At 66.8% G+C, this 55,975-nt stretch carries 50 protein-coding genes, 2 tRNA genes and 1 riboswitch (2 of these 53 only partly in view); of the genes, 19 read left to right on the forward strand and 33 right to left on the reverse strand.

Features of this window, described 5'->3' with window-relative positions:
* A protein-coding gene (locus tag AC3IT0_RS03570) for an RluA family pseudouridine synthase (RefSeq protein WP_489323710.1) crosses the window boundary here: on the reverse strand, nucleotides 1-585 show its 5' portion. The gene continues 399 nt to the left of window position 1, outside the view; 585 of the gene's 984 nt are visible here — the first part of the coding sequence; it begins with the start codon at nucleotides 583-585; the stop codon falls past the left edge of the window.
* 170 nt (nucleotides 586-755) lie between these two features.
* Here AC3IT0_RS03570 and AC3IT0_RS03575 point away from each other — a divergent pair, with 170 nt between their 5' ends.
* Together AC3IT0_RS03575 and AC3IT0_RS03580 are read left to right on the forward strand one after the other, a co-directional pair.
* A complete protein-coding gene (locus tag AC3IT0_RS03575; RefSeq protein ID WP_489322426.1) occupies nucleotides 756-1,382 on the forward strand; it encodes a helix-turn-helix domain-containing protein in 627 nt (208 codons plus the stop codon).
* Nucleotides 1,375-2,067 (forward strand): SRPBCC family protein, encoded by a 693-nt coding sequence (locus AC3IT0_RS03580; protein ID WP_489322427.1) that lies wholly within the window; start codon nucleotides 1,375-1,377, stop codon nucleotides 2,065-2,067. Before AC3IT0_RS03575 ends, AC3IT0_RS03580 begins: the two co-directional genes overlap by 8 nt.
* Nucleotides 2,068-2,164: 97 nt before the next feature.
* Here AC3IT0_RS03580 and AC3IT0_RS03585 read toward each other — a convergent pair whose 3' ends face one another.
* Nucleotides 2,165-2,740 (reverse strand): TetR-like C-terminal domain-containing protein, encoded by a 576-nt coding sequence (locus AC3IT0_RS03585; RefSeq protein WP_489322428.1) that lies wholly within the window; start codon nucleotides 2,738-2,740, stop codon nucleotides 2,165-2,167.
* Nucleotides 2,741-2,819: 79 nt separating this feature from the next.
* Here AC3IT0_RS03585 and AC3IT0_RS03590 point away from each other — a divergent pair, with 79 nt between their 5' ends.
* Complete coding sequence (locus tag AC3IT0_RS03590; RefSeq protein ID WP_489322429.1) at nucleotides 2,820-3,326, forward strand: DUF4188 domain-containing protein; 507 nt, start codon at nucleotides 2,820-2,822, stop codon at nucleotides 3,324-3,326.
* Nucleotides 3,327-3,482: 156 nt separating this feature from the next.
* On the opposite strand, the gene yczR is transcribed toward AC3IT0_RS03590, so the two are convergent.
* Nucleotides 3,483-5,015 carry a MocR-like transcription factor YczR gene (gene yczR / locus AC3IT0_RS03595; protein ID WP_489322430.1) on the reverse strand — a complete coding sequence of 511 codons (1,533 nt, stop codon included), beginning with the start codon at nucleotides 5,013-5,015 and terminating at the stop codon, nucleotides 3,483-3,485.
* A 61-nt stretch (nucleotides 5,016-5,076) separates the two neighbouring features.
* On the opposite strand from yczR, the gene yczE reads away from it, so the two are divergent.
* Complete coding sequence (gene yczE / locus AC3IT0_RS03600; protein ID WP_489322431.1) at nucleotides 5,077-5,778, forward strand: membrane protein YczE; 702 nt, start codon at nucleotides 5,077-5,079, stop codon at nucleotides 5,776-5,778.
* A 34-nt stretch (nucleotides 5,779-5,812) separates the two neighbouring features.
* Here yczE and AC3IT0_RS03605 read toward each other — a convergent pair whose 3' ends face one another.
* From AC3IT0_RS03605 to AC3IT0_RS03640, 8 genes are all read right to left on the reverse strand, one after another.
* A complete protein-coding gene (locus AC3IT0_RS03605) occupies nucleotides 5,813-6,643 on the reverse strand; it encodes an Fpg/Nei family DNA glycosylase (RefSeq protein WP_489322432.1) in 831 nt (276 codons plus the stop codon).
* Nucleotides 6,636-11,792 (reverse strand): DNA glycosylase AlkZ-like family protein, encoded by a 5,157-nt coding sequence (locus AC3IT0_RS03610; RefSeq protein WP_489322433.1) that lies wholly within the window; start codon nucleotides 11,790-11,792, stop codon nucleotides 6,636-6,638. Before AC3IT0_RS03610 ends, AC3IT0_RS03605 begins: the two co-directional genes overlap by 8 nt.
* 56 nt (nucleotides 11,793-11,848) lie before the next feature.
* Nucleotides 11,849-13,345 carry an FAD-dependent oxidoreductase gene (locus AC3IT0_RS03615; RefSeq protein WP_489322434.1) on the reverse strand — a complete coding sequence of 499 codons (1,497 nt, stop codon included), beginning with the start codon at nucleotides 13,343-13,345 and terminating at the stop codon, nucleotides 11,849-11,851.
* A 42-nt stretch (nucleotides 13,346-13,387) separates the two neighbouring features.
* Nucleotides 13,388-14,014, reverse strand: a complete 627-nt coding sequence (locus AC3IT0_RS03620) for a DUF4232 domain-containing protein (protein ID WP_489322435.1) — start codon at nucleotides 14,012-14,014, stop codon at nucleotides 13,388-13,390.
* Nucleotides 14,015-14,118: 104 nt separating this feature from the next.
* Nucleotides 14,119-14,883: a YcnI family copper-binding membrane protein gene (locus AC3IT0_RS03625; RefSeq protein WP_489322436.1), complete on the reverse strand. Its 765-nt coding sequence runs from the start codon at nucleotides 14,881-14,883 to the stop codon at nucleotides 14,119-14,121.
* Between the two features lie 89 nt (nucleotides 14,884-14,972).
* Nucleotides 14,973-15,596 carry a hypothetical protein gene (locus tag AC3IT0_RS03630; RefSeq protein WP_489322437.1) on the reverse strand — a complete coding sequence of 208 codons (624 nt, stop codon included), beginning with the start codon at nucleotides 15,594-15,596 and terminating at the stop codon, nucleotides 14,973-14,975.
* 75 nt (nucleotides 15,597-15,671) lie between these two features.
* Nucleotides 15,672-17,042 carry a hypothetical protein gene (locus AC3IT0_RS03635; RefSeq protein ID WP_489322438.1) on the reverse strand — a complete coding sequence of 457 codons (1,371 nt, stop codon included), beginning with the start codon at nucleotides 17,040-17,042 and terminating at the stop codon, nucleotides 15,672-15,674.
* 70 nt (nucleotides 17,043-17,112) lie between these two features.
* A complete protein-coding gene (locus AC3IT0_RS03640; RefSeq protein WP_489322439.1) occupies nucleotides 17,113-18,189 on the reverse strand; it encodes an NAD(P)H-dependent flavin oxidoreductase in 1,077 nt (358 codons plus the stop codon).
* 414 nt (nucleotides 18,190-18,603) lie between these two features.
* Here AC3IT0_RS03640 and AC3IT0_RS03645 point away from each other — a divergent pair, with 414 nt between their 5' ends.
* Nucleotides 18,604-18,942: a hypothetical protein gene (locus AC3IT0_RS03645; protein WP_489322440.1), complete on the forward strand. Its 339-nt coding sequence runs from the start codon at nucleotides 18,604-18,606 to the stop codon at nucleotides 18,940-18,942.
* Nucleotides 18,943-19,013: 71 nt separating this feature from the next.
* Here the strand turns inward: AC3IT0_RS03645 and AC3IT0_RS03650 are convergent, their stop codons facing one another.
* The 8 genes from AC3IT0_RS03650 to moaA form a co-directional block, all read right to left on the reverse strand.
* On the reverse strand, nucleotides 19,014-19,763 hold the full coding sequence (locus tag AC3IT0_RS03650; protein ID WP_489322441.1) for an SRPBCC family protein: 750 nt from the start codon (nucleotides 19,761-19,763) through the stop codon (nucleotides 19,014-19,016).
* A gap of 18 nt (nucleotides 19,764-19,781) precedes the next feature.
* Nucleotides 19,782-20,636, reverse strand: a complete 855-nt coding sequence (locus tag AC3IT0_RS03655; RefSeq protein WP_489322442.1) for an FAD binding domain-containing protein — start codon at nucleotides 20,634-20,636, stop codon at nucleotides 19,782-19,784.
* Nucleotides 20,633-23,002, reverse strand: coding sequence for a xanthine dehydrogenase family protein molybdopterin-binding subunit (locus AC3IT0_RS03660; RefSeq protein ID WP_489322443.1), 2,370 nt, complete (start codon nucleotides 23,000-23,002; stop codon nucleotides 20,633-20,635). The genes AC3IT0_RS03655 and AC3IT0_RS03660 overlap by 4 nt, the downstream gene beginning before the upstream one ends.
* Nucleotides 22,999-23,526: a (2Fe-2S)-binding protein gene (locus AC3IT0_RS03665; protein ID WP_489322444.1), complete on the reverse strand. Its 528-nt coding sequence runs from the start codon at nucleotides 23,524-23,526 to the stop codon at nucleotides 22,999-23,001. The genes AC3IT0_RS03660 and AC3IT0_RS03665 overlap by 4 nt, the downstream gene beginning before the upstream one ends.
* Nucleotides 23,527-23,617: 91 nt before the next feature.
* On the reverse strand, nucleotides 23,618-24,784 hold the full coding sequence (locus AC3IT0_RS03670; protein ID WP_489322445.1) for an XdhC family protein: 1,167 nt from the start codon (nucleotides 24,782-24,784) through the stop codon (nucleotides 23,618-23,620).
* Entirely contained in the window at nucleotides 24,777-25,892 is a 1,116-nt protein-coding gene (locus tag AC3IT0_RS03675; RefSeq protein ID WP_489322446.1) for a vWA domain-containing protein, read from the reverse strand. Before AC3IT0_RS03675 ends, AC3IT0_RS03670 begins: the two co-directional genes overlap by 8 nt.
* Nucleotides 25,893-25,896: 4 nt before the next feature.
* A complete protein-coding gene (locus tag AC3IT0_RS03680) occupies nucleotides 25,897-26,781 on the reverse strand; it encodes an AAA family ATPase (protein WP_489322447.1) in 885 nt (294 codons plus the stop codon).
* Between the two features lie 89 nt (nucleotides 26,782-26,870).
* Entirely contained in the window at nucleotides 26,871-27,926 is a 1,056-nt protein-coding gene (moaA, locus tag AC3IT0_RS03685) for a GTP 3',8-cyclase MoaA (RefSeq protein WP_489322448.1), read from the reverse strand.
* A gap of 322 nt (nucleotides 27,927-28,248) precedes the next feature.
* Here moaA and AC3IT0_RS03690 point away from each other — a divergent pair, with 322 nt between their 5' ends.
* On the forward strand, nucleotides 28,249-28,377 hold the full coding sequence (locus AC3IT0_RS03690) for a zinc finger domain-containing protein (RefSeq protein ID WP_489323711.1): 129 nt from the start codon (nucleotides 28,249-28,251) through the stop codon (nucleotides 28,375-28,377).
* Nucleotides 28,378-28,559: 182 nt separating this feature from the next.
* Here the strand turns inward: AC3IT0_RS03690 and AC3IT0_RS03695 are convergent.
* Nucleotides 28,560-28,646 (reverse strand) — tRNA-Ser (locus tag AC3IT0_RS03695).
* A gap of 296 nt (nucleotides 28,647-28,942) precedes the next feature.
* On the opposite strand from AC3IT0_RS03695, the gene AC3IT0_RS03700 reads away from it, so the two are divergent.
* The 5 genes from AC3IT0_RS03700 to AC3IT0_RS03720 all read left to right on the forward strand — a co-directional run bounded on the left by AC3IT0_RS03700 (nucleotide 28,943) and on the right by AC3IT0_RS03720 (nucleotide 34,854).
* Entirely contained in the window at nucleotides 28,943-30,544 is a 1,602-nt protein-coding gene (locus AC3IT0_RS03700) for an HNH endonuclease signature motif containing protein (RefSeq protein ID WP_489322449.1), read from the forward strand.
* A gap of 255 nt (nucleotides 30,545-30,799) precedes the next feature.
* The gene (locus AC3IT0_RS03705) at nucleotides 30,800-31,852 is read left to right on the forward strand and encodes a zinc-dependent alcohol dehydrogenase (protein ID WP_489322450.1); all 1,053 of its coding nucleotides are present in this window, start codon (nucleotides 30,800-30,802) and stop codon (nucleotides 31,850-31,852) included.
* 13 nt (nucleotides 31,853-31,865) lie between these two features.
* Complete coding sequence (locus tag AC3IT0_RS03710) at nucleotides 31,866-32,261, forward strand: 6-pyruvoyl trahydropterin synthase family protein (protein ID WP_489322451.1); 396 nt, start codon at nucleotides 31,866-31,868, stop codon at nucleotides 32,259-32,261.
* A 4-nt stretch (nucleotides 32,262-32,265) separates the two neighbouring features.
* The gene (locus AC3IT0_RS03715; protein WP_489322452.1) at nucleotides 32,266-33,552 is read left to right on the forward strand and encodes a glycosyltransferase; all 1,287 of its coding nucleotides are present in this window, start codon (nucleotides 32,266-32,268) and stop codon (nucleotides 33,550-33,552) included.
* Between the two features lie 3 nt (nucleotides 33,553-33,555).
* Entirely contained in the window at nucleotides 33,556-34,854 is a 1,299-nt protein-coding gene (locus tag AC3IT0_RS03720) for a DNA glycosylase AlkZ-like family protein (RefSeq protein ID WP_489322453.1), read from the forward strand.
* 27 nt (nucleotides 34,855-34,881) lie between these two features.
* Here the strand turns inward: AC3IT0_RS03720 and AC3IT0_RS03725 are convergent, their stop codons facing one another.
* Nucleotides 34,882-35,388 carry a nucleoside deaminase gene (locus AC3IT0_RS03725; RefSeq protein ID WP_489322454.1) on the reverse strand — a complete coding sequence of 169 codons (507 nt, stop codon included), beginning with the start codon at nucleotides 35,386-35,388 and terminating at the stop codon, nucleotides 34,882-34,884.
* Between the two features lie 61 nt (nucleotides 35,389-35,449).
* Between AC3IT0_RS03725 and AC3IT0_RS03730 the strand changes: the two genes are divergently transcribed.
* The 4 genes from AC3IT0_RS03730 (at nucleotide 35,450) to AC3IT0_RS03745 (ending at nucleotide 38,049) form a co-directional block, all read left to right on the forward strand.
* Nucleotides 35,450-36,241 carry a phosphatase PAP2 family protein gene (locus AC3IT0_RS03730; protein ID WP_489322455.1) on the forward strand — a complete coding sequence of 264 codons (792 nt, stop codon included), beginning with the start codon at nucleotides 35,450-35,452 and terminating at the stop codon, nucleotides 36,239-36,241.
* Between the two features lie 12 nt (nucleotides 36,242-36,253).
* A complete protein-coding gene (gene upp / locus AC3IT0_RS03735) occupies nucleotides 36,254-36,889 on the forward strand; it encodes a uracil phosphoribosyltransferase (protein ID WP_489322456.1) in 636 nt (211 codons plus the stop codon).
* A 61-nt stretch (nucleotides 36,890-36,950) separates the two neighbouring features.
* Nucleotides 36,951-37,325 carry a VOC family protein gene (locus AC3IT0_RS03740; protein ID WP_489322457.1) on the forward strand — a complete coding sequence of 125 codons (375 nt, stop codon included), beginning with the start codon at nucleotides 36,951-36,953 and terminating at the stop codon, nucleotides 37,323-37,325.
* A 43-nt stretch (nucleotides 37,326-37,368) separates the two neighbouring features.
* On the forward strand, nucleotides 37,369-38,049 hold the full coding sequence (locus AC3IT0_RS03745; protein ID WP_489322458.1) for an HAD-IA family hydrolase: 681 nt from the start codon (nucleotides 37,369-37,371) through the stop codon (nucleotides 38,047-38,049).
* A gap of 49 nt (nucleotides 38,050-38,098) precedes the next feature.
* Here AC3IT0_RS03745 and AC3IT0_RS03750 read toward each other — a convergent pair whose 3' ends face one another.
* From AC3IT0_RS03750 to AC3IT0_RS03760, 3 genes are all read right to left on the reverse strand, one after another.
* The gene (locus tag AC3IT0_RS03750) at nucleotides 38,099-38,857 is read right to left on the reverse strand and encodes an aggregation-promoting factor C-terminal-like domain-containing protein (RefSeq protein WP_489322459.1); all 759 of its coding nucleotides are present in this window, start codon (nucleotides 38,855-38,857) and stop codon (nucleotides 38,099-38,101) included.
* Nucleotides 38,858-38,862: 5 nt separating this feature from the next.
* A riboswitch (cyclic di-AMP (ydaO/yuaA leader) is annotated at nucleotides 38,863-39,015 on the reverse strand.
* A gap of 80 nt (nucleotides 39,016-39,095) precedes the next feature.
* Entirely contained in the window at nucleotides 39,096-40,685 is a 1,590-nt protein-coding gene (locus AC3IT0_RS03755) for a HAMP domain-containing sensor histidine kinase (RefSeq protein WP_489322460.1), read from the reverse strand.
* Nucleotides 40,686-40,692: 7 nt separating this feature from the next.
* Complete coding sequence (locus tag AC3IT0_RS03760; protein ID WP_489322461.1) at nucleotides 40,693-41,433, reverse strand: response regulator transcription factor; 741 nt, start codon at nucleotides 41,431-41,433, stop codon at nucleotides 40,693-40,695.
* A gap of 620 nt (nucleotides 41,434-42,053) precedes the next feature.
* Between AC3IT0_RS03760 and AC3IT0_RS03765 the strand changes: the two genes are divergently transcribed.
* Entirely contained in the window at nucleotides 42,054-42,917 is an 864-nt protein-coding gene (locus AC3IT0_RS03765) for a winged helix-turn-helix domain-containing protein (RefSeq protein ID WP_489322462.1), read from the forward strand.
* Between the two features lie 306 nt (nucleotides 42,918-43,223).
* Nucleotides 43,224-43,751 carry a SixA phosphatase family protein gene (locus AC3IT0_RS03770; RefSeq protein WP_489322463.1) on the forward strand — a complete coding sequence of 176 codons (528 nt, stop codon included), beginning with the start codon at nucleotides 43,224-43,226 and terminating at the stop codon, nucleotides 43,749-43,751.
* Here AC3IT0_RS03770 and AC3IT0_RS03775 read toward each other — a convergent pair.
* Nucleotides 43,729-44,709 (reverse strand): LysR family transcriptional regulator, encoded by a 981-nt coding sequence (locus AC3IT0_RS03775; protein ID WP_489322464.1) that lies wholly within the window; start codon nucleotides 44,707-44,709, stop codon nucleotides 43,729-43,731. The genes AC3IT0_RS03770 and AC3IT0_RS03775 overlap by 23 nt on opposite strands.
* Before the next feature lie 72 nt (nucleotides 44,710-44,781).
* Here AC3IT0_RS03775 and AC3IT0_RS03780 point away from each other — a divergent pair, with 72 nt between their 5' ends.
* Nucleotides 44,782-45,810: an EamA family transporter gene (locus tag AC3IT0_RS03780; protein WP_489322465.1), complete on the forward strand. Its 1,029-nt coding sequence runs from the start codon at nucleotides 44,782-44,784 to the stop codon at nucleotides 45,808-45,810.
* A gap of 544 nt (nucleotides 45,811-46,354) precedes the next feature.
* Here AC3IT0_RS03780 and AC3IT0_RS03785 read toward each other — a convergent pair.
* From AC3IT0_RS03785 to AC3IT0_RS03805, 5 genes are all read right to left on the reverse strand, one after another.
* A complete protein-coding gene (locus tag AC3IT0_RS03785; protein WP_489322466.1) occupies nucleotides 46,355-46,969 on the reverse strand; it encodes a TetR/AcrR family transcriptional regulator in 615 nt (204 codons plus the stop codon).
* A gap of 98 nt (nucleotides 46,970-47,067) precedes the next feature.
* Nucleotides 47,068-49,104: a YhgE/Pip family protein gene (locus AC3IT0_RS03790; protein ID WP_489322467.1), complete on the reverse strand. Its 2,037-nt coding sequence runs from the start codon at nucleotides 49,102-49,104 to the stop codon at nucleotides 47,068-47,070.
* Complete coding sequence (locus AC3IT0_RS03795) at nucleotides 49,101-49,808, reverse strand: ABC transporter ATP-binding protein (protein ID WP_489322468.1); 708 nt, start codon at nucleotides 49,806-49,808, stop codon at nucleotides 49,101-49,103. Before AC3IT0_RS03795 ends, AC3IT0_RS03790 begins: the two co-directional genes overlap by 4 nt.
* 118 nt (nucleotides 49,809-49,926) lie before the next feature.
* Entirely contained in the window at nucleotides 49,927-51,420 is a 1,494-nt protein-coding gene (locus tag AC3IT0_RS03800) for a dihydrolipoyl dehydrogenase family protein (protein WP_489322469.1), read from the reverse strand.
* 273 nt (nucleotides 51,421-51,693) lie between these two features.
* Nucleotides 51,694-51,767: transfer RNA gene (locus tag AC3IT0_RS03805), tRNA-Arg, on the reverse strand.
* 275 nt (nucleotides 51,768-52,042) lie between these two features.
* On the opposite strand from AC3IT0_RS03805, the gene AC3IT0_RS03810 reads away from it, so the two are divergent.
* Nucleotides 52,043-53,869: a phosphoenolpyruvate carboxykinase (GTP) gene (locus AC3IT0_RS03810; RefSeq protein ID WP_489322470.1), complete on the forward strand. Its 1,827-nt coding sequence runs from the start codon at nucleotides 52,043-52,045 to the stop codon at nucleotides 53,867-53,869.
* A 153-nt stretch (nucleotides 53,870-54,022) separates the two neighbouring features.
* Here the strand turns inward: AC3IT0_RS03810 and AC3IT0_RS03815 are convergent, their stop codons facing one another.
* The 3 genes from AC3IT0_RS03815 to AC3IT0_RS03825 form a co-directional block, all read right to left on the reverse strand.
* Nucleotides 54,023-55,183 (reverse strand): globin domain-containing protein, encoded by a 1,161-nt coding sequence (locus AC3IT0_RS03815; RefSeq protein ID WP_489322471.1) that lies wholly within the window; start codon nucleotides 55,181-55,183, stop codon nucleotides 54,023-54,025.
* A 165-nt stretch (nucleotides 55,184-55,348) separates the two neighbouring features.
* Nucleotides 55,349-55,822: an RrF2 family transcriptional regulator gene (locus AC3IT0_RS03820; protein WP_489323712.1), complete on the reverse strand. Its 474-nt coding sequence runs from the start codon at nucleotides 55,820-55,822 to the stop codon at nucleotides 55,349-55,351.
* Between the two features lie 13 nt (nucleotides 55,823-55,835).
* Nucleotides 55,836-55,975 carry the end of a hypothetical protein gene (locus AC3IT0_RS03825; RefSeq protein WP_489322472.1) on the reverse strand. 370 nt of this gene lie beyond the right edge of the window, so the window shows 140 of its 510 coding nt (coding positions 371-510); its start codon lies off the right edge, out of view; its stop codon occupies nucleotides 55,836-55,838.

Raw genomic sequence — 55,975 nt, forward strand, 5'->3', positions numbered from 1 at the left:
CCGGTTCCGGACCACCACGGGGAAGTCGACGGCAGGGTGTCCGGCAGCGGGCTCCGCGGCGGACACACACTCGTATTCCTTCTGCACCTGTCGCTTCTCGAAGAGCACCTGGTACTTGCCGCGGGTTTCCGGGTTGGTGGACAGCAGCAGCACGCCGGCGGTCATCCGGTCCAGCCGGTGCATGGGGATCAGGTCCGGCAGGTTGAGCTGGTTCCGGAGCCGGACCAGGGCCGATTCCTGGATGTACGTACCTCCGGGGGTAGTGGGCAGGAAGTGCGGCTTGTCCACCACGAGCAGGTGGTCGTCCTGGTGGAGGATGCTGATTTCCACCGGGATGCGCGTCTCCGGCGGCAATGAGCGGTAGTACCAAATGAAGGTGTGGTCCTCGAGCCTGGTGGCCCGATCCAGGGCGACGCCGCCCTCGCCCACGATCTCGCCGGCGTCGAACCTGTCCTCGATGCCCTGCGGATCGATGTGGCCCCAGCGGTGCATCATGTAGTCCATCGCGGTGCTCCACGGCCCCTCGTCCGGGAGGCGCAGGCGGGTGGCGTTGACGCCGTCGCGCACGGGGAGGGGGGATTGCATCACCGGACCATTCTACCCGCGCCCGTTTAGACGGTTCCCTGCGCAGACGATGGTTCGAATCATCGATCGGGCAGGGAACCATCGAATCGGAGCACGGTCCCGGCGACCCCTGACCGCCGACGGGAAAAAAGTTCTTGACAATAAAAGTTGTCGGTTGGCATGATGGAAGCATGTTGGACATCGAAGTGATCGAGGACCCGGCCGCGGCGGAAGCGGCGCTGGACCCGATCCGGACGCGCATCCTGAAGGAGCTCACCGAACCAGGATCAGCCACGCAGCTTGCCGCCAAGGTGGGCCTGCCGCGGCAGAAGGTCAACTACCACCTCAAGGCCCTTGAGCGGCACGGGCTGGTGGAACTCGTGGAGGAGCGGCGCAAGGGCAACGTGACCGAGCGCGTCCTCCGGGCGACGGCGGCCTCCTACCTGATTTCCCCGGTGGCCCTCGCGTCGGTGGCCCCGGATCCGCACCGGTTTTCGGACCGTTTCTCGGCCTTCTGGCTGCTGGCGCTCGCGGGCCGGATGGTCCAGGAGGTGGGCAAGCTGATCGCCGGCGCGGCCGCGGCCAGGCAGAAGCTCGCAACGTTCGCGATCGACGGCGAGATCACCTTCCGGACGGCCGCGGACCGGGCAGCGTTTGCCGAGGAACTCGGTGTTGCCGTCACCCGCCTGGTGGACAAATATCACGACGGCGGCACTACGGCGCGCGGCGGGCGGAAGCACCGGCTCGTCGTCGTCCTTCACCCGGTACTCAAAACCCCCAATCAACCCCTTTCAGCGAAGGAGCAGGACAATGACTGACAAGCGAGAATTTGAGATCGTCTACGACACCGACCTGCCCGGCACGCCCGAGCGCGTCTGGGAAGCCGTGACCAGTGGAACGCCGGCGTGGATGTTCCCCACGGACCAGTGGCCGGACGTCAAGACCGTGCAGGAGCACCCCACGCATCTCGTCTCCAGGATGGACGGCCCGGATGGCTGGTTCAACCAGTTGGAGCATGTGCTGGAACCGCTCGACGGCGGCCGCGCCCGGTTGCACTATGTCCACAGCGGGATCTTCGCGGACAACTGGGACGAGCAGTATGACGGCGCGAGCAAGCACACGGCGTTCTACCTGCACACGCTGGGCCAGTACCTGCAGCACTTCGACGGCAAGCCGGTGGTGTTCACGGACATCCAGTCTCCCGCGGCATCGCAGACCCCGGACGGTTTTGAACGCCTGAAGAAGGCGCTGGGCGTGGACTCCGCCGCGCAGGGTTCTGTTGTTGAGCTGGAGCTCGACGGCGTGGGGCGGCTGTCCGGGGAAGTGGACTTCGCCAATGAGCACTTCCTGGGCCTGCGGACGTCGGATGCTATGTACCGGTTCTTCGGCCGCAACGCCTTTGGCGCTCCGGTGGGCATGACGGTCCACGATTTCAGCGGCAGCGGTGACTCTGCAGTGACCGCCAAGGCATGGGGCGGCTTCCTCGACAAGGTCTACGCGTAGGTTGGCCTGAGCTCGGCCGGCAACGTTTCACGCCTCGCAAAATACGGGCCGACTCGCAGGTGAATCAGCGCCTCGGGAATCCAAGCGGAGGGTGGCGTCAGGCGGCCCAGCCGCGGGCGACGGCGTCGAGGGCTGCGCTGTATGCGGCAGCCCAGTCTGCGTCCGGCGGGCCCACTTGTGCCAGTTCCAGGCTCACCAGGCCGTGGACCTGGCCCCAGATTGCGACGGCGACTATCTCCACGGGTGCCTGCAGTACGGTGCCCGCGGACTGGGCGGAAGCCACTGCTTCCATCAGCGGCTCCATCGCATCGGCGGCAGCATCGGGGCTTGGCTGGCAATCGACGTAGGCCGCCAGGGCGCCACCGAACATCAGCCGGTAAAGCGCCCGATGCTCCAGCGCCCAGGTCCGGTAGGCCACGCCGAGTCCCTGCAGGCCGCCCGGGGCCGCGGCCACCTGTGAGTCGCGGAAGGACCGGAACCCGTCGTCCACGACGGCGGTCAGGAGCTGGGATTTTCCGCCGAACAGCGAGTAGACGGCCGTGGTGGACGTTCCGGCGGCAGCCGCCACATCCCGCAGATTCACGCGTGCGGGACCGTCGCGGTCCACCAGGTCGGCCGTGACTGCCAGCAGGTCCTGCCTGAGGGAATCGTTATGCACTACGGGTCTTGCCATGGAGTCCATTGTTTCATAACCTTGTTTCGTAACAGCGTTATGAAACGCGGTTATGAAACCATTAACCCAAGGAGTTCCCATGGCGCAGAAAGTATTTCCGGGCCGGTACACCGCTGACCCGGAACGCGAATCGGTGACCGTCTTCCTGATCGGCATGCGGGCGAACCGATGGTGGAAGGTGGGGACCGTGGGCAAGGTGGCTTCCGCCATGCCGCGGATGCTCCAACACCTGGCCGCCGACCCCGCCGCAGGAATGCTCGGATATGAGCAGTGGTTCGGGCGCACAACCATCCTGCTCAGCTACTGGGAGAGCCCCGAGCACCTCCGGAAGTTCGCCGCGGACCGGGAGTCCCCGCACCTTGAGCCGTGGCGCCGATTTATGAAGGAGCTCGCTGGCACGGGCGACGTGGGCGTCTGGCATGAGACGTACCAGGTGCCGGCCGGTGGAATTGAGGTTGTCTACAACGGGATGCCGTTGTTTGGGCTGGCCAAGGCCACGGCGCATGTCCCGGTCGGGGCCGGGACCAATACCGCAAAGCAGCGGATGGGCCGGACCGCAGGGCGGGCTGCTGACGCCGCTATATGATCCCCAACAGCTCCATGCCCCACTCGACGGGTGCAGGCCGCGCAAACGGGTGAGCGCAAACTGGGACGCACTAGATGTCGTTATCGGCGCTCATCACGACATCAACTGCTACCCAGTTGGGGAGGCGCATCGACCACGCAAGCGGGTACGCGCGCGTCAGGCGATGGCCACAGCCGGTGCGTTCTTCAGGGTCCGGCGGAGCTGCGGGGCGGCGTCGAGCCGGTCCTGGGCTGAGCGCAGGGCCAGGACAGCGGTCTCCAGCTGCTCCGGCGGCAGGGTGAAAGGCACCCGGAGGTGGCGTTCGAACGCGCCGCCGATGCCGAAACGAGGCCCGGCTGCCAGCCGGATGCCAAAATCCGGAGCGATCACCGTCAGCGCCGTGCTGACCGGCGCGGGCAGCCTGCACCAGACGGACAGGCCGCCGGCCGGGCGCCCCGTTTCCCACTCCGGGAGGTGCCCTGCGAGGAGCTCCAGAAGTGCGGCGCGGTTGTCCCGCAGGGCACTGAGCCGTGCGGGAAGCGGTTCGTCCAGGGCTCGGACCAGGTGGGCCGCCGCCAGCTGCTCCATGACCGGTCCGCCCAGGTCCAGAGACGTCCGGGCCGCCGCAAACCGCTGGATCATGGCTTCGGAAGCGCGGATCCAGCCCGTCCGAAGGCCGCCCCAGTGGGATTTGCTGAGCGAGCCGATGGTGACCACCGCGGGACTGAAGGCCGCCACGGGACTGGTCTCGGCGCCGTCGAGGTTCAGCTCGCGGAGCGTTTCATCCACCACCAAAAGCGTCCCCGCCGCAGCGGCCGCCCGGACCAGTTGGCGGCGCTGGAGATCGGGCATCAGCTGCCCGGTGGGGTTGTGGAAGTCCGGCACCACGTACGCCATCCTGGGACGCTGCTGCATCATGGCGGCCTGCAGGGCGTGCATGTCCCACGCCAAGGCGGGCGGGCTGGCCGGGCCTGTTCCGGCGTCGTGCGTTGCAGTGAACGCCACCGGGATGGCCCGGCAGCCCGCCGCGCGGATGGCATCGAGGGCATTCGGGTAGCTGGGGTGTTCCACCAGCACCCTGTCCTGCCGGCCGGTCATGGCGCGGATGATGATGTTCAGGGCGTGCTGCGCGCCCGATGTCACCAGGATCTGTTCGGCGGTGGTCGGCACACCCGCCGCAGAATATCGCGCCGCCACCGCCTCGCGCAGGGGGAGCAGGCCCATGGCGTCGTAGCCGAATCCGGGCAGCAGCGCGGGAAGTTCGGTGAGGGCTGCCGCGAACGCCCGATGGACCACCTCGCCGCTGGCGGGCAGCGATGCGTAGGCGAGGTCGATCAGCCCCTCCGGTGCCGCGAGCCCGGGAGCTGTTGTTCCGGGCGTCCGCCCGGTGGCTGTAAGGCCCTGGTCCGTGAGCACCGTGGTACCCAGCGGCGTCAGGCGCGGAATGCGGGTCCGGCCCCTGCTGCCTTGCCCGCTGCTGAGGAAACCCTGCTCGCGGAGGTGCCCGTAGGCGGCTGTCACGGTGGTGCGGCTGACGCCCAGCGCCTCAGACAATGCCCGCTCGCTGGGCAGCGCCGTGTCCAGCGCCACCCGGCCGTCCAGGACCAGGAGGCGGACGACGTCGGCCAGCTCGCGGTAGGCGGGAGCGACGCCGGGGTTCCACTCGCCCAGGAGACGGGCCAGGGCGGACGGGTTCAGCGAAGGTGACATGAGGCCAGTATCTCAGACTGGCTATGTAATTCAATGCCAGTTATCTGTCAGGGTTGTCGTTATGTTGACTCGCAGACTACTCCAGCTCTTTCTCGGCCTCGCCATGTACGGCATCTCCCTGGCCATGTTCATCCGCGCCGGCCTTGGACTGGATCCGTGGGATGTGTTCCATCAGGGAGTGGCCGGCAGGACAGGGCTGAGCATCGGAGTGGTGGTCATCATTGTGAGTTTCGTGGTGCTCCTGCTCTGGATCCCACTCCGGCAGTGGCCAGGGTTCGGCACCCTCTGCAACGCTGTGCTGGTGGGCGTTTTTGCGGACATCGGCCTGGCTTTGATCCCCGCGTTCTCGCATCTGGGCGGCCAGATTGGCATGCTTGCAGGCGCCGTGCTGCTGAACGGCATCGCGTCCGCCTGCTACATCGGCGCACGGTTCGGCCCGGGCGCCAGGGATGGCCTCATGACCGGGCTGGCGCGGCGCACCGGGTGGTCCGTGCGCGTCTCGCGCACGCTGATCGAAGTGGTGGTGTTGGGTGTCGGCTGGCTGCTGGGCGGTTCCGTGGGCGTGGGCACGGTGGTCTACGCCCTCGCCATCGGGCCCTTGGTCCAGCTGCTGCTCCCGCGGTTCATGGTGCCCGCAGCTCTTCCATCCGAACCTGCCGTTGCCGAACCTGCAGTGCTCGAACCTGCAGGCCCTGGAGCGGACGGTAGCGCGTTGGACACTGCCGAGCCGGTCGCCGTCGAACCCGTGGCCAGGACTTCCTAGGAACGCCAAGGACACGACGCTCAGGGCAGACCGCCTAGGACGGCATTGGCTGGCACTGCGGGCAGAAGTAGATGTCCCGTTCTTCCTCGCCGTTGGGTTTACCCAGCACGCCGCGGCGGATGGGCGTCCGGCATTTCAGGCACGGCTGCTGCTCGCGCCGGTAAACCCAATAGCCCGGCCGGCCCGCCATCCGCCCGACGGGCACGTCGCGCGGATTGAGGACGGTCGCCCGGCGTCCCGGGCCGAGCTTGGCTTCGAGCAGCTGCTTGGCATCCGTCATCAGGGTCCGGAAGTCGTGGACAGCCGAAACCGGTGTGGCCGGGTGCACGCCGGACAGGAAGCAGGCTTCGCAGCGGTAGATGTTGCCGATGCCCGCCAGGTTGCGCTGGTCCAGCAGGGCGACGCCGATGGGCACGTCGGGTGCCGCGCGGATCCGCTGCTCTGCTTCGGCCACGTCCCAGTCCGGACCCAGCAGGTCCGGACCCAGATGGCCCACGATGGTGTCCTCGTTTGCGGTGCGGACCACTTCCACGATGCCCAGGGAAAATCCGACGGCGTCGGCCACCGCTGTGCGCAGGACGCACCGGGCGGTGAATCCCGGCTTCCGCCAGCGTCCACCCGGTGGATAGACCTGCCAGGCGCCTTCCATCTTCAGATGCGAGTGGATGGTGAGTTTCCGCTCGTCCGGTCCCACCACGCGCATGAGGAGGTGCTTGCCGCGCGGGACCACCTCAGCCACGGTCCAGCCGGCCAGGTTGAGTGTGGCGAACCTCGGCACGCGGAAGTCCGAGGCAATGAGCGTCTGTCCCGCCAAGGCCCTGTGCAGTTCGGCGGCGGCGCGCCAGACGGAATCGCCCTCAGGCACGGATTCTCAGGCCTTTGGGCGTGGAGTATGCCCCGGCGGCGGCGAGTGCGGCTGCCACCGGGGTGTCCAGGATGCCGTGGCCGTTGACTTTCTCCATGATCAGCTTGTCCACCGCGCCCCGGGTGACCACACCCACCAACGCCGCGCCGGCGGCGGACAGCACGGCCGCGTCCTCGCTGAAGGCCAGCAGCGTTTTCCCGCCCCGTTCCACGTAGAGGACCAGGGCGCCGTCCACCATGACCACCAGCGCCCCGGCTTTCCGGCCTGGCCGGTGCCCCGTCCCGGCTTCCACGTTGAGGGCCGGCCACGGCAGGGCGGCGCCGTAAGGGTTGGCGGGATCCGTGGCCGCAAGGGCCAGCGCCATAGGCTCGGGCTTGGCCAGTTGGGTGTCCTCGGAATAGGAGCGCAGCCGGTCCACGGTTGCGGGGACAGCGAACTGGGCGGCCCCAAGGTGTTCGATGAAGTACCCGCGGCGGCAGCGTCCGGCCTCTTCCAGCCGGGCCAGCACCTTGTACATGAGGCCGAACCCACCCAGGATCTGCTCCGCCATGACCGATCCCCGGGTCACCACGCCATACCGGTCCAGCAGCAGTTCAGCGGTGGCGCGGGCGTGGATGGTGGCGTCCAGTTCGGGGGAGGGCAGGGCAGACCAACGCCCCGCGGCCAGCGGGGGTGTTGCCGCCGTGCCCGACAATGAGCTGTACCGTCCGCCGCCCAAACCGGGCGATCCCAAACCAGAGGAGCCCAACCCGGGCGATCCCAGCAGGCCGGTGCCGTGCGAGCGGCCCAGCCTGCTCAGCCTGGGGGCACGGGCGCGGGGCGAGCGGGCCACTTGGCGGTGTGCGGTGTGGCCGCCGGCGATGAGGGCGCGGACCGGGGCGAAGGTGTCTCCGGTGATGCGGCCTGCCCACGCCAGGTCCCACAGCGCGGACATCACTTCCTGGTCGCTGAGCACCGAGTCCATGCCACCGGCCACGTCCTTCAGCTGGCGGAAGAAATAACCGCCGCCGTTGTTCCTCAGGTGGTCAAGCAGGCGTTGCTGCGCGTCTCCGGGGTTATATTCGACGGCGGGATTTAGCGTCAGTTCGGCGGAATCGGCCAGGTGGAGGCTGAGCCAGCCGTCGTTTCCGGGCAGCGCTCCCGCCCCGGACCAGAGGACCTCGCCGGCGGCCATGAGCTCGTCCAACATGGCGGGCTGGTAGTCCGAAACCCTGCTGGCCAGGACCAGCGGCTCCCACGCCGAAGCGGGTACCGGCACACCCGAAAGCTGGTCGATCGCGGTGACAATACCGTCCAGCCCCCGCAGGGACGGCTGCCCGCGCCCGGCTCCCGGCGTGCGGACATGCTGCCAGGCCGGCAGGAAGCGCCCATAGGCGGCGGCGTCCACCGGTTCCACTTCGGCGCGCAGTGCTGCGAGCGAACGACGCCGGAGCTTGCGGAGCACTTCGGCGTCGCACCATTCGCTGGTGGTGGGGGCGGGAAGGTGCGTCTGTGAGGGTTCTGCCGAGGGCTGTTGGGCCGTTTCGATGTCATCAACCTTGGCTGCGTCCGAGGGCCCATCGCTGGGCGCTCGTTCCGGCGGGGCGGCGTGCGGCCGGAACTCGCCTTCCACCACGCGGCCGTCCGCGGCGAGCCGTTTCAGTGCGGTGCTGACCACGGCGACTCCAAGCCCCAACCGTGCCGCGGCTTCCGCCGACGTGAAGGGTCCGTGCGTGCGGGCATACCGGGAGACGAGGTCGCCCAGGGGGTCTGCCACCGGTTCGATGAAGGCAAGGGGCACTCCCATAGGCAGGGGAACACCGATGGCATCACGAAGCCGGGCGGCATCCTCGACGGCGGCGTAGCGTTCGGCCCCGCCGATGTTGACTTTGATGGCCCGGTTTGTCCGCAGCAGCGCGGTCAGGTGTGAGGTGGCCAGAGGGATGTCGGCATGCGGGGTTTCGACAGGCTCAACCACCGGGTCGTGTTCCGGTGATCGAGCTTGTCGAGATCCCTCAACCACCGGAGCCGACCCAACCACGGGGGTTTCGACAGGTTCAGCCACCAGGCGTGCGGCGACTTCCGCCGGGGTCAGCGGACCCAGCAACCTGAGAAGATCGGCAACGCCTTCCATACCGCGGGCACGGCGGTCCGGTGCAAGGCGCTGGAGCTCAAGCTCGGTGGCCTCAATGACCTTGGCGTCTAGCAGTTCGCGGAGCTCAACGCGGCCCAGCAGCTCGTTCAGGAGCGTCGAGTCCAAGGCCAGGGCCGCTGCCCGGCGCTCGGCCAGGGGCGAGTCCCCTTCGTACAGGAACTGGGCCACGTACCCGAACAGCAGGGACTTGGCGAACGGCGAGGGCTGTTGTGTGGTGGTCTGCACGATCCTGAGTTCGCGGCGTTCCACCGAGGCCGCAATGTCCTTCAGCGCCGGAAGGTCGTAGACATCCTGGAGGCATTCGCGGACGGTTTCCAGCACGATGGGGAACGTGGGGTATTTCCGCGCGACGTCAAGCAGCTGCGCGGACCGTTGGCGCTGCTGCCAGAGCGGCTGCCGTTTGCCGGGGGTTTGCCGGGGAAGCAGCAGGGCACGCGCGGCACACTCCCGGAAGCGCGAGGCGAAGAGCGCGCTGCCACCCACCTCGGCGGTGACAATCTGCTCCAGCTCGTCGGGATCAAACAGGAAGAGCTCGGCACCGGGCGGCTCGTCCTCCATCATGGGGACCCGGAGCACGATGCCGTCGTCCGCCGCCATGGCCGACCCGTCCAGGCCGTACCGCTGGTGCAGGCGCTGCCCGACGGCGAGTGCCCAGGGAGCGTGCACCGGCATCCCGAACGGGCTGTGCAGGATCACCCGCCAGTCGCCCAGTTCGTCGTGGAAGCGCTCCACAACCAGCGTGGTGTCGCAGGGGACCATTTCGGTGGCGAGCTTCTGTTCACCGAGGTACTGGATCAGGTTGTTAGCGGCGAATTCATCCAGCCCGCTGGCCTTGCAGCGTTCGGTGGCAGGCCCGACGTCGGACGCCGACAGTTCACGCACGAAGGCGCCCAGCGCACGGCCCAGGTCAACGGGCCGCCCCAGCGAGTCCCCCTTCCAGAAGGGGAGCTTGCCCGGCTGGCCGAAGGCAGGGGAGACCAGGACACGGTCGTGGGTGATGTCCTCGATTTTCCAGCTGGTGGCGCCCAGCGCGAAGATGTCGCCCACCCGGGACTCGTAGACCATTTCCTCGTCCAGTTCGCCCACGCGTCGCCCGCCCTTGGCCGGCGACGCGGCCGGTTTGCCGTCCGTTCCCGGCGCACCGGAGCCTTCCACCTCGGTGCCGATGATGTACACACCGAAGAGGCCGCGGTCCGGGATGGTGCCGCCGGACGTCACGGCAAGCCGTTGGGCCCCCGGCCTGCCTTCGATGGTGCCGGCGTTCCGGTCCCAGATGATCCGGGGCCGCAATTCGGCGAATTCATCCGACGGGTACCGGCCGGCCAGGAGGTCGAGGGTTGCCTCGTAGGCGGACCGGGGGAGGGACGCGAACGGGGCGGACCGCCGGACAGTGGCGAACCATTCCTCCACATCGATGCTGCCCAGGGCGGTGGCCGCGACGGTCTGCTGGGCCAGGATGTCCAGCGGATTGGCGGGGACAAAGAGCCGCTCGATCTTCCCTTCGAGCATCCGTTCCACCGTGATCGCCGTGTGCACCAGGTCTGCGCGGTGCTTGGGAAACAGCACTCCCTGCGAAATCTCGCCCACCTGGTGCCCGGCACGGCCCACACGCTGGAGCCCGCTGGCCACCGACGGCGGTGATTCCACCTGCACCACGAGGTCCACGGCGCCCATGTCGATGCCGAGCTCCAGGGACGACGTGGCCACGACGCAGCGCAGCCGGCCGGACTTGAGGTCGTCCTCAATGAGCGCCCGCTGGTCCTTGGAAACGGACCCGTGGTGGGCGCGGGCCAACAAAGGATCGGCCCCAGCCGTGCTGCCGGCCTGTGCCATCATGTGGGCCGGCGTCGCCGTGGAAGAAGGAACGGAAGCCCGACTGGAAGCAACGCCGGAAGCCGGGACGCCCGGCGACAACCCCGCGTCAGCGTCACCCGCGGCAGGCGAGCCCCAGCCACCGCCGACCGCGATCAGTTGCCGTTCGGCGTAGATCTCGTTGAGCCGGGCCGTGAGCCGTTCAGCCAGCCGGCGGGAGTTCGCAAAGACGATGGTGGACTGGTTGGCCAGCACCAGGTCAACGATCTTTTCCTCCACATGGGGCCAGATCGAGGCCTGGGGCTGCAGCCCTGAGGCGGGACCGGAGTCGAAAGCGCCCTCTGCGGCCGGGAGATTGGACATGTCCTCCACCGGGACGGACACGGTGAGGTCCCAGTTCTTCCGCGATGGAGGGGCCACGATTTCCACCGGCGCGGAACCGGCCAGGAACTGGGCCACCAGTTCGCGGGGCTCCACGGTGGCGGAGAGCCCGATCCGCTGGGCGGGCTTGGGCAGCAGCGCATCCAGCCGTTCGAGGGAGACCGCCAGGTGCGCGCCACGTTTGGTTCCGGCGACGGCATGGACCTCGTCAACGATGATGGTGTCCACCTCGGTGAGGGTTTCGCGCGCCCTGGAGGTGAGCATCAGGAACAGCGATTCCGGCGTGGTGATGAGGATGTCCGGCGGGTTGCTGAGCAGGGCGCGACGATCCGCCGTCGTGGTGTCCCCGGACCGGACGCCCACGGTGATCAGCGGCGCCGGAAGTCCCAGCCGCTTGGCCGTCTGGGTGATCCCGATCAGCGGCGAGCGGAGGTTGCGTTCCACGTCCACGCCGAGGGCCTTCAGCGGCGAGATGTACAGGACGCGGGTCTTGCGTTTGGGCGGGCGGGGGCGCCGTCCCTTGGCCGGCACAGCATCCAGGCCGGGCAATTCAGGGTCAGGCAGCTCCGGGGCAGGGGCCGGCGCTTCAACGAGCAAACGATCCAGGGCCCAGAGGAAGGCCGCGAGCGTCTTGCCCGACCCGGTGGGCGCCACAACCAGCGCGTGCGAGCCGGACGAGATGGCGTTCCAGGCGCCGGTCTGGGCCGGGGTGGGCCCCGCAAACGCGCTCAGGAACCAGTCCCGCGTGGGCCGGCTGAAACGGCCCATGGGAGTGCCGGGAAGGGCGTCCGGCTCCGCTCCCGGCGGCTGCTGCTCCTGCATTCCTCCATCATGCCGTACCCCACCGACAATATGGCTGGCCCCGCTGGAGGCGGGGATCAACCCTGCTCGAGCCTCGGGAGATCCTTGGTGGCGGGCCCTTCGAGCAGTTTGCCGTCGGGGCTGAAGCGCGAGCCGTGGAGCGGGCAGTCCCAGGTCAGTTCGCTGTCGTTCCAGTGGACGATCCCGCCCAGATGCGTGCAGACGGCGGAGAGCCTGCACGTTGTGCCGTCCACTGTGGAGACCGCCGCGGGCCGGGCGCCGTCGCGGTAGACTCTCCCGCCGTCGTCGGCCGGTACGGACCCACCCACAGGCTTGCCAACCGCCAGCTTCCCCCAGTCGGTGGCCAGCCGCGCAGCCACCCCGGCGTTGACGGCGACGGCGGTCAGCGCCCCGCCCGGGGACGTCACGCGGTGATGGATGGTGGTGGCCCAGCGGAGGTGGCCGCCGAGGATGTCCGCGGCGATGCCCAGGGCGGCGGCCACCGCGTTGGTCATGCCCCACTTGTTGTAGCCGGTGCCGAAGAAGATGTGGCCCCGGCCGCGGGGCAGCCAGCCGAAGAAAGGCATGAGGTTGGTGGCCTGGTAGTCCTGGGCCGACCACGTGTGGGTGGCCACCGCGCCCGGGAACTGCGCGGTGGCCCAGTCCAACAGACCCGACAAATGGGACTTCTCCGATGAGGTCCGCCCCACCTGATGCCCGTGGCCGCCCACCAGCAGGAGCGTACGGCCGTCGGCCTCGTAGTCGCGCAGCGAATGGGTGGGTTCCTCGGCGGAGAGGTACATTCCGGGCGGCGCGGTGACTCCGGCAGGGAGTTCCAGGGCCGCGGCGTAGGACCGCAGGGGCTTGAGTTTGGTGAAGTAGAGTCCGCGGTCCAGGACAGGAATTCCGGTGGCCAGGACAACATTGTTGGCGGTGACGGTGCCCTGGTCCGTGTGGACAGTTAATGGTTCGCTTCCGGAGACATTCCGCAGCCGGGTTCCGCCCACCACGCTCCCGCCGCGGGCCCGGACATCCCCCAGCAGGGTATCCAGGACGTCCATGGGATTGATCTGGGCCTGATCGGTCAGCAGGAGGGCGCCTTGGATGGGGAAGGGCAGGCGTGCATCTCGGACGTACTCCACGTCCAGGCCGGCGGTGGTCGCTGCGCCGAGTTCCTCAAGGAGCCGTTCGGTCCCCTGGGCGGTGGTGGCGTACGTGTAGGCGTCCCGGCGCTGATACGCCACGTGGTGTTCATCGAGATAGCGGAGCAGCCACGACTGCCCCTCCCGGTTGGCCTCAACGTAGGCCCCGACCTGCTTCTGTGCATACTGCCTGGCCAGGCCGGACAGGACTGTCCCCTGCAGCAGGCTGACTTTCGCCGTGGTGTTTCCGGTGGTCACGGCCCCGGGAAACTTGGCCTCCAAAACGAGGACTTGCTGCCCGGACCTGGCCAGCAGCAGCGCGGTGACCAGCCCCGTCAGCCCGGCCCCCGCCACCACGGTGTCATAACTATTGCCCGCCTCGAACGGGTCAGAACTGAAGGATTTCCCGCGGTCCAACCAGAGCGACGTCATGGAAGCTAAGTGTACTTATCATGACGTGTCAGGCCCAGAGCATCAGGCAGGCTGGAACGCTCCGACGCTCAGGAGGGCGATGTTCGCGTTGCTGCACGCGCTGGTGGGCTGCGGCAGGAACAACGACGCCGTGTCTTCCGGCGGATAGATGCGGTAACCTGCCGCGTCCGTCAGCGTGCAGTCGCTGTAGTTCGCGGCCTGGGTGTAGCGGAGCACGGCGGTTCCGGTCTGGCCCGGAGCGAGCAGGACGTCCGCCACGGGGTTGGTTTCGTCGCGGGTTGCCGCCGCACCGATCGGGGCACCGTCGGCGTTGGCGGTCAGCGATACCCCCGGGTAGCCCTTCAGCAGGCAGGGCGCCGTGCCCGTATTCGTGAGGTTCAGCTTCATGTAGACGCTGCCCGCCGCGCCGCCACCGGACGCGTCGGTCGCCGCCGACAGCGAGCCCGCCTTGCATAGGGCGGGGTTGGTCTGGGTGTTGGTGGCGGCCGACGACGGCGACGCGGACGGGTCCGGAGACGCCGGCGTAGAGGAGGGGCTGGCGGAGTTCGTCCCAGGCGTGGTGGTCCCCTGCGTCTGCGGCTGGCTCGGTCCGCAGGCGGTGAGCATCAGCGCCGCCGCCGCGACCGCCGTCGTAATAACAAACCCTTGTGAAATGCGCTGAGACGTCATGGCACCACCTTTGTTGCTGCTGTGACGGGAGTCAACGATGCAACGGGTCAGCGAGGGGATTTGATGCCCGGATCGTGATCATCCGGGCATCAAATCCCGCGATGTTACGTGGCGGATTCCTGCCGGCGCTTCGAGCCGCTGCGCACGAAGGCCACCCCGCCCAGGGCGAGGCCGCCGAGACCGGCGGCAAGCCCTGCCCAGCTGCGGGCGTCCGCGCCGCTGTCGGTCACCGCGGCCGCCTGCTCCGTGGCATGGGTGTCAGTGGCCGGAGCCTCGGTGGTGTGCGCCGCGGAGGCAGCCGCGCCGTGGCCGTCAGTGCTCGCCGCCTCGGTGATGGTGATGGACGGCGCCGGCGCCTTCAGGGAATGCGGGTCCTGGCCGTCCTTGGCGATTTCGGACCAGTCCGTCTGCCCCGTTTCGCACGTCTGCAGCGTGGGGAAGTACAGCGTGGAGCCGGCCGCATCGGGCAACTTGACCGACAGCACCAGGGCATCGCGCAGTTCGTGCTCCAACGGAGCCTTGGCCGTGTACACAATCTGGCTGGTGCGCTTGGTGATGGAGGTGCCGTCGGCCAGTTTCTTCGGCTCGGCGAGCTGCTCGGTCACCTTTTCCACGGTCCAGTTGGGGTTCACCGTGGGCTGGGCGTCGTTGAGTTCGGCCGGCAGCGTGATGGCCACCTTGGTGGTGCCGGACTCCTCGCAGCCGTGCGGGATGCCGAAGGTCAGCAGGGCGTAGGAATTGGCGTCGGTTTTGTCCGGCTTGACGCCGACGTGGGCGGACGCACCTGCTGCTGCGGCCAGGATCAGGACGGCTGCGCCGCCGGTGGCTGCCGCTGCGGTGAGGGTGCGGCGAAGGAATGTGGTGGTCATGGGGTTGCCTTTCGGACGCACACCGGATGCGGGTGTGCGGAAGTACGGGGGTGGAGCCCGCGGCCTGCGTCAGTGCGGTGCGGGCAGGGTCAGGAAAGTACGACGGCGGAAGGTGGGCCGCGCCGGCTGTGTTGCCTGAGGTTCCGCCAGGGGCGGAGGGGGAAAACCGCCGGTGGGCCGGGCACCGGACGCGGCGTGCCGGCGTCGGGCGTTACGGCTTCGGGGAGCCGGACGAGGGGCCTCAGCCACACGGCCAGTGCCCACAGCGCAGCTTCACCCTTGGCAAGCAGGAGGGCGCACGCGGCGGTGGCGAGCGCGTGGGTCAGGAGCATCAGGATGCCCGCGGATCCGGAATCGTGGACGTGTCCGGAGGCAGTGACGACCGGCGTGACGGCGCCGGCGAGGTGGGAGTTATGGAGCCCGGAGGCAGCAGTGCTCACCGCGGAACCCGCCGAACTGAACGCCGTGAAGGCTTCGTGCAGGATGAACTGTCCCGCGCCGAGGACGCCGAGCATGGCCGGAAAATTGAGCCGCAGCCTCGTGGCGGTGGTCGCTGCCAGCACTGTCAGTGCGAGCACGGCCAGCAGGATGCCCGGGGCGGGAAGGTCGCCGCCGCCGGCCACGTGGGCGCCTGCGGCGAGAGTCAGGACTCCCGTGGAGAGGGACGCGGCGCGCAGGAAATGGAAGGGTGGCCGGGCGTGGTTGGTGCGCACGGATCCTCCTTATTTCGGTCGCCGGTGACGTTTTTCAGTCGCGTTCTTCCAGTGTTCTTCTGCAACGTTCAGATTCTACCGGCCTTCGGGCGGGCGACCAGGCTGTGACGTGCCATGCAGCGCGATCACGTTGGACGGGGATTCTGTGGCATCGGATGGCTCGTCTGCCAAGTTGAAGAAACCCATTGCCATGTCCAGGCACTGGATGGCCACCGGGGGAACGCGGTAATCAGTCGCCGCCTCCACCAATCCCAGTTCGGCGAGCAGGGACAGCTTCTGCTGTGCCTGCATGGCTGCGTACGACGCGTAGATCGCTTCGAGTGCTGTGCCTTCGAGTGCTGTGTCTTCGAGGCCCGCTTCGTCGAGTTCCTCGAGGTCTGTATCCTGAAGCAAGGCGTCCTCAAGGTCCGGCGACGCCAACTTTTCGAGGTCCGCCACGGGCATCGGTTCATCAGTGGTGCCATAGGCGAGGACGCCCAGCAGAATCGCGGCCACCGCTTCCTGGTCCCACATTTGGCCCTCCTCGGTGAGCACGCCCACCAGGAGGACCACCGAAAGCATCCGGCGGATATTCAGCCGTTCCTCGGTATCCGTGCTGTTCCAGGCGGCCACTTCCGGGCCGGGAATGGCTTTGGTGGATCCGAGCCTGATCAGGTCTGCCCCCACCAGGGCTGACCAGATCTCGCGGAGTACCGGCACGTCGTGCATGGTGCCGACTTCCAGCAGCGTTTCGGGCTGGTTCCCGGCAGTTTCCAGATCGAAAAGTGGTACTGCCCGGCTCGCGGCCCGTTTTCCACGGGCCCGGACTCCTACGGCAGCGGCTGCCGGCTCGATGTCCTTCAGCCGCAGGGCGCCCGTGCTGGTGATTTCCTTGCCGGTTCCGATCCAGTCCAGCAGGGACGTTGCCCGCTGGATCAGCGGCATGGCATCAAACGCAGCATCCTGGTGTTCTTCGCTGAGGTCAGGTACCTGGATATCCGGCAGTTGCGGGACTGCCGCGGCGATACCCCTTCCCAGCGCTGAATGGAGGTCCTCGTAGGCGGCGTCCGTGCCGCTCCAGCGGCCGGTCGCTTTCAGGAAATGGATGTATGCGTGCAGGGCGAAATAGATGTCGTCGAAGGCCTCGTCCATATCGTCGGGGTCCAACGACCCCGCAATTGCTTCGGCCGCCTGCTGCACGCCGTCACTGTCGATGGCGGTGGCCGAACTCGAACCGTTGATGGCGTGCTGCGCCGTGAGGAAGAGTTTGACCAGCTCAAGACACTCGAAGGCATCGGCGGGATCAGGGGCTTCAGCCGCGTTCCACTGAATGAAATCAACAGCCATGGAATCCACCACGCGATGGTTCATCACCAGTTGCAGGGGCATCTTGGGGGCCGACGGTACGGCACTGAGATGCCGCCGGTCCTTGTTCCTGCTCTTGGATTTTCCGGTCTTCTTGGTCAAGGATTGCCTCCGGTCTGAGCTGCCGATCGCCCCTGGTCCGGTGACCGGGATGATTGCGGATGTAACGAGCTTACAAAGCCGGGCTGCCGGCGAGCAGTTCTGCCAGGACCTCAGCGGCCGAGTCGTGCCGGATCAGCGGTGTGGCCTGCCCCGCCCAGAGCGACATAAGCTCCGTGTTTCCCTGGGCGGCTGCCTCCGGGCGGAAGCGGCCGGTGAGCCAGTTCTGGGCGGGGAACGGGGCTATTTCGGCTTCCGAAAGTTCGGCGATGATGCGGTTGGGGATGCCGCGGGCAAGCCGTCCGCTGAGGGCCCTGGTCAGCACTGTTTCCCGCGCAGCCGGGCTGTGGAGGACTGCCCGGTAAGCCGGAACGGCCGCAGATTCGCGGGTTGCCAGGAAAGCCGAGCCCACCTGGACTGCGTCGGCGCCGAGGGCCCGTGCGGCAGCGTAGCCGCGGCGGTCTGCAATACCGCCGGCGGCAATGACCGGGATCCTCACGGCGTCAACCACCTGCGGAACCAGTGCAAAGGTTCCGATCAGGGACTCCTCCGCGGACCTCAGGAACGAGACGCGGTGGCCGCCGGACTCCATGCCGCTGGCAACCACGGCATCCACGCCGCCGGCTTCCAGGGCCATGGCTTCCGCGACGGTGGTGGCGGTGCCCACCAGCACGATGCCACGCCGGTGCGCCTCCTCCACGAGTTCCGGCGCTGGCACACCAAACACAAAGCTGACGACGGCGGGACCCGCCGCCAGGGTTGCCTCCACCTGCTCGTCGTAATCGGGCAGGTAGAGGTCGGGCATGTGCGGAAGCGGCAGGCCCAGTTCGTCAAAGTACGGCTTCAGGGTTTCGAGGTACTGGTCGAAGTCCGCCTGGGGGAGCGAGGTGGTTTCGTCGCCGGTGGGAATCCAGAGGTTGAGGGCGAACGGCTTCGCGGTCGACTTCTTGAGCTCGGCTGCGGTGTTCCGAATGGCGTCGGCGCCATAACCGTAGAGGCCGTAGGAACCCAGCCCGCCGCCGTCGCTCACGGCTGCTGTCAGTTCCACGGAAGACACTCCGCCGAACGGGCCCAGCACCACCGGAACGTCCGTGCCGAACAGTTCCGTGATGCGGTTTGGGCTGGCTGCGGTGCTGTTCTCGGGCGTCATGCAGTGGCTCCTGGCAGGTCGACGTCGGCTTCAGGACCCAGTCTCGCAGGGCTGGCGTCCGCTGCCCAACCTGGGTTCAGTCTGTTTCGGGGCCTGAGCAGTAATGGCAGTCGTCTGGGCAGGCGGCGGTCACGGCTGGCTCCAAAGGAGTTCGAGGCAATCGCTGACCTGGAAGTATCTGCGGCCGCCGATTAGCGCGATTCGTCATCGAAGTCACGGTTCTTCCTTAGGGATCGGGTGCCGGTCATGTGTGCCGGTCCATTTCATCCAACCCGAAGAGTGACGGTCGGCTCAATGGAGGATGTGACCACGCTTCCTGCGCCTGTTTGTGCAGGCATCCAGCAGGGCCATGTACCGCGAGATGGGGCCGGGCTAGACTGCTGGCGTAAGCCGCCACCACCTCAGGGAGCACATATGAACTACTCAGGAACTGGCAACGAGAAAGCCACCCCCGCCAGCGAACTCAACAGAACCCATGTGGGACATACCGTCAGTTTTGAGCCGGACGAATTCACGCTGGTGTTCGGAAAAATCGCGGCCATCGCCCGCAAGGAAGGCAGCGTGACCATCGCCCTGCAAGGGGTGGAAGGCAGCGCCGGCCTGCAGTCCAGCTACGGCATTCCCGGGAGCCAGCTCGTGTATTTACAGCCCGACATGCTCACCAACACCGAGTCCACCATCAAGGACCTCTTCGGCAAGGTCCAGGAGAACCTGCGAGGGCACAAGGGAGATGACAGGACGGACAAGCTCTAGCCGTTTGGTCCAGGCCGCAGAGCTCAAGTGGATCCGCCGGGAGCATGCATCGGCTGTCCTGGGCACATGCTTCACAGAGTGCGTTTCTTAAGCCTCACGGCGCCGCCTGACCAGCGCCGCCTGACCAGCCAGATGACCAGGGCCAGGACGGCGGCGCAGAGCGCGGCGGGGCCGAAACGGCGCACCAGTACCGGCCACGCGGCCGAGCCCAGATCCAATTCGGCCGTCGGCGCGGACGGTGTTGTGGGCGCAGTCGCCGCCGGAGGCCGGGCTGCCGGTGCAGGGCCTGCGGAGGCGGGCCCTGCAGTTCCCGCCGGTCCGGGCCCCGCTGGTCCGGGTGCGGCCGGTTCGGGTGCCAGCCCGTCTGGCTCAACAGCCCCGTCGCCCGCCTTCCCGATCACGCACTGGACAAACTGGGCCAGCAATTTGTCCGAGATGTCCTGGATGACGCCCCGGCCGAATTGGGCCGGTTTGCCGGTGACGTTCATGTCGGTGGTCACGTCCACGGACGTGCCGTCGCCGGCCGGCGCCAGCACCGCCGTCACCGTGGCGCCCGCCGTGCCGTTGCCGCGCTTGTCCTTCCCGGTGGCCGAAATGACCACCGTGTGCGTGTCCTGGTTGCGTTCAAGGAATTCACCGGTGCCGGTGTAAATCATCGCGATCGGCCCGAGCTTGACCTTGACCGTTCCGGTGAACTCATCGCCGCTCACGGACGTGAGAGTCGCTCCCGGGAAACAGGGGGCGATGTCTTCCAACTGGTTGAAGGAATGCCAGGTGTCCTCCAACGAACTGGGAACCACGAAGCTGTGTTTGAGTTCCACGTATACCCTCCGGCCTGCTCAGAGGCCTACGGCCGCGAGGAGCGCCCGCTTGGTCAGGACCGTGGCCAGATGCCGCCGGTAGGCCGCATCGCCGTTGAGGTCGCTCGCAGGATCGCTTCCTTCCGCTGCGTGGGCGCTTGCTGCCGCGATGGCCTCCAGCGTCAGGGGCGAGCCTGCCAGCGCCTCCTCAACCGCAGTGGCCCGCAGGGGCGTGCTGGCCATGTTGGTCAGCCCGATCCGGGCCTCGGCGATGGTGTTCCCCTCCACGCGCACCATCGCGGCCACCGCAACGATGGACCATTGCTGGGCCACCCTGGTGAACTTCTCATAGTGCGCGCCCCACCCGGTGTACTTCGGCACGCGCACATGGGTGAGGATTTCGCCGTCGTCCAGCGCGGTGCTGAAGTAGCCCTGGAAGAAGTCGGCCGCAGCCACACGGCGTTCCCCGCCTGGACCGGCAATAATGAACGTGGCCCCGGCGGCCAGAGCTGGCGCGGGCAGGTCGCCCGCAGGGTCCGCATGCACCAAAGCCCCGCCGAACGTGCCCCGGTGGCGGACCTGCGGATCTGCGACCGTCGCCGTTGCCTTGGCCAGCAAGGGCACATGCGCGGCAATCAGGGGATCGGTGGCCACCTGGTGGTGCGTCGTCATGGCCCCGATCAGCAGGGCGTCGCCGTCGTCGCGCACGCCGGAAAGCTCGGCGATCCGGCCCAGGTCGATCACCATGGCGGGATCGGCCAGGCGCAGCTTCATCACCGGGATCAGGCTTTGACCCCCGGCCAGCAGCTTGACGTCGTCGCCGGATGATCCCAGCAGGCTCAGTGCCTCGGCCAGGGTCTCCGGCGCGGCATAGTCGAATGCGCTCGGAATCATTGCACACCTCCGGTCAGCTTGGCTTCTTCCAGGGCCGCCCACACGCGCGACGGCGAACACGGCATCCTGATGTCCTTCACGCCCAGGTGCCGTATGGCGTCCAGCACTCCGTTGACGATGGCCGGCGTTGAGGCGATGGTTCCGGCCTCGCCCACGCCCTTAACCCCGAGCTGGTTGGTGGTGGATGGGGTTTCGGTCCGCGCCGTGGTGTACTGCGGCAGGTCCGGGGCGCCGGGCACCAAGTAGTCCACAAACGAGCCTGTGACCAGGGTTCCGGAGTCGTCGTGCACCGCTTCTTCATAGAGCGCCTGCGCGATTCCCTGGGTCAGCCCACCATGGACCTGGCCCTCCACGATGAGGGGATTGACCACCACGCCGATGTCGTCCACGCAGACGTACTTGCGGATGGTGGCCCGCCCCGTTTCCGTGTCCACCTCCATGGCGGCCAGGTGGGTGCCGTGCGGGAAGGAGAAATGCTGTGGATCGATAGTGGCGTCGGAATCAAGGTTGGGCTCAAAACCGTCCGGCAGGTTGTGCGCGGAGAAGGTCGCGAAGGCGATCTCGCTGAGGCTAGTGGACTGGTCCGTCCCCCTCACGCTGAATTTGCCCTCGGCGAATTCGATGTCCCCTTCGCTGGCTTCCATGAGGTGCGCGGCGACCACCTTGGCCTTCTCGATCACCTTGTCCGCTGCGGCGAGGACTGCCATGCCGCCGACGGCCAGCGACCTGGAGCCATACGTGTCAAGGCCACGTTGCGAGATCTGCGTGTCACCATGCAGCACTTCGATGTTCTCGAACGGCACGCCCAGCTTGTCCGCCACGAGTTGGCTCCATGCGGTCTCGTGGCCCTGGCCGTGGGGAGAAGTCCCGGTGACCACCTCGATGTTGCCGGTGGGCAACACACGAACCTGCGCATGCTCCCAGCCGCCGGCAGCGTAGTTGAGCCCACCCAGCCACCGGGACGGCGCCAGCCCGCACATTTCCGTGAAGGTGGAGATCCCGATGCCAAGTTGGACTGTGTCATTCGTTTCACGGCGCCTTGCCTGTTCGGCCCGGAGCCCGTCGTAGTCGAAGAGTTCCAGCGCCTTGGCTGTGGCGGCCTCGTAGTTGCCGCTGTCGTATTCGAGCCCGGCCACGGTGGTGAACGGGAATTCCTCGTGTTTGATCCAGTTCTTCTCCCGCACCTCCAGCGGGTCCATGCCCAGTTCGACGGCGAGCTCGTCCATCAGGCGTTCGATCGCAAAGGTGGCCTCCGGGCGCCCGGCGCCCCGGTACGCGTCGGTCCACGCCTTGTTGGTGAACAGGGTGGTGCATTCCAAGCGGTACGCAGGGAACTTGTAAATCCCGTTGTACATGAAAGCGCCCAGGATCGGGATGGCGGGGCCGATCACACCCAGATAGGCCCCCACGTCAGCCAGCAGCTTCACATCCAGGCCGGTGACGATGCCTTCCTTGGTGGCCGAGAGCCGGAGCTTCTGTACCTGCGCGCGGCCGTGGTGGGCGGCCATGAGGGACTCGCTGCGGGTCTCGGTGTACTTGCACGGCTTGCCGGTGTGCCGGGCTGCCAGCACGGTGATGGCCTCTTCCGGGGTGACCTGGAGTTTCCCGCCGAAGCCGCCGCCCACATCGGGGGCGATGACCCGGAACTTGCTTTCGGGAATGCCGAGGGTCAGTGCCATCAGGAGCCGCAGGATGTGCGGGATCTGGGTGGCCGTCCACATGGTGATCTGCTCGCCTGTGGGGTCCACCACCGTGGAGCGTGGTTCCATGAATGCCGGGATAAGCCGCTGCTGGTAAAACGTGCGTTCAATGAGGACCTCGGCGCCCGCGATCGCCTCGTTGATGGATTTGCCCGTGCCGGCCTCGCCCGAGTCGAAGACCCACGTGGCCGAAGTGTTGGATTCCAGGCCCGTGTGGGCCAGCACCCGGTCCGTGGCGGCTTCTTCAAGGTCCAGGACAACGGGCAGCTCGTCATAGCTGACGTCCACCAGCTCGACGGCGTCGCGCGCCGCAGCGGCGCTGCGGGCGATGATGCAGGCAACCACCTCGCCGGCAAACGCTACCTCGTCGACAGCGATGGCCGGATGCGCGGGGGCCTTCTGCTCGGCCGTGATCGGCCAGGCATTGGGCAGGCTGCCCTGGTCCGCTGCGACGTCGCTCCCCGTGAGGACGGCGACGACGCCGGGGGAGGACTTCGCCGCGGTGACGTCCACGGAGGTGATTCTGGCATGGGCGAAGGGACTGCGCACCATGGCAAGGTGGAGCATTCCGGGAAGGACGATGTTGTCCGTGAACTTGGAGCGCCCAGTGATGAGATGGGCATCTTCCTTGCGCAGCCGGGGCCGGCCGACTTCGGTGGTGGTCATGCCACACCTGCCGTTTCGCTTGCGCCGCTTTCCGTGGCGCCGCTGTCAGACGTAGTGGTTCCGTCCGCGGCGGCCTGGACTGCCGCAACGATGTTCTGGTACCCGGTGCACCGGCACAGGTTCCCCTCCAGGCCGTCCCGGATTTCCTGCTCGCTCGGGTGCGGGTTTTCGTCCAGCAGGGATGCGGACTGCATGATCATGCCCGGCGTGCAGAAGCCGCATTGCAGTGCATGGCATTCGTGGAAGGCCTGCTGCAGGGGAGCGAGCTTGCCGTCCCGGGCCAGGCCCTCGATGGTGGTGACGCTGTGGCCGTCGGCCTGGACCGCGAACATGGTGCAGGATTTGACGCTGACGCCGTCCAAGTGGACCGTGCAGGCGCCGCAGTTGGTGGTGTCGCAGCCAATCAATGTGCCGCTCTTGCCAAGCCGTTCGCGCAGGTATTGGACCAGCAGCAACCGGGGTTCGACATTGTCGGTGTAGCTCACATCATCGACTTCGACGGTGATCGTCTTGGAACTCGCCATTGGGATCTCCTGTCGCCTTGGAGGACGAGCACTACTGCCCGGCGTCCAGTCCTGATGTGACACAGGTTACTCCAATGAGGAGATTAGCGCCCTAGGTCGACCGGAGTTCGTGCCCCGCATCCGTATGGTCCGCGTCGGCCGTGGGCTCGTGGTGGATCCGGGCGTCCATGCTGCTCAACCGTCCGCCGGCTCCACCCCAGTGCAGCGCAATGATTTCGGCGGCAATCGAGACTGCTGTTTCCTCGGGCGTTCGGGATCCCAGGTCCAGCCCGATCGGGCTGGAGAGTCTGGCCAATTCGGCCCCGGTCAGGCCCGCCTCGCGCAGCCGTTCCAAGCGGTCATGGTGCGTGCGCCGGGACCCCATCGCCCCCACGTAGGCTACGTCGTGGCGCAGTGCCAACTCCAGCAGCGGCACGTCGAATTTCGGATCATGGGTGAGCACGCAGATTACCGTGCGCTCATCAACCTGGCCGGCAGCGATCTGCGCCTGCAGGTAGCGGTGCGGCCATTCCACCACTACCTCGTCCGCTTGCGGGAACCGGGCAGCAGTCGCGAAAACCGCGCGTGCGTCACACACAGTCACCCGGTAGCCGAGGAAGCTGCCCTGCTTGGCGACGGCGGCGGCAAAGTCAATCGCGCCGAACACCAGCATCCGCGGCTGCGGGGCGAAACTGAGGGCAAACACGCGCATACCCTCCCCGCGCCGCTGGCCGTCCGGTCCGTACATGAGGGTGGCGTTGCGGCCGGCGGCCAGCAGGCCCTGGACGTCGTCGCAGACCGCATGGTCGGCACGGTCGCTGCCCAGGGAGCCGGCGAACCCGTCTGGGCGGACCACGAGGTGGCGGCCCAGCCAGGCCGGATCGGGGTGCTCGATCACGGTGACCACGGCCACCGGCCGGCCGGCGCCGACGTCGTCGGCTACTTGCGGCAATTCCGGGAAGAGCTGGGTGGAGACCGGCTCGACAAAAATGTCCAGGATGCCGCCGCACGTCAGGCCAACCTCGAACGCGGCGTCGTCACTGATGCCGTAGCGCTGGAGCACCGGCCGGCCGGCCTGGACGACCTCGGTGGCCAGTTCGTAGAGCGCGCCTTCGACACAGCCGCCGGACACCGAGCCGACCGCGCGGCCGTCGGCGTCGACCATCATGGCGGCCCCGGCCGGCCGCGGTGCGGATCGGAACGTGCGCACCACGGTTCCGAGCCCCACGGTGTGGCCGGCCACTATGGCGGCGACCAGGTCGTCCAGGACCTCACGCATTGGCAACCACGTCCAATAATTCTTCGAAGCTCTGCATTGAGTGCCCCCCTATTAAGTAGTCAACGTGCGGCAGCACCGCCCTGATTCCCCGCTGAAGGGGCTGGTAGCCCGCCTTGCCACGATGCGGGTTGGACCAAATGATCCGGCGGGCCAGATGGTGCAGCCGCTCGGCCTGGCGTCCCAGCAGCGCCGGGTCGCCCCGCTCCCAGCCGTCGCTGGCAATCACGACGACGGCGCCGCGTGCCGTCATGCGCTGGCCCCAGCGGTCGTTGAACGAGCGCAGCACTTCTCCAAGCCGGGTTCCACCGGACCAGTCGGGGACGGCCCGGCCAGCGAGGGCCAGGGCATTGTCGGCGTCAGGCACCCGCAGTGCGCCGGTCACCCGGGTCAGCCGCGTGCCCAGCGTGAACACCTCCACCTGGTGCGGGGCGGCTTGCACCACCCGGTGGGCCAGGCGCAGGAGGCTGTCCGCATACGGAGCCATCGAGCCCGATACATCGATCAGCCAGACCAGCCGGCGGGGTTTGCGCGGTGCCCGGGCGCGGCGCAGCGGCCCAGGTTCGCCCCCGCGGCGAAGCTGGTCGCGCAGGGTCCGCACCCGGTCGACGTCGCCGTGCCGGTCCAGGCGTTTGCGCCGGGTTTGCCGGGTGGGAAGGCGCACCGGCAGCTCCTCGAACATGCGGTGCAGCAGGGCCCGCTCGGCGTCATCCAGGATGGCTACGTCGCGGTGACGCAGCCGCTCCCGGCGGCTGGCGAGCGTCCGCAGCTGGTCCCGGCCACCTTCCGGGCCGCCGTCGTCGTTGTCCAAGGCAGCGGCGCTGACGGAGGTGGCGGAGGCCTCCAGGCGCTGGGCGGTCGAGTGCTCCACTGCGAACCAGGCCTCAAAAGTCCGTTGGTAGGCGGGCAGATCCTCCGGAGCGGCGCACAGGGTGGCCCGGCCGGCCCAGAAGACGTCCGAGCGGCGGTCCAGGGCGAGCCTGCCGACGGCATCGACGAAGCCGCGCGCCCGGTCCGCGGTCACTTTCACCCCGGCCGCGCGCACCGCAGCGGCAAAGGCCAACAGGATCTCCTCGGCGCTGTGCTCTGGGCCCTGTCCTGCCGGTAGCACGGGCTCAGCCGAGCATCCGGGACAGGGCCGCCGAGATCCGCACGGTGTCTTCGCGGTACTTGCACAGCGCGCCGATGCTGGCCGCGGCCGCGGCCAGGTCCAACTCGGCCCGGCCGAGCTGGTGCAGCGCGCGGGCCCAGTCCAGGGTTTCGGCCACGCCGGGAGGCTTGAGCACGTCGTCGGTGGCCCGGATCTGCTGGACCACGCGAACCACCTGCTCGGCGAGCAGCGCGGGCACCTGGGGCAGCCGGGTGCGCACAATTTCCACTTCTCGGGCAAGCCCCGGGTGGTCGATCCAGTGGTAGAGGCACCGGCGTTTGAGCGCATCGTGCAGGTCACGGGTCCGGTTGGAGGTCAGGACCACAATCGGCGCGGTGTCTGCCCTGACCGTGCCGAACTCGGGGATGGAGACCTGGTAGGTGGAAAGCACTTCCAGCAGGAACGCCTCAAACTCGTCGTCGGCCCGGTCGATTTCGTCGATCAGCAGCACGGCCGGGCTTTGCTGCAACGCCTTGAGGATGGGCCGGGCCAACAGGAACCGTTTGTCGTACAGCGAGTGTTCCAGCTCGGCCACGCTCATTCCCGCTCCGCCGCCGGCCTCCACGCTGCGCAGATGGAGGATTTGGGCGGTGAAGTCCCAGTCGTACAGCGCCTGCGAGGCATCGATTCCCTCATAGCACTGCAAACGGATCAGCGGCAGCCCGAACACCTGTGCGAGGGCCTCGGCCAGGGAGGTCTTGCCGGTGCCGGGTTCCCCCTCCAGCAGCAGCGGCCGTTCCATGCTCAGGGCGAGGTAGCCGATGGTGGCCAGGCCCTCATCGGCGAGGTAGCCGGTGGCGGCCAGCATTTCGGCCAGCGCTGCGGCGGAACTGATCGACGTCTGCGTCATGGCACCAGCATAGGGTCATTGATCATAGGGGTCCGGGCGGTGGCGCTAGCGATACTAGGGGCCGGATTATGCGGGCGCGTTCGGTCCGGCTATCCGCCGATGTATGACATCTCGATCTTGTGTGCCGCGGTGGGGGCCTCGGGCGTGTTGGCTTGGGGTGTGTGGGCACGGCGCAATTCCGAGTAGCGGTCTGTGCGGCCACCCCAGAGGGCGGACAATGCCGCGGAAAGCTCGACGTCGGACGCGCCGCCTCTCAGGAGTGCCCTCAGGTCCGTGCCGGCTGTGGCAAACAGACATGTGAACAGCTTGCCGTCGGCGGAGAGTCGGGCCCGCGTGCAGCCGCGGCAAAAGGCCTGGGTCACGCTGGAAATGACCCCGATTTCACCACTGCCGTCCGCATAGCGCCAGCGATCTGAAGTCTCACCGGGGTAGTTGGGCGGCACCGCCTCCAGCGGAAACACCGCATTGATGCGGGCCAGGACCTCGGCGGAGGGCACCACCTCGTCCATTTTCCAGCCGTTGGACGCACCCACGTCCATGTACTCAATGAACCGCAGGATAAACCCGGACCCCTTGAAGTGGCCCGCCATGTCAAGAACGTCCTGGTCATTCGTCCCGCGCTTGACCACCATGTTGATTTTCACCGGCCCCAGGCCGGCAGCCTGGGCGACCTCCGCCGCGTGTAAGACCTTGGTTACCGGATAGCCGACGTCGTTCATGGCTTGGAAGGTCTCCTCCCGGAAGGAGTCAAGGGACACCGTCACGCGATTCAGCCCGGCATCCTTGAGGATCTGCGCCTTCTGCGCCAGAACCGAGCCGTTCGTCGTCATGGCCAGATCCGGCGCCAGCCCGTCAGGAGTACGCAACCGCGCCAGCATCCGGACCAATCCCTCAATGTCCTTCCGTAGCAGGGGTTCCCCGCCGGTCAAACGGATCTTCCGCACCCCATGCGCGACGGCGATGGACGCCAGCCGGGTGATTTCCTCAAACGTCAGCAGCTGGTCCCGGGGCATAAAAACAAAATCCCTGCCGAAAATCTCCTTGGGCATGCAATAGACGCAACGGAAATTGCATCGGTCGGTGACGGAGATCCGCAGGTCCCGCAGGGGCCGGTGGAAGGTGTCGGTGATGGAATTGGCGTTCATGCATCGCCCTCTCAAAGCGGTAGGGCCCAACCGCTTGTACCTCTCTTAGCGTATGCCCCACCCCAGGCCCTCACAATGGCGGGAGAACGAGTGGGCGGCTCGTTGTATGACGGACCCCGGCGCCGCAATGCTTAGGGGTCGCCACTTTATCTGAAATGCTTTACTCATGCCCACGAGCCGTCGACGTAAGTCAAAGAATGCCAAAAATACAACGTCCTCCGGAGCATTTGGTGCCGCCGCGGAATCGAAATATGAGGAAATTCGTGCTGAGTGGCAGAAGGTAAGGGCGGCACCCCTTGCCTTTGACAATCCATACGGTGCGATGGCGAAGGCTGCCCAGAGCTACGCATGCACCAGATGCGGGGCTCCACCAGGGGAGAAGTGCGCTTCGCCTGCGGGCAAGCCTCTCTATGATCCGCACGCCGCCCGAAGGAAGATGGTCAATCCGTGAAGCAGACCGTGAGGTTACGCCTTCAAGATCGGACCAGCCGATCCTACGTTTGGGGATGAAGACAGCATTGATCGCGAAGAGGCCGCAACGCTCGAGTGTGGGCAGAATGTGCGCACCGGCCTTATATTGAGAAAGGCCCTGATTCCCTTGCAAACAAAGGGAATCAGGGCCTTTCTCATCAGCGGTGACGGTGGGATTTGAACCCACGTTGGCTTTGACACCAAACAACATTTCGAGTGTTGCACCTTCGGCCGCTCGGACACGTCACCAACCTGAATAGGTTACCGGAGTAGGCCGCCCATCCACAAAACGGCGTGCGTCCCCCGACAGATGGCGCGAACGGACACTTAAGCCCCACGACCGCGCGAGGGGACACTTAAGCCCCCTGCGCGAGGGGACAGTTAAGCCCCCTGCGTGAGGGGACACTTAAGCCCCACCACCGCGCGAGGGGACAGTTGTGCCGAGCCCAGCCCCGCCGGCAGCTCAAGAAACGACGTCAGCGGCGTTGTCCACATAGGCGTTCAGCCTCACCGTTATTGTCAGACCCTGCTGGGATGCTTTGAGTATGGATAGCAGAGCAGCTGTGGCGACCGCGGAGGCCCTTGCGGCGTCTTACGCCGAGCTGGCCGGGGCGCTCCGCGGCGGGACCGATTCCTCCGGTTCCTCGGAGGCGGATCCGTTGCGTCGGGTGGCGGATGGTTTCCTGAATGGGCTGGCCGAGATCGCCCGGCTGGACGCGAAAAGTGCCGCCCTGAAGGCCTGGCTGGCCGCCGGCTATGCCACCGCAGCCGAGACCCTGGCAGGCCCGGCCGAGTCCCCGCAGGACCACAGGGGTCAGGAGATGGCTGTCATTGCTGAGGTGGCGTGTGCCCTGACGGTCAGCGAACCCTCCGCGGGTGCCCTGCTCGCCGAATCCCACGCACTGACCACCGCCCTGCCGCTGACCCTGTCCGCGCTGCAGGCCGGGACGATTTCGTGGCAGTACGCCCGGATCATCGTCGACGAAACCATGAACCTCGACCCCGCCGGCGCCCAAGCCCTCGAACAGCATTTCCTGGGCCCCGACGCCGGGAACCCCGCCCGTGCGTGCCCGGCCGGGGAACTGATCCCCGGCCGGTTCCGGCACAAAGCCCGCACCTGGCGCGAACGCCACCACCCCATCAGCATCGAAAAACGCCACACCCGCAGCATTGCCGACCGGCGCGTGGAGTACTCCCCCGACCGGGACGGCATGGCCTGGCTCTCCGCCTACCTCCCCGCCGACCAGGCCGCCGGAATCTGGGACCGCACCACCACCGCAGCCCGCGCCCTCCAAGGACCCCACGAGGACCGGACCCTCACCCAACTCCGCGCCGACACCACCGCCACCTGGCTCCTCACCAACAACAGCACGTCCGGCGGGGAAAAGAGCGGTGACGGAACCGGTGCCAGCCCTGGCGGGCAATCCGACGGCGTGGGTGACGGTGTTCCCTCCCCGCGGGCCCAGGTGCTGATCACGGTCCCGGTCATGTCGCTGCTGGGCCTCACCGACGAACCCGCCATGCTCGACGGCTACGGCCCCATCCCACCGACCATGGCCCGGCACCTCATCGCCGACGGCGCCGAATCCTTCCACCGCGTCCTGACAGACCCTCGCGACGGCGCACCCCTGGAGATCGGGCGGACCAGCTACCGCGTCACGAAAGCCCAACGCCAATGGCTACGGCTACGGGACGGGAAGTGCCCGTTCCCCGGCTGCAACAACCACTCCCTCGACAACGAAGCCGACCACATCCTCGCCTGGCACAAGGGCGGCACCACCGGCATCACCAACCTCGGCCAGCCATGCAAAAAGCACCACAGGCTCAAACACACCAGCGGCTGGACACCCACAACAGCCACCAAGCACGAACCACCCGGCTGGACATCACCCACCGGACGCCACTACCCAAGCGAACACCCCGACTGGGAACCACCCCACTGGCCAGAACCCTGGCCAACACAACAGCCGGGCCAAAAGTCAGGGATGGCGTTCCAAGCTGATCCGCGCGGACTCGGATATCCGGGTGCACCGGAAGGCGAAACTCCCGTTTGGGCCTCTGAGCACGATTTCACTCCCGTGTTTAACCCTGCTGGCATTCCACTGCCGGCCGAGAGCCTGCCTGGCTTCGTTCCATTCCGGGACTAATCAGCGCGGGTCGCCCCGCCGCCCGAAGTCCCTGTCCGCCGTGAGCGACCGAAATCTGAGGAGGGCTGAGGCAGAGTTGGAGCAGGCAGAGCAGGCATGCTTCCACACCAGCCCGACAGGACAGCTGCGGCCAAGATTCATGGGCCCCAAGTGTCCTCTCGCGCAGAGTCGTGTCTTCTCGAGATGGGCCGCAAGTGTCCGTTCGCGCCGGGTGGGTGTCGCGGAGAGCCCCCGCGGGCTACATTCATAAGCACGATGACCAAGTCACGCAAAGAGGCGCAGGCGACCGCGTACTGGACCACGGGCCCGGAACACGGCGAGCTCCTGGACGAGGTCCTGCCCGCCCCCGGACCCGGCGAAGCTTTGGTTCGCACGCTGTATTCAGGCATCAGCAAGGGCACGGAAATTGTGGTCCACACTTGCTCCGTCCCGCCCCGGGTGGCCGAGGAAATGCGCGCGCCGCACCAGGAAGGCCACTTCCCGTCTCCCGTGAAGTTCGGTTATCTCTCGGTGGGCGTTGTGGAGGAGGGGCCCGAGGGATGGGCTGGCCAGAAGGTCTTCTGCCTCAACCCCCATCAGGACCGCTACGTCATCTCCACCGACGCGCTCACCAGGATTCCCGACGGCGTTCCGGCCCGCCGCGCCGTGCTTACCGGCACCGTGGAAACCGCCGTCAATGCCCTCTGGGAAGCCGGACCGAGGCTGGGGGACCGGATCGCCGTTGTCGGTACCGGTCTGGTGGGTGGGATGGTAGCTGCGCTCCTGCGCACGTTCCCGCTGGCCCGCCTCCAGCTCGTGGACGTGGACCCGGAACGTAAGCATTTGGCGGAAAAGCTCGGCGTGGAGTTCGCCCACCCCGATGACGCCAAACCGGACTGCGACATCGTGTTCCACTGCTCCGCGTCCCAGGAAGGCCTCGAACGCAGCCTGCAGCTGGCCGGCGACGAGGGGGAGATCATCGAGATGTCCTGGTACGCCAACCACAAGGTCACGGTTCCGCTGGGTGAGGATTTCCACGCACGCCGGCTCTCCATCCGGGCCAGCCAGGTGGGGGTGGTTGCCCGGGCACGGCGGCACCGTCGGACTACGGCCGAGCGCCTGGAATTGGCTGTTGAGCTCCTCAAGGACCCCATCTTCGATGCCTTCCTCACCGGCGCCTCGCCATTCACGGATCTGCCGGCAGTAGTCCAGAACCTGGCCCACGGCACTCTCGAGGCCCTATGCCATGTGATCGAATACCCCAACGCTAACTACCCCAACGCCGAATACCCCCATGCGGACAGTCCCCGCGGAAGCCGGCCCCAATGACAGGAAGTAGCCCGTGTTCAGCCTGACCGTCCGACGCCATTTCATGATTGCCCACAGCCTCCCGCGGGAAGTATTTGGCCCGGCCCAGGCCCTCCACGGGGCGACGTTCGTGGCGGAGGTGACGTTCCTCCGTCGTGCGCTGAACCGGGACTCGATCGTCCTGGACATTGGGGCTGCCGGCAGCATCATCGAGGACGTGCTGTCCGGCCTCAGCTACAAAAATCTGGACGAACACCCGGACTTCGCAGGCAAGCTCACCACCACCGAGGCACTTGCCGAGTACATCGCCCACGCCGTCGCGGGCCGGCTCAAGGACAACGACGACGGCCGCGAACTCGCCGGGGTCGACGTCACCCTGCGCGAAAATCCGGACGCATGGGCCACCTACACGCTTGACCTTTCCGCCTGATCCCATGCTGGTCAGATTCCTGGTCCCCGCCAACATCCGCCACAACTCCGGGGGCAACGTCTACAACGCGCGGCTCACCCAAGGACTGAGGACGTTGGGCGTTGCCGTGGAGGTTTTGCCCGTGGAAGGTTCCTGGCCTGAGGCCAGTGCCAGAGAACGACGGCGGTTCGGTGGCCTGCTGGGCGCCTGGGACGCCGAGACGGACCATCCGCGGTCGGGGATCACCCCAGAAACCGTGACCCTCGTGGACGGGCTGATCGCGTGCGGCGCCCCTGTCGAACTGGAGTACGCCGCGGCCGCAGGACAACACACCTGGGTCCTGCAGCACATGCCGTCGGCGAGCCATCCCGACGGCGAAGGGCGGGCGCTGCGGGCTGCCGCAGGCGTAATCTGCACCAGTACGTCCGCAGCGGCATCGGCGGCAGAAAAGCACGGACTCCCCGCCAGCCGGGTTGCCTTGCCCGGGACTGACCCTGCACCGGTGGCGCCGGGTTCGGCTCCGCCCCACATCATTGCGGTGGCCGCGCTGCTGGCCAACAAGGACCAGCTGCTGACCGTGGCGGCGCTGGCCAGGCTCCAGGACCTCGCCTGGACAGCGTCCCTGGTGGGAACGGACGACGCCGACCCCGTCTACGCGGCGCAGGTCCGGGCAGCCATTGCCTCCCATGGAATGGAGGACCGGGTGCGCATGACCGGCCAGCTCGCCGGGAAAGCCCTGGCGGACGAATGGAACCGGACGGACCTGAGCCTGCTTGTGTCCCGGGCCGAAGCCTTTGGACTTGTGGTGACGGAATCGCTGGCCCACGGCATCCCTGTCATCGTGCGGGAGGGAACCGGCGCCGTGGACGCGTTGGGACTGGCCGGAAAACTGGCCGCCAGTCTCGCAGGCAGACTGGACAGCAGACTGGACAGCGAAGGTGATGGTGAGCGCGATGGCGCGGCGTATGCGGTGCCGGGCGCCGCCGTCGGGCTCGCCGAACCTGAGGGCGACGCACCTCGAGACAGCGGACTCGAAGGCAGCGGACTCGAAGACAGCGGACCCGAAGGCAGCGGACCCGAAGACCACCGCCCGGACGTGCTGGCTGCCGTGATCCGGCAGTGGCTGGAGGACGGAAACCTCCGCGCCGGCTGGCGTGCGGCTGCCTTGGCTGCGCGGGAACAGTTGCCCGGCTGGGACTCCACCGCCCGGAACGTCCTGGAGATCCTCGGCGTGCCTGCGCAAGAATCGCGTTCCAAAGGAACGTCTCCTGAAGAAGCGCCTACCGCCGCGGGGAAGGCAGGTGGACAATAAGCCATGACCTCGCACCCGACCTCCGCCAGCGTCTTTATCCCACAAGCCGTGGTCCCACAAGCCGTGATCGCACAAGCCGTGACCCCGCAAGCCCTGAGCCAAGATGCCCCGGATCCGCAGGCGCTCACCCCAGAACTCCTCAGGGCATGGGCCTGGCACAGGCAGGGCCTCGACGGCACACTGAACGGCGCGGACGCCGCCAGCGTGTTCAGCAGAGCAGGCTGGGCCCGTTCCGTCGGCGGCGCCAACCCGTACCTCACACTCTTTGCGCGCGCCGGCACAAGCCGCGCGCAGGCGGATGCCGACGTCCTGTCCCTGAAAATCCACGAGCTGCCCACCGCCCGCGGCTGCACCTATGTGCTGGGACAGGACGACTTTGCGTGGGGCCTCCAGATCGGCCGGGACGCCGCCGTGGCACCGTTCCGTGTTCTGGCGAGGATGGGCGTCGAGCGCGGCGAGATCACGCTGCTGGAGGAGGAAATCCTCCACGCTCTGGCCGAAGCCGGCAGCCCGCTGGACCCCAAGCAGCTCAAGGACCTGCTGGGCGATTCTGTCAGGAACCTCGGCGAAGAGGGCAAGAAGAAGGGCGCCGCCACCACGTTGCCGACGGCGTTGGGCCTCCTCCAGGCGGACGGCCGGATCCGGCGCGTCCCCGCCAACGGCCGGCTGGATCAGCAACGCTACGCCTACACACTGTGGGGGCTGCCGCCCACCGCGATGGACGACGACGCCGCCCGCAGCCTCCTCCTGCAGCGCTATCTCGGCTGGACTGGCGGCGCCACGGTCAAGCAGTCGCAATGGTTCACCGGGTTCACCCTGGCCCACACCAAAGCGGCGTTGGCCGCCATTGGGGCGGTGGAGGTTCCCACCGCCAACGGTGAGGTGCTGTGGATGATGCCCGACGACGTCGGGCGCCTTGCGTCGTTCGAGGCGCCCGCGGAGGAACAGATTCAGCTGCTGGCCGGCACGGACTCTTTGGTCCTGCTCCGCCGGAACTCAGGGGACCTGTTTGCCGAACAGGACAAGGGAAAGCAAGTCCTGGGGTCCACGTTGGCCTTGCAGGCTGACCTGCCGGACCATCCCATCTTCGACCGCGGCCGGATCATCGGGCTGTGGCAATACGATCCCGCGAAATCGCGGATTGCCCATTGGCTCTTTGACGGGGCCACGCCCGCGGTGTCCCAACGCATCGCCGAGGTAGAGGCCTGGATCCGGGACGAACTGGGCGACTTCCGCTCGTTCAGCCTGGACTCACCGGCCTCGCGCCAGGACAGGATCGACGCCCTGAATGCCGCCAGCTGAGACGCATGGCAGGCGGTCTGAGCCGCGTTACAGCCCGCTGCGGTGTGCCGCGAAAAAGTCCCTGAGGACCGCCCCGCACTCCTCTTCCCTGACACCGCCGTACACCTCAACCCAGTGGTTGAGCCGGCGCTCGCGGAGGACATCGAACACCGAGCCCGCCGCTCCGGCTTTCTCGTCCCAGGCGCCGAAGACCACGCGGGGAATCCTGGCCAGCACCACCGCGCCGGCGCACATGGCGCACGGCTCCAGAGTCACAACGAGCGTGCAGTCCGCCAGCCGCCAGCCATCCCCGGTGCCGCCGTCGAGCCTGGACAAGGCACGCAACCGGTCCGCAGCCTGGCGGATGGCCACTATCTCGGCGTGGGCAGTGGGGTCTCCCAGCTCTTCCCGCTGGTTCCGTCCGGAGCCCAGCACGGCGCCGTCGGGCCCAATTACCACCGCGCCGATGGGCACGTCCTCGGTGGCCAGTGCGCGCCGTGCTTCGTCCAGGGCAAGGCCCATCCACTCGCTGTATTTCTTTTCGCCGGGGACCATGGCTCAATGATAGTTTCGAAGGATATCCATCCTTGCTATTCAGTGACGCCAGGAGGAACTCGTGGACACCCTCGCAGAGCGGTTGAGGACATGGTTCAAGCCGTATGCCGCGCTGGCCATCACCATCCTGATCGGCGGCATAATCACGGTGACCCTGGCCCTTCTGGGTGCCGAGGTCTATAACGATGTGGTGGACGACGCCGGCCTGGCGAACTTGGACAAGCCAACCCTCAGGTATGCCGAAGACCTGCGGAATCCAGTGCTGGACTCGGCGGTGACCGGCTTTACGAACATCGGCGGAGGCGTCGGAATGCCAATCCTCGCCAGTATCCTGACCGCCTGGCTCACATTTGTCGGACGGACCTGGCGGCCCATCGTCCTGATAGGCGGTGCCGCAGCCTTCGCCATCACCGCCACCACCCTCGGGAAGAAGCTTGTGGGCCGTACACGGCCGGACCACTCGAACGCCGTGCCGCCGTATGAGACGTCACCGTCCTTTCCCAGCGGCCACACGCTGAACACCACGGTGGTGATCGGACTGGTGATCTATCTGGCTTGCATTCAGTACCAGAAGACCCTGGTCCGGGTGTCCCTGATCGCAGCCGGCACACTGTTTATCGTCGGCATGGGGCTCAGCCGGGTGTTCCTGGGGCACCACTGGCTCACCGACGTCATTGCCGCCTGGCTGCTTGGCCTGGCCTGGCTGGGCATCGTGATCCTGGCGCACAGGCTCTTCCATTTCATCAGGCGGCGCGATCATGACGGCCCGGCCCCCACGTTCGACCGGCCCCTGGTGCGGGATGTGGTCCAGGACAAGGGCATGGCCGGACCCAGTGGCGGGAGTGCCGGGTGATAGTTTTGACGCATGCGCACTCTCGTTGTGGACCACCCGCTGGTCGCCCATAAGCTCACCGTCCTGCGGGACAAGAAGACTCCGTCACCTGTCTTTCGGCAGCTGACGGAAGAGCTGGTGACTCTCCTGGCCTACGAAGCCACCCGCGAGGTCCGCACCCAGCCGGTCACCATCGAGACGCCCGTTAGCACCACAGTGGGCACCGCCTTCACCAAGCCCACACCTCTGGTGGTCCCCATCCTGCGCGCCGGGCTCGGCATGCTTGAGGGCATGACCAAGCTGGTCCCCACCGCTGAAGTGGGCTTCCTGGGCATGGCCCGCGACGAAGAAACCCTGGACATCATCACCTACGCGGAGCGGCTCCCGGAGGACCTGACGGACCGGCAGATCTTTGTGCTGGACCCCATGCTTGCTACGGGCGGAACTTTGCGCGAAGCCATTAAGTTCCTGTTTAAGCGCGGCGCCTCCGACGTCACGTGCATTTGCCTCCTGGCCGCGCCGGAAGGCCTGGCCAAGCTCCAAGAGGAACTTGCCGAGGCCAACGTCACCATCGTGCTGGCTTCCATTGACGAACGGCTCGACGAGAAATCCTACATCGTTCCCGGGCTGGGCGACGCCGGAGACCGCCTGTACGGCATCGCCGGCTAGGACAGGGCTGCTCCAGAAACAAGCCTTCCGCTTTCCTGCCGCCGCCGTTAGCCTGTGGCGCATGGACTGGAAACTTGAACTCGTTTTTGTGCCCGTATCCGACGTTGACCGTGCCAAGGATTTCTACGTCAACAAGGTTGGATTCAACCCGGATTTCGACGAGCGGCCCATGGATGGCATCCGCTTCGTCCAGCTGACCCCGCCGGGATCCGCCTGCTCCATCTGTATTGGCGAGGGTCTCAATGACGCCCCTCCGGGTACGGCCCCAAGCCTGCAGATGGTGGTCAGCGACATCCAGGCTGCCCACGCCCACCTCAAGAGCAACGGTGTGGAGGTCAGCGACATAGACATCCAGGACTGGGGGCACTTCGTCTATTTCGCCGATCCCGATGGCAACAAATGGGCGGTGCAGTACATCCCGGGTCGTGCCGCCTAAGACTGTGACGCCGGGTCGTGCCGCCTAAGGCAAAATAGGCAGCATGAACATTGCCGCACCTGCCGCCACGCGAACACTGACCTGCCGGGCCGTCCTTTTCGATATGGACGGCACGCTGGTGGACTCCACGGCAGTAGTGGAGGAGGTCTGGGGAGAATTCGCTGCCCGGTACGGCTTGGACATCGCCGAAATCCTGCGCACTTCGCACGGCGTCCAGGCTGTCGATACCGTACGCCGGTTCGCGCCGGAGGGGGCCGACGTCGTGGCGCTCACTGAGGAACTCGGGGCGATGGAAAGGGTGCGGACTGCGGGTATCGTCGCGCTGCCGGGGGCTGCCGACCTGCTTCGCAGCCTCCCGGCCCAGGCAGTGGCGCTGGTGACCTCAGCGGACAGGACTCTCGCGGACATCCGTATGGACGCCGCCGGACTGGCGATGCCGGCTACGGCCGTGACGGCGGACCGGGTCACGCGGGGCAAACCGCACCCGGAAGGCTATTTGATGGCAGCCAGCCTGCTGGGCGTGAAACCGGAGGACGCCGTGGTGTTCGAGGACGCGCCCGCAGGAATCGCCGCAGGTGTTGCCGCAGGTATCCGGACGGTGGCCGTGGGTCCCAATACGGGCGAGTTGCCGGAAGGCGTGCTCCACATCCCGGATTACAGTGCCGTTTCCGCCTCCGTGGAAACGGACGCTGGGGGACGGCAGATCATTTCTTTCCGGTTTTGAGCCGGCGGATCACCTTCGTGAACTGCCGGCGCCGCTCAGCGAAGTCGGCTTAGTACCAGTTGTTCGACAGGTGGAAGTTCAGCGCACCGCACGGTGACTGGTAGCGCTCCTGGATGTAGTTCAGGCCCCAGTTGATCTGCGTGCGGTAGTTGGTGACGTAGTCCGCGCCGGCGCTCGCCATCTTCTCGGCGGGCAACGACTGGACGATGCCGTACGCGCCGCTGCTGGGGTTGGTGGCCGTGGTGGTCCAATCGGATTCCTTGGTCCACAGCGTCTGCAGGCACTGCATCTGGTCAGCGGACCAGCCATAGGTCGCCAGCCGGCCGGCGGCGTAGGCCTGGGCTCCTGCGGGGTCATTGATCGCCACAACAGGGGCAGGAACCGGCTCGGGAGCCGGGGCAGGGGCAGGAGCCGGCTCGGGAGCCGGAGCCGGTGCGGCCTCCGGTGCAGGGGCAGGTGCCGGGTCGGCAGCCTGGGGCGCCACGTTGATCTCGGCCGGCGGAGCTTCCGGGGTGGCCGGGGCCTGAATCTCGGCTGCTTCGAAGCTGAGGTTCGCTTGGGCGCGCTCTTCTTCGGCGGCCTGGTTGGCGCTGGCTGCAAGCGAGGCCGACTCGGAAGCGTGTGCTGCGGCGCTGACTCCGACCAACAGGGCGCACGCGGTGGCGAACACCGCGACGCGCTGGCCCACGGAGGGAATCCGGGCCGCCTTGGACAGCGGGGACATAGCTGCACCGAAGCGGGACTGCTTGCGGCGGCTGTCGGACTTTGTGTCGCCCTGCGGGCGCGGTTCTACCTTGAATTCAGACATGATGGATCGCCTCTCACACCTGCGGAGTTAGCTGTCGGGTTCGGATGAGGGCATCCGGCCACACGGCACAATCACGTGTTGGCTTAACCCCAAAGGACACTTGGTGCCCGGGACGGTGGGTCCCCCGCCTCTGCCTCTGAAAACGGAATCCGGGAAGCGGCAGAGCTTGGCGTCATCCGGATATGCGGCCCAAAAGGGAACCGCACCTCAACGACGCTACAGGAGCTCGACGCTGAAGTCACATTTTGGTAACAGGAGTCACGACGGCGGTGTGTCGCCTTGCTGCGCTCGGGCGTCGGCTGTCCGCGCCAGGACGCCGGCGGGGAAAAGCAAGGCGACACGCCGTCCGCCCGCCCCGCGATGTCACTTCCACGCTCCCGCCGTGGGCCTCCATGATCGACTGGACAATGGACAGGCCCAGGCCGCTGGTGCCTTCCGACGCCCCGGCGCCCGAGGCAGGTGCCGTACCCTTGCGGGCCGCGTCTGCGCGGGCAAACCGGGAGAAAACATGGTCCACGAACTCCGCAGGGATGCCGCCGCCGTCGTCCGTTACCGTCACCGCCGCGCCGCCATCGGCAGCCTTCCTGACAGCGGTGACCACGGTGGTCCCGGGCGGCGTGTGCTTGCGCGCGTTGGACAGCAGGTTGACCAGCACCTGACGCAGTTGGGACGCATCACCGGTGACGGCGAGCGGCTCGTCAGGCAGTTCAAGGCGCCAGTGGTGGTCCGGGGCAATGACTTTCTCGTCACTGACGGTCTCGATCACAAGTTGTGTGAGGTCAACTTCGCTGAGCTTCAGGGGCTGCCCCTCATCGAGCCGGGCCAGCAGGAGCAGATCCTCCACCAGGGTGGTCATGCGTTCGGACTGGCTCTGGACGCGGCCAAGGGATTTCCGGCCGTCCGGGGTGAAGTCCTCGGTCATCCGCATCAGCTCCGTATACCCGCGGATGGCGGTCAGCGGGGTGCGGAGTTCATGGGACGCGTCGGCAACGAACTGCCGAACCTTGGTCTCGCTCCGCTGCCGCGCCTCAAGTGCGTTGGCGACGTTGTCCAGCATCAGATTGAGGGCGTGCCCTACGCTGCCCACTTCGGTTCCGGGGTTGGAGTTCGACGGCGGGACGCGCACCGCAAGTGCCACCTCGCCCGCATCCAGCGGGAGCCGGGCCACCCGGGTAGCAACCTCGGAAAGCTGCTCCAGCGGCTTCATGGTGCGTCGGATCAGCACGGTTCCTGCCAGTCCGATCAGCGCCAGGCCGCCGAGGGAAACGAACACAAAAGTCCACACCAGCGACGCCAGCGTGCTCTCCTTGGCGGCGAGCGGGAGGCCCGTGACAAGGACATCGCCGTAACCGGTTTCCACGGCCACAATCCGGTAATCCCCGTTGGATAGCGAGCGGTTCACAGGGGTGCTGTTCTGCGTCAGCGCCAGCAGGGTCTGCTTGTCTTCGGTGTCGAGGGCGAGGCGGGTGGTGTCCGAGTCCAGGAAGCCGCCGCTGGGGATCTGGCCGTTCAGGATCCGCGCATTCAGCGTTCCTACACTTTGCCCGCGTGAGTCCAGGGGATCGGGCCTGCCGTTGAAGCCGCCCAAGGGTGGGCGGCCCGGATCGTTCGAGCGTTTGGCGGCCTGGCTCAGCTGCCCATCCAGCTGGCCGGTGAGGAAGGAGTCCATGGAGGCGTAGCTGAACAGCCCCACGGCGCCGCAGATGGCCACCAGCAGGGCCATGGTCAACAGGATCAGGCGCGTGCGCAGATGCCACGTATCCGGTTTCAGCCAGCTCCGGGCTGGTGCTGGCGTTGCTCGCGGCGAGGATGCTTGCGGCGTGGACATGGAGGGGTTACTCGGTCGGCTTGATGACGTAGCCGGCGCCCCGCACGGTATGGATCATGGGCGGGTGCACTGCATCCACCTTCTTGCGCAGGTAGGAAATGTAGAGCTCCACGATGTTGGCCTGACCGCCGAAGTCATAGTTCCAGACGCGGTCCAGGATCTGGGCCTTGCTGATCACGCGTTTGGGGTTCTCCATGAGGTACCGGAGCAGCTCGAACTGGGTGGCGGTGAGCTGGAGGTCGTCGCCTGCCCGGGTCACTTCGCGGGTGTCGATGTTCAGGACAAGATCACCCACCACAAGTTCGGCGGTGTCCATTGCGGCAACGCCGGACCGCTGGACCAGGCGGTGCAGCCGCAGCAGGACCTCCTCCATGCTGAAGGGCTTGGTCACGTAGTCGTCCCCGCCGGCCGCCAGGCCCACGATCCTGTCCTGGACGGCGTCCTTGGCGGTCAGGAAAAGCGCAGGTACCTCCGGCGCGAAGGCGCGGATCCTGCCCAGCAGCTCAACGCCGTCGAACCCTGGGAGCATCACGTCCAGCACCAGGACGTCCGGGCGGAACTCCTTGGCAAGCTTGATGGCCTCCGGGCCGTCCGAAGCCACGCCAACGGACCATCCGGCCATGCGCAGCCCCATGCTCATGAGTTCGGAGAGGCTGGGTTCGTCGTCAACCACCAGGGCGCGGATGGGGGAGCCGTCCGGGTGGGTCAGTTGCGGAAGGTTGTTGGTCATGGAGTGCGAAGTGGCCATGGGACAACTCTCCGATCATTCGGTTAGCCCGCGCTATGGGGTTCCTGTGCGCACGCTGTGAATCCCAGCCTAGCGAGCTGGATGGGCGATCTGGGTGGCCGGGCGGAACGCCGATAATTCGCCGGCGGGAGCCGTTTCCGTTGGACAGACGCCGAAAGGCAACGGGCAATTCCGGCAAGCCATTGCACGGTGAATTCTTCCGGCTTAGAAGCGCGATTGGGTGAAGATTGTTCGCCATGTAGGGCCATTCGTGCGCCCTTCGCGGGCAACAACTGCAGTTTTCTTGCCATTTCAGAATGGTGATCTGCAACACAAATCCGTATTTTGTCTCAGTATGCGGAACAAAGCGCCCTTTGTTACTTGCAAGTTTTCATTGTTACGTTGCACACTTTCAATTGTGAACAAGAACTCAACAGCACCTGCAGCCGCAGAATATTGGCCCAGCACACCCGCTGCTGCCGACATGCGCTGTTGCCGAATGCACGCCTGACCTTCAGACCCCACGAAGTTCTTAGGCATTCGCCCCCCAGCCCAGCGTAGGGCGCCATCCCCAGATTTCATTGCGGGGACAACCAGCATTCGAGCCGCGATGACGGCCATTCACATTGAGGTAAGCATTCATGTCAGTTGCATCTGGATACGTCCACATCTCCGTCCGTAACGCAGGCAAGGCCGGCCAGGCTTCCGGCCTCCGCCAGGGATTCGGTGCCCGACCGGCATTCGCCCCGGCCGCCCCTGGCGCCAGCTTTCCGGCCCCCGGCTACACACCCCAGGGCTACAACCCCAATTCCTACGGCCAGCTCCGCGCCGTCCAGCCCGCCGAAGCCGCGCCGCTGACTGCGCCCACTCCGGTCATCGCGGGACCCAACACCGTCCGCCCGGTCGCCAATGACACCGTGGCCCGTGGATTTGTCGTGTACATGGGCATCGACGAGGAGACCGCAGCGGCTGCCGGAACCTCCATTGCCAAACTTGCCCAGGAGATCCGCGCTTACGCACAGTCGCTCGTGACCGGTGCCGAAAGCTACGCAGCCGTGGCCGTGGCCCCGGCCGGCACCCCCGGTTCCGCGCTCGACGTCGTCCGTTCCACCTTTGGTGACCCCACCGTGAACGCGCAGAAGCGCACCGAGACTGCGCGGCTGCAGCCCCAGGACCCGCGCCCGTCCGGCGTCCTGATCGACCTTGCCCGCCGCGAAGTCCACCTGGACGGCGAATCCCTGAACTTGACCTTCAAGGAATTCGAACTCCTGAACTACCTCGTGGAAAACGGCACCCGCACAGTGGGCCGCGACGAACTGCTTGAGGGCCTGTGGCGCAACGCCGAGGAAGTCCCCAACGAGCGCACCATCGACGTCCACATCCGCCGCCTCCGCTCCAAGCTGGGCCGCCTCGCCAACACCGTCCGCACCGTCCGCGGCCAGGGTTACCGCTTCTACGAGCACCCCGAAGTGATTGTCTGGGCCGCTCCGGAATACTCGATCTAGCCCTACTTCAGTACATCGAAAAGGCGGCACGATCCCTCTGCGCCTGCGCTCGTACCTCACGCAACAACGGCGCTTTCGGTATGTGCCGCCTTTTCGCGTTCAGCCGGGCTCTCTGGGCATTGGCCTCCGCGGCTGGTTCGAGGGCGCGGTGGCCCGGGTTTGTCACGGGGAGCATGCTTTTAGCTTCGCCGCCCTCGGCCGGGCCCGACATTCCGCGGGACTGGACTCTTGGTGCGGCCAAAAGCGTGCTGGGCGTGACGGCGGCGCCGCGGGTCGGGTTTCTTCGCTGGGGTCTAGGCTTGGGGGATGAGCGACCACCACATCAAGCGCCTGGTGATCATGCGGCACGCCAAGTCCGACTGGCCTGGCGGCGTCGCGGATCATGAGCGGCCTTTGGAGGAACGAGGACACCGCGAGGCGCCCCTGGCCGGTAAGTGGCTGGTCAAGCACGGCATCCTCCCGGACTTCATCCTGTGTTCCAGCGCGCTGCGCACCCGCCAGACCTGCACCTGGGTCTGCTCTGAACTGGGGGATAAGGCCCCGACGCCGAAGCTTGAGGACGGTCTCTACGCCGCCTCTGCACTGCGGATGCTCGCCGTGGTCAACCACGTGCCTGACACCGTCACCACCCTGATGCTCATCTCGCACATGCCTGGCGTCCAGGACCTCGCCATGCATCTGGCGTCACGCGACTCAAACCACGACGCCTACATGGACGCCGCCACCCGCTACCCCACCAGCGCCCTCACGGTCATGGAAACGGAAAAATCCTGGGCCGAGCTGGACGGGCAGGACGCCCGGCTGACCAAATTCAAGGTGCCGCGAGCCCACTGAGCCCAAAGGACCCAGCATCTCCACTGGACCCGGCGACCTCCCGGGTCCCATCGCCCGCGCTGGACCCGGCGACCTCCCTCAGCAGTCCGGCGACGTACTGGATGCCGGGGCTGGCGGCCATGGTCCGGCGGTACACGATGCCCACCTGCCTGACCTGCATGGGGTTGACCAGGGGCAGGGCGACGACGTCCGTAGGCAGTGCGGGCCTGCCGAGGCGCGGGACCAGCGCCACCACGGCTCCCTGCTCCACCAGGGCGATGTGGGTTGCAAAGTCGGGATCGTAGACCCTGATGTCCGGCACCCGGCCAAGATCGGCGAAGATCCGCAGCAGCGCCTCGTTGCAGATGGCGCCGTGCGGGGTGCTGATCCACCGTTCATCCACGAGGTCAGGCGGTTCCACCTCGCCGCGTCCTGCCAGCGGATGGTCGCGGTGCACCAGAACGTCAGCAACGTCTTCGCACAGCCACTCAAGCGCCATGTGCTCCGGTATCACCAGCGGGACGGAGTTCCAGTTGTGGACCACCCCCAGGTCCGCCTCGCCGTTGGCCACGCGCGCCACGGCTTCCCGCGGATCCTCGGCCAGCACGCTGATGTCCAGGTCCGCTCCGGATGAAGCCAGCCGTCCCAGCAGCGGCCCCACGAGGCCCCGGCAGGCCGTGGAAAAGGAAACAACCCTGAGGTGCCCGGTGGGCTTGGCCGGATCCGCCAACAGGGTGGATTCCAGTTCCTCGAGCTCCGACAGGATGCGCCGTCCGTATGCTGCCAGGGTGAGCCCCCGCTCGGTCAGCAGCACCCCGCGGCCGCGGCGCTCCAGGACGGGGAACCCGGTCTGCTTCTCCAGCTTCTTGATCTGCTGGGAGACGGCGGACGGACTGAAACCCATCACCTCCGACGCCGCTATGACCGAACCGTGCTGTTCAATGGCCGCAAGGGCACGCAGGGAACCGATCTCAATCATGAAGCAAACGTACATGATTCGACGCAGAATTCAACGCTGGTGCTTCATCTGGAGTTCTGCAAGAGTGGGACCGTGAATCTCCGACACTCCCTCCTCGCTGCCTTGGTCGCCGTTCTCTGGGGCCTGAACTTCGTGGCCATCGACTTCGGCCTGCATGCGAACGGCCGTGAGGTTCCCCCGCTGCTGTTTGTGGCCATGCGATTCCTCCTGGTGGTCTTCCCCTGGATCTTCTTCATCACGAAGCCCGACGTCAGCTGGAAGGCGATCATCGGCGTCGGAGTTTTCATGAGCGCGGGCCAGTTCGGCCTCCTCTACCTGGCCATGGCGCTGGGCATGCCGGCAGGCCTCGCCTCCCTGGTCCTCCAGGCGCAGGTGCTGCTCACCGTCCTCCTGGCCGCCGGGTTCCTGCGTGAGCGTCCCAGCAGGAGCCAACTGGCCGGCGTCGTTCTTGGCGTTGCGGGGCTGGCCGTGGTGGCTGTCGGCCGAAGTGCCGTGGCCCCGGTGCTGCCGCTCATCATCGTGTTGGGAGCCGCGCTGTCCTGGGCTGCCGGAAACGTTATTGCGCGTCAGGCCAAGGCCGCCTCCGGGCTGGGGCTGGTGGTCTGGTCCGGCGCCGTGGTGCCGCTGCCCCTCGCTGGACTGTCGCTGCTGGTGGACGGCCCGGATGCGGTGTTCGGCACGCTGGCAGACCTCCAACCGGCCACCATCCTGAGTGCGCTGTACACGGCCATTTTCGCGTCGCTGGTGGGGTACGGGATCTGGAACCGGCTCCTGGCCAGCTACCCGTCGTCGGCCGTGGTGCCCTTTACGCTGCTGGTTCCCGTGGTGGGCATGAGCGCTGCCTGGCTGGCGTTGGGGGAGGTGCCGACGCCGGCCGAACTGGCTGGCGGGCTGCTCCTCCTGGGCGGGGTGGCGACGGCGGTGCTCGCCGGACGCGGCCCGCGTGATCAGCGGCCGGGTCAGCGGCGGGGAGCCGGTTTGGCACCCGCCTTGGTACCTGGTTTGGGTGCGGGCTTGCGGACCGGGGAGGCGGACGACGACGGCCGCTTGGCTGCTGAGGTTGGCATCCGGGCGGGTGCGCGGGAGCCTGACGCGCGCTGAGCGGTTGCGGCACCGCGGGGTGCCGCGCCCCGGGCTGCGGCGCTTCCGGTGGCCGGGCGCCGCGCAGCAGGGCGGCCACTACCGGAAGCGGGCCGCCGCTTGGCTGGCGAGGGCCTCCGTCTGGCAGTCCCCAGCCGCCGTCCCGCCGGCCACGCTGCGCCGAGGAACAGGACCGCAAGCGTGGCCACCGCGGAGGCGGCGCCCCAGTAGAAATAGTTGTCCGGATCCCCGGTGGGGAGAGGCGTACCGAAGAACGACGACTGCTCGGCGAAGGCCAGCTCCCAGGTGCTGACGAAGGCCAGGGAGAAGGCAATGGTGAGGCTGGATCCCGCAGCGGTGGCTACCAGGACCAAGCGGCGCCCCCGGGCCAGGACCTCCGCCACGGCCGCTACGTAGGCCAGCGCAACCAGGCCCAGGAACGTGACCATCACGGCCTCTTCCAGGGTGATGGCGGTGAGCACCAGCATGCCCAGGGCGGCGACGGCCGCGATCAAGGCAAACTTCCCGCTGTTCCCCATGTGGCGCATGTGTTCAATCATCCCCGCTACTTCACGACATAGCCGCGCATGATTGCCATGATTGCTGCAACGCTTTGGTCACGGGTGCGTTCCGGGTTGTAGGTCTGCCGGTCCAGCCCCACCACAAAGCAGGCGCCAAAGATCGCCGTTTCGAGGCTGCCCCGCGACATCGTTTCGTCCACCGGATAGGCAGCAGCCACGTTCTCTATAGCCGCGCCGATCACCGCCAGGAGTTCAGACCGAAGCACAGCGAACGTGTCCCGCCATTCGCTGGGAGTCCGCCAGTTTTCGCTCACCCACAACCGGGCGAAGGATGGGTAATCGGCCATAAAATCCATGGCCTGGCCGATCATTGCCTCCATGGCCAGCAGCGGATCGGCCCCTGGGTGGCCGGCCTCGCTGAGCAGCCGCACCTTCAGGATGTCCACGCCGTGCCGCAGCAGCTGCGCGATCAGGTCCGATTTGCTGCCGAAGTTGTAGTAGACAGTGCCCTTGGAGACACCCGCCGCTGCGGCGATCTCGTCCACAGTGACACCCGCTGCGCCCCGCTGGCCGATCAGCTCCATGGACGCGTCGAAAAGCTTCTGCCGAGTGGCATTGGTCCGGGCCGGGCGGAGCTTCTTCTCGGCCGGCCCGTGCATGGCCGGATCATGTCCAACCGGATCATGCCCAACAGGATCGTGCCCAACAGGATCGTGCCCAACAGGCTCATGCACGCCAGGTCCGGGGACGGGCTGGCTCATACCGCGATCTCCGGCTTGAGCGTTTTGAGGGTCCAGTACTTGTGCTTCCGGACCGCAAACGTGGACATCGCCGCGCCCAGCAACGTGTAGCCGAGAAGGCCCAGGACGGTGGGCGCGATCATGGACAGGTCCGCGCCGTAGATGAGGTGCCGCATGCCCGTGACCACGTAGCCCATGGGCAGGATTTCGTGGACCACATGGAGCGGCTGCGGGGTGGTCTGCCAGGGGAACGTGCCGCCCGAGGACACCAGCTGGAGCACCAGCAGGATCAGCACCACCAGCTTGCCGGGCGAGCCCAGCAGCGCCACAATGCCTTGGATGATGGCGCTGAAGGCCATGGCCGCGGCCAGCATGAACAGCCACATCAGCACGGGGTGCGCGGGGTTGAGGCCCAGCGCCAGATTCACCACGAGGGTCAGCAGGCTCGCCTGCACCACCGAAACGGCCAGGAACGGAAGCCAGCCGCCGACGGCGATTTTCCAGGCCGGGGCGTTCGACGCCAGGGCCCGCTGGGTGATGGGCCGCATGGCCTGGACCAGCATAAAGATGCCGATCCACAAGGCGAGCGTCAGGAAGAACGGTGCCAGCCCCGCGCCGTAGGAATCCGCCTTCGCCTGGGAGATATTGCTGACCGCCACCGGGTCTGCAATCACCTCTGAGAGGCTGCTCTTCTGCGAATCGTCCGGGTTGGGCACCTGTCCGGCGCCCTTGGCAATTTCGTCGGCCAGCGTCCGTGAGCCGTCAGCAGCGGTGCCCGCTCCCTCTTCAAGCTGCCCCGCGCCGGCGTCGAGCGTTTGGGCCCCTTCCGCGAGGCGGCCGGCGCCGTCCAGCGCAGACTGCTCGCCGGTGGCCAGCGTGGCCGCACCGGTGTGGAGCTGGTCGGCGCCACCGGAGGCCTGGACAATCGCGTCCTTCAGGGCAGGGGTGGACGTTGCCAGCTGGGCTGCGCCGACGCTCACGGCTGCGGAGCCGTCCGCGAGCTGCTGGATCTGGGTGGCGTCGGTCTGGATCCGGGTCTTCGCTGCGGCGACGGGGCTGGAGGCGGCCACGGTATCGAAGTCGGCCAGGATTTTGTCCGCCTGCTCCTGGGTGATCACCTCGGACGCGACCAGGCGGGCATTCGATTCGATCACCCGCGTCCGGAGCCCCTGGTCCGCGGCATCAAGCTGGGTGACGACGTCCTGGACCTTGGTGTTCAGCTGCGCGTTCCCCGCGGCCACCTGGGCCGCGCCGTTGGCCAGGGTCTGGGTGTCGGTGGGCAAGGTGGCGGTCTTGTCCTTCAGGACGGAGAGCCCGCTGCTGAGCTGTCCGGCGCCGTCGGTCAGCTGGTTGGCGCCGTCACGCAGTTTCAGCTGCCCGTTGTAGAGCTCGCCCGCCCCGGCGCTGAGCTCGCTGGTGCCCGTGTGCAGCGTGACGGTCCCGTCGCGGAGGGTGGCCGCGCCGTCCGCCAGCTGCCCGGCGCCGTCTGCGGCCTTGAGCATCTGGGCGTGGATGGTGCCGAAGCCGGTGAGCAGCTGGTTCGCCGTCTCTTCGCCCACTTCCTTGGCCACAGTGGTGTGCACCGCGGTGGTCAGCTTGTCCACGATGGTGCTCAGCAGGTAGTTGTTGGCATCGTTGGTGGTGACGTTCAGCATCGCCTGGCTGGCCGAATCGAAGCTGCCGGGTGAGACCAGGTTTGTGGAGAACTCTGCCGGGATCTTCAGCGCAAACGCGTACTTGCCGCTGCTGACCCCTGCATCGGCCTCGGCCGCCGTTGGAACCGACTGCCAGTTGAAGACATTGCCCTCCACCAGGCCGTCCGCCACCTTCGTGCCCGCCTGGAGCTCGGTGCCGTCGCTGGACGTGGCGCCGGTATCTTCGACCACCAGGGCGGCGTCGATCTGGTTCAGGTTCCCGTAGGGATTCCAGTTGGCGTACAGGTACACGGCCCCATACAGGAGCGGCACCATAATCAGGGCCAGGATGGTCAGCTTCGGCAGCAACCCGCCGGTCATGCGCTTGAGTTCGGAACGGGCCAGCCGCAGCACGGTCACTTGGCATCCTCGGTTTCGAGTAAGAGAGATTCGGTTTCTTCGTCTGTAATAGCGGGCGCATCCGGGGCCGCGTCGAGGTCCGGGACGGCGTTGCCGATCACCGCGGCAGGTCCCGTCCACCCTGCCGGGAGGGCAGTAACGGTGACGACGACGGCGAGCGGCCGGCCGCCGTCGTACGCCAGCTCCTCAAGCCGCGGGAGCCAGTCCGCAGTGTGGGCACCGTGCCTGTCGGGGGAGTCCACCACCAGGAGGTCCGTGTGCGGGTTGGCGAGGGCCAGCGCGGTCAGCAGTTCAATGCGCCGGTCCGGGGTCAGCTGTTCCGTCCACAGGTCCGCGATGTCCTCAAAGCTGTTGACCTTGAGCCAGGGCTTGCTGAGCATCGCGCCCCGGTAGCGGCGGGGGATCAGGGCGAGGTCCTCGGTGACAAGGTCGCGGACGCTGAGGTGCTGCTCGGGTTCATTCACGTTGGGTGAGTCCACCAGGGCGCTGGCGAGGCGGAGGGACTTGGTGCGTTCGTTGGCGTCCCACGCGATCCGGCCGCCAGTGGGTTTCATTCGCCCGCTGATGGTCAGGGCAAGGGCTGTCCGCTGGTCCTGGCGTTCGCCGGTGACGAGGAGGAGCTCACCCAGGCCCACCCGCAGGGACGTGGGCGGAAGCAAATCGTCGCGCCGGCCTTTCACATGGAGCTGCTGTACGGAGAGCAAAGGTGGCCTTTCGACGTGTATGTCCTCCTCCAGCCTAACTGAACTGACTGGTCAGTTCAAATAGCTTCGTGGAGCCCGCGGGTGAGTAGCCCAGCGCGAACGGACACTTGCGGCCCTGCTACAAGCCGTACTTCTCCAGGAGCCGCAGCCACACCTCGCTGACGGTGGGAAACGACGGCACTGCATGCCATAGCCGTTCCAGCGGGACCTCGCCCACGACGGCGATGGTGGCGGCGTGCAGCAGTTCGCCCACATCAGGGCCGGCGAAAGTGGCGCCGAGCAGGACCCGCCGGTCCTCGTCCACCACCAGTTGCGCCCAGCCTTCGTAGTGTTCCGAATGCAGCGACGATCCCGATACCGCGATGGGCAGTTCCACGGACGACACGGTGTAGCCGTCCTGCTTCGCCTGCTCCACCGTGCGCCCCACGGCAGCCAGCTCGGGATCGGTGAACACCACGTTCGGGACGGCGTGCTGGTTGGCGGTCTGGGCGTACCGGCTCCAGGCCGCCGGCGCGCCGCTGAGTTCGCCCTTGGCGCGGGCCGCGATAGCGTCGCCCGTGGCCCGGGCTTCGTACTTGCCCTGGTGCGTGAAGAAGTTCCCGCCGGCAGCGTCGCCAACAGCGTAGAGCCAGGGATCCTCACCCTTCTCGTCCGGGCCCGGGGCGTCCGGGACGCCCTGGACTAGACCGGTGGAGTCGGTGATGAGTTTCAGCGGCTGCCCGTCCTGGGCCTCGAAGCCCAGGCTTTCCAGGCCGAGGCCCTCGAGGGCGGGATGCCGGCCGGTCGAAACGAGGACTTTGTCAGCGGTTACGGTGATTCGGCCGTCCGGCGGCTGGTCCTGAAGCGTCAGGGTGAATGTGCCGTCGTCGTTTTCCCGGACACTTTCGGTGGACGTGTGGAGGCGGACCGCCACGCCGTCCGCGCGCAGCCCCGCGGCCACTAGTTTGGTGGCCTCCGCTGGGAATGCGCCCAGCAGTCCGCCCCTGGCCACGAGCGTCACGTCCGAGCCCAGGCGTGCAAATGCCTGCGCCAGCTCGGTGCCCGCTACGCCCCCGCCGATCACGGCCAGGCGCTCCGGCACCTCCTTGGCGGAGGTGGCTTCGCGTGTGCCCCAGACCTGCAGGTCCGCCAGCCCGTCGATGGGAGGTGCGGTTGGTGTGGAGCCGGTGGCCAGTACGACGGCGTGACGCGCCCTGAGCTCGTACGTGTTGCCGTCCAGCCCGGCTACTTCAACCGTGCGTGGCGCGGTGATCCAGCCGTGGCCACGGATCAGCTCAATCCCGGTATCTTCCAGCCACTTCACCTGGCTGTCGTCCTGCCAGTTCGCGGTGAAATAGTCCCGGCGCTTCAGAACTGCCGCTGCATCCAGTGTCAGGGTGACGGCTTCTGCTGCGCCGGGGACCGTCTGTGCACCGTGCAGGGCTGTGCCGGGGCGGAGCAGGGCTTTGGACGGCATGCAGGCCCAATACGAGCATTCGCCGCCCACCAGTTCGGCTTCAACAAGGACAGCCGTCAGGCCGCCCTGGACCACCCGGTCGGCGACGTTTTCCCCCACGGCCCCAGCACCAATCACAATGACATCGAATTCACGTTGCAGCGTTTCAGGCGTCATTCGTCCAGCCTACGCCCGCCTCGCGGGAGGCGGGGAGGGCCGGCGTCGTCAATCCGGTGACTGCAGAACTGCGTAACTTTTGACCGCAACGGGCCGGGTCACCCGCGGGAATCCAGGGGCGCTGCAGGGGTTTGCTACTAAAAGTGACGCATTTCCGCCGAGCCAGCGCGCGGCGTGGCCATGGCTGTTCCTGGGCCCAGGGCCGGCGGCACGCGGGCATGGCGCTTAATGACAAAAGGCCCGTACCGGCGAACCGATACGGGCCTTTCTCTGTGCGCCCAGAGGGATTCGAACCCCCGGCCTTCTGTTCCGTAGACAGACGCTCTATCCAGCTGAGCTATGGGCGCATCTTGTGTTTCGCGGAGTTTCTTGCTCCCCGAACCTCGAATTACTTTACGCGAGGGTGGCCCGGAGTCCAAATCGAGAGGCATGTAATCTAGCCTACTAGACCGGTCTAGGTGACCTTCCTCACATAAATTCAGCGGTTTGAGTGCGGTTTTCCTTGAATTTGCGCGGTTTTCGGCTCCAACGATCATGAACGTGCACTGCTGGCCTCGCATGACGCCCTTGGGCGGCCAATAGCATTTAGTCCACACCGATGAACCCGAGGAAGGGAACCGCAATGGGCGATCTGGCGCAGAAGCCGCTGCTTGAGAAAGCACCCACCACGCATGCAGCACTGCTGGCATGGGTCGAAGAGGTTGCTGAGCTTACGCAGCCCGACCGGATCTACTGGGTTGACGGGTCCGAACAGGAAAACACGCGCCTTACGGACGAGCTCGTCGCAGCAGGAACGCTGACGCGCCTGAACCAGGAGCTCTTCCCTAACTCGTTCGCTGCATTCTCTGATCCCGCGGACGTAGCCCGGGTGGAAGAGCAGACCTTCATCTGTTCCGAGAAGAAGCATGACGCCGGCTTCACCAATAACTGGATGGCTCCGGCTGAGATGAAGCAGAAGCTGCGTGGACTGTTCGCCGGCTCCATGCGCGGCCGCACCATGTACGTCATCCCGTTCGTAATGGGCCACCTGGATGCCGAGGATCCCAAGTTCGGCGTGGAGATCACCGACAGCGCCTACGTTGTTGCCTCGATGCGCATCATGGCCACCATCGGCACCAAGGTCCTGGACAAGATCACCGCCACTGACGCGTTCTTCGTGCCGGCCCTGCACTCCCTGGGTGCGCCGCTGGAAGCCGGCCAGGCGGACGTGCCCTGGCCGTGCAACCCGGACAAGTGGATTGTCCACTTCCCCGAAGAGCGTTCCATCTGGTCCTTCGGCTCCGGCTACGGCGGCAACGCGCTGCTGGGCAAGAAGTGCTTTGCGCTACGCATCGCCTCCGTTATGGCCCGGGACGAGGGCTGGCTGGCCGAGCACATGCTCATCCTGAAGCTGACCTCGCCGGAGCAGAAAACCTACTACGTCTCGGCTGCTTTCCCGTCCGCCTGCGGCAAGACCAACCTCGCGCTGCTCGATCCCACCATCGAAGGCTGGAAGGTTGAGACGCTGGGTGACGACATCACCTGGATGCGTTTCGGCAAGGAAGGCGAGCTCCGCGCCGTCAACCCCGAGGCTGGCCTCTTCGGCGTGGCTCCGGGCACCGGCTGGGGCACCAACCCCAACGCGATGCGCGCTATCGCCAAGGGCAACAGCATCTTCACCAACGTGGCACTGACCGACGACGGCGGCGTGTGGTGGGAGGGCATGACCGAGGAAGTGCCCGCTCACCTGACCGATTGGCAGGGCAACTCCTGGACCGCGGACTCGGACAAGCCCGCAGCCCACCCGAACTCGCGCTTCTGCACGCCGATCGACCAGATCGACATGCTGGCCGAGGAGTACAACAATCCGGACGGCGTGGAGCTGTCCGCGATCCTGTTCGGTGGCCGCCGCAAGACCACCATCCCGCTGGTGACCGAGGCTCGCAGCTGGGCAAACGGCATCTTCATGGGTTCCACCCTGTCCTCCGAGACCACTGCCGCGGCAGCAGGGGCAGTGGGTGTGGTTCGCCGCGACCCCATGGCCATGCTGCCGTTCATGGGCTACGACGCCGGCGACTACCTCAACCACTGGGTGAACCTGTCCGCCAAGGGCAACCCGGAGCGCCTGCCCAAGATCTTCCTGGTCAACTGGTTCCGCCGCACGGCCGAGGGCGGCTTCGCCTGGCCTGGCTTCGGCGACAACGCCCGTGTCCTCAAGTGGGCCATCGAGCGCCTGGAAGGTAAGGCAGACGCCGTCGAGACGCCGATCGGTTTTGTTCCCACCGGCGAATCCATCGACCTCAAGGGCCTGGACATGACGCCCGCACAGGTCGAAGAGGCAGTCCGCGTTGACCCGGCCGAGTGGGCCACCGAGCTCGCGTCCATCGAGGAGTGGTACGCCAACTTCGGCGATTCCCTCCCCGAGGCACTGCAGTCCGAACTCGCCGGCCTGAAGGCCCGCCTGGGCTAACGTTCCAGAAAGTACGACGGCGGCCCCGCACCTTTTGCAGGAAAGGTGCGGGGCCGCCGTCGTACCCTGCGCGAAAGGACACTTCGGGCCCCTCCGGAAGCGCGAAAGGACACTTAAGCACCGGGGCTTAAGTGTCCGTTCGCGCGTCTGTGGTTAGGAAGCGAGCCAGATGTCCGGACCGAAGACCTCGTAGTGGATGCGGGTGGCCGGGATGCCGGCGTTGATGGCCTCGTTGCGGATGTGCTTCATGAACGGCAGCGGCCCGCAGAGGTACAGCGACGCGTTGGCTGGCAGGTCCACTTCGCGCAGGGACATAAACCCCTCGTGGGATCCGGCCCGCGGTTCCTCCAGCCATAGCGTGAGTTCGGCCCCGTCCAGGCGGTCGACGTCGTCCGTCATCTGGTCCCGCAGCGCCCAGCTGTCCAGCGTGCTTTCCGCATGCAGCACCAGCACCTGCCGGTCCGAACGTGACGCGGCGAGGGACCGCAGGATAGACGCCGTGGGCGTGCAACCGATGCCGGCAGACGCGAGTACCACCGGACCGTCGCCATCCTTGAGGGTGATTTCGCCGTACGGGTTGGAGATCTCCAGGATGTCGCCAACTTCGACGGCGTTGTGCAGCACCGGGGATACTTCGCCGCCGTCGTCGAGCTTGGTGGTGAACGTGCGGCTGGTGCCGGCGTCGTCGGAGAGCGAGTATTGGCGCACCTGGCGCAGGCCGTCCGGAAGCTGGACCTTGACGCTGACGTACTGGCCGGGCAGGGCGGGCGTGATCGGGGTATCGTCAGCGGGTTCGAGGGTGAAGGTCATGGCTCCCGTGCCGGCGGGCGTCTTGGCGGCAACGCGCCACGGAGTCCACATCTTGCCGTTGGCCTGGGCCGCGTAGAGACCCTTCTCGAGCTTGATCAGGGCATCTGCCATCAGCCAATAGACCTCGGTCCAGGCTTCGGCGATCTCAGGGGTGATGACCTCGGCCAGGTCCTCGGCAATGGCGGCGAAGAGGTGCTCGTAGACCACCTGGTACTGCGGCTCGGTGATCCCCAGCGAGGCGTGCTTGTGCGCGATCCGGGAGAGGACGGTTTCCGGGAGGGTACCGGGGTTGTTGACCAGGTGCGTGGCGAAAGCGGCGATGCTTCCGGCAAGTGCCTGCTGCTGGTTGCCTGAACGCTGGTTGGAGCGGCTGAACAGTCCGTCCAGCAATTCCGGGTGCGCGGCGAAAAGCCGGGCATAGAACTTGGGCGTGATGGCGCCGATCCGCGAGCCGACCAGCGGCAGGGTGGCCTCAATGACAGGGCGGGATTTGTCCGAGAGCATGCGTACTCCTGAGGTTGGTGACCGGGGCCTTCGTCCGGTCTGGCAAATACATACATCTGAAATGCATGTATTTATGCCTCAAGTTCTACACCTCGTAGAAATCAGAATCAAATCGGGTGCGTCACGGGCCTGAAACGTTGGCCCAGCGTAGTTCGAGTGCCCCGGCTACCGGACCGGGACGGGCGCGGCCTCAAGGCCGGGGCGCAGGCCGATCATCTGGAAGACGGGGGCCATCTGCGCGGAGCCGGGGAGCTCGGATATGACCACTGAGTCCAGTTCGCGGTAAAAGGCCTCGCGGGCGCGGGCGAGTGCGGCCCGGAGCTTGCATTCGTGGATCAGGGGGCAGTCACCGCCCGGAGCGACACAGTCGGCGGCGTCCGTCCGGGTGTCCAGGTCCCGCAGGACCTGGCCTACCGTGGCGCGGCGGCCGGCAGGACTGAGCCGGGACCCGCCGCTCCTGCCGCGTTCAACCTCGATCAGGCCAAGGCCCCGCAGCTTGGCCATCGCCTTGCTGACGTGGTTGTACGGCGTGGCTACGGCGTCGGCAATGTTCTGCGTGGTGAGGAGGGTTGCCCCGGGAGCAGCCGCCAGGACCATCAGGGCCCGGAGGCTGACGTCGACGAAGGCGTTGATTTTCAGGGCCATGAGCGGTCTAGTCCACCCAGATAATGGGTTCGTTGGTGTCGGCGGCGAGCTGGCCGAAGTCCCAATCGGTCGTCGCCGTGTTCGCGGCGTAGGGCAGGACTGCGGCGAAAATCGATCCGTCGCGGTGTTCGGCAGCCACGTGGATGG

Source organism: Pseudarthrobacter sp. KH_020_B (genome assembly GCF_057840185.1).

What these genes read in the sequence shown, in the direction of transcription:
- yczE (WP_489322431.1), top strand. Translation starts at nt 5,077, where the DNA reads ATGTTGACTCGCAGACTACTCCAGCTCTTTCTCGGCCTCGCCATGTAC.
- AC3IT0_RS03680 (WP_489322447.1), bottom strand. Translation starts at nt 26,781, where the DNA reads ATGACGCAGACGTCGATCAGTTCCGCCGCAGCGCTGGCCGAAATGCTG.
- yczR (WP_489322430.1), bottom strand. Translation starts at nt 5,015, where the DNA reads ATGTCACCTTCGCTGAACCCGTCCGCCCTGGCCCGTCTCCTGGGCGAG.
- upp (WP_489322456.1), top strand. Translation starts at nt 36,254, where the DNA reads ATGCGCACTCTCGTTGTGGACCACCCGCTGGTCGCCCATAAGCTCACC.
- AC3IT0_RS03725 (WP_489322454.1), bottom strand. Translation starts at nt 35,388, where the DNA reads ATGGTCCCCGGCGAAAAGAAATACAGCGAGTGGATGGGCCTTGCCCTG.
- AC3IT0_RS03575 (WP_489322426.1), top strand. Translation starts at nt 756, where the DNA reads ATGTTGGACATCGAAGTGATCGAGGACCCGGCCGCGGCGGAAGCGGCG.
- AC3IT0_RS03670 (WP_489322445.1), bottom strand. Translation starts at nt 24,784, where the DNA reads ATGCGTGAGGTCCTGGACGACCTGGTCGCCGCCATAGTGGCCGGCCAC.
- AC3IT0_RS03665 (WP_489322444.1), bottom strand. Translation starts at nt 23,526, where the DNA reads ATGGCGAGTTCCAAGACGATCACCGTCGAAGTCGATGATGTGAGCTAC.
- AC3IT0_RS03815 (WP_489322471.1), bottom strand. Translation starts at nt 55,183, where the DNA reads ATGCTCTCGGACAAATCCCGCCCTGTCATTGAGGCCACCCTGCCGCTG.
- AC3IT0_RS03760 (WP_489322461.1), bottom strand. Translation starts at nt 41,433, where the DNA reads ATGGCCACTTCGCACTCCATGACCAACAACCTTCCGCAACTGACCCAC.
- AC3IT0_RS03770 (WP_489322463.1), top strand. Translation starts at nt 43,224, where the DNA reads ATGAGCGACCACCACATCAAGCGCCTGGTGATCATGCGGCACGCCAAG.
- AC3IT0_RS03660 (WP_489322443.1), bottom strand. Translation starts at nt 23,002, where the DNA reads ATGACCACCACCGAAGTCGGCCGGCCCCGGCTGCGCAAGGAAGATGCC.
- AC3IT0_RS03750 (WP_489322459.1), bottom strand. Translation starts at nt 38,857, where the DNA reads ATGTCTGAATTCAAGGTAGAACCGCGCCCGCAGGGCGACACAAAGTCC.
- AC3IT0_RS03590 (WP_489322429.1), top strand. Translation starts at nt 2,820, where the DNA reads ATGGCGCAGAAAGTATTTCCGGGCCGGTACACCGCTGACCCGGAACGC.
- AC3IT0_RS03620 (WP_489322435.1), bottom strand. Translation starts at nt 14,014, where the DNA reads ATGACGTCTCAGCGCATTTCACAAGGGTTTGTTATTACGACGGCGGTC.
- AC3IT0_RS03745 (WP_489322458.1), top strand. Translation starts at nt 37,369, where the DNA reads ATGAACATTGCCGCACCTGCCGCCACGCGAACACTGACCTGCCGGGCC.
- AC3IT0_RS03610 (WP_489322433.1), bottom strand. Translation starts at nt 11,792, where the DNA reads ATGCAGGAGCAGCAGCCGCCGGGAGCGGAGCCGGACGCCCTTCCCGGC.
- AC3IT0_RS03705 (WP_489322450.1), top strand. Translation starts at nt 30,800, where the DNA reads ATGACCAAGTCACGCAAAGAGGCGCAGGCGACCGCGTACTGGACCACG.
- AC3IT0_RS03800 (WP_489322469.1), bottom strand. Translation starts at nt 51,420, where the DNA reads ATGACGCCTGAAACGCTGCAACGTGAATTCGATGTCATTGTGATTGGT.
- AC3IT0_RS03585 (WP_489322428.1), bottom strand. Translation starts at nt 2,740, where the DNA reads ATGGCAAGACCCGTAGTGCATAACGATTCCCTCAGGCAGGACCTGCTG.
- AC3IT0_RS03775 (WP_489322464.1), bottom strand. Translation starts at nt 44,709, where the DNA reads ATGATTGAGATCGGTTCCCTGCGTGCCCTTGCGGCCATTGAACAGCAC.
- AC3IT0_RS03625 (WP_489322436.1), bottom strand. Translation starts at nt 14,883, where the DNA reads ATGACCACCACATTCCTTCGCCGCACCCTCACCGCAGCGGCAGCCACC.
- AC3IT0_RS03645 (WP_489322440.1), top strand. Translation starts at nt 18,604, where the DNA reads ATGAACTACTCAGGAACTGGCAACGAGAAAGCCACCCCCGCCAGCGAA.
- AC3IT0_RS03690 (WP_489323711.1), top strand. Translation starts at nt 28,249, where the DNA reads ATGGCGAAGGCTGCCCAGAGCTACGCATGCACCAGATGCGGGGCTCCA.
- AC3IT0_RS03700 (WP_489322449.1), top strand. Translation starts at nt 28,943, where the DNA reads ATGGATAGCAGAGCAGCTGTGGCGACCGCGGAGGCCCTTGCGGCGTCT.
- moaA (WP_489322448.1), bottom strand. Translation starts at nt 27,926, where the DNA reads ATGAACGCCAATTCCATCACCGACACCTTCCACCGGCCCCTGCGGGAC.
- AC3IT0_RS03755 (WP_489322460.1), bottom strand. Translation starts at nt 40,685, where the DNA reads ATGTCCACGCCGCAAGCATCCTCGCCGCGAGCAACGCCAGCACCAGCC.
- AC3IT0_RS03720 (WP_489322453.1), top strand. Translation starts at nt 33,556, where the DNA reads ATGACCTCGCACCCGACCTCCGCCAGCGTCTTTATCCCACAAGCCGTG.
- AC3IT0_RS03580 (WP_489322427.1), top strand. Translation starts at nt 1,375, where the DNA reads ATGACTGACAAGCGAGAATTTGAGATCGTCTACGACACCGACCTGCCC.
- AC3IT0_RS03810 (WP_489322470.1), top strand. Translation starts at nt 52,043, where the DNA reads ATGGGCGATCTGGCGCAGAAGCCGCTGCTTGAGAAAGCACCCACCACG.
- AC3IT0_RS03640 (WP_489322439.1), bottom strand. Translation starts at nt 18,189, where the DNA reads ATGACGCCCGAGAACAGCACCGCAGCCAGCCCAAACCGCATCACGGAA.
- AC3IT0_RS03765 (WP_489322462.1), top strand. Translation starts at nt 42,054, where the DNA reads ATGTCAGTTGCATCTGGATACGTCCACATCTCCGTCCGTAACGCAGGC.
- AC3IT0_RS03740 (WP_489322457.1), top strand. Translation starts at nt 36,951, where the DNA reads ATGGACTGGAAACTTGAACTCGTTTTTGTGCCCGTATCCGACGTTGAC.
- AC3IT0_RS03655 (WP_489322442.1), bottom strand. Translation starts at nt 20,636, where the DNA reads ATGATTCCGAGCGCATTCGACTATGCCGCGCCGGAGACCCTGGCCGAG.
- AC3IT0_RS03715 (WP_489322452.1), top strand. Translation starts at nt 32,266, where the DNA reads ATGCTGGTCAGATTCCTGGTCCCCGCCAACATCCGCCACAACTCCGGG.
- AC3IT0_RS03785 (WP_489322466.1), bottom strand. Translation starts at nt 46,969, where the DNA reads ATGCACGGGCCGGCCGAGAAGAAGCTCCGCCCGGCCCGGACCAATGCC.
- AC3IT0_RS03615 (WP_489322434.1), bottom strand. Translation starts at nt 13,345, where the DNA reads ATGACGTCGCTCTGGTTGGACCGCGGGAAATCCTTCAGTTCTGACCCG.